The organism is Clostridium sp. ZBS15, assembly GCF_023845705.1.
In the GTDB taxonomy this organism is placed as follows: domain Bacteria; phylum Bacillota; class Clostridia; order Clostridiales; family Clostridiaceae; genus Clostridium; species Clostridium aquiflavi.
The window spans coordinates 1-47,334 of sequence record NZ_JAMQHY010000017.1; the positions used below are offsets into that span (position 1 = coordinate 1).

Consider the following 47,334-nt stretch of genomic DNA (forward strand, 5'->3'; position numbering starts at 1 on the left):
AAAAATAATACTATAAAGATTTTAAGTTATCTTTATAGTATTATTTTTTTATTTTCCGATAAGTTTATCGCTATATAATATATGTTCAGTTAACCAAGTATTTAAAAATTCTAGTATTTTTTTTATACCTTCATCTTGGTTTTCATCCACAATTTTCAAATCCACATTATTAAGTTCTTCAATGAATTTTTCATGTGCGATTTTTTGAGAGAATCTTCGCTTGTAATTTATACTATCCATGTATTCTTCTTCAGATTTAAAATGAAATGTTGTATAGTCTTTTAATTCTTCAATAATATTTACAACAGAATCATATTTATCTAATGTGAAATTATTGGTTAGTAAATTATATGCTTTATCAGCTATCTCAAAGAGTTTTTTATGTTGTTCATCAATAAATTCAATGCCTGTTTTAAATTCTTCTTTCATTTTATACATTTATAATAAACCTCAACTTTCTTTAGATAAATAATATATTATAATTATACATTGAAAACTTATATTTTTCTATAAAATTAAGTTAATATATATTATTAATTATAATGCAATATATTACATTAAATAATAAACAGTGTTATAACAAAAATATAATTATATGTACATAGCAAACAATAACAGTATGTGTGGTTATATGCATAAAATATAATTGAAAGGAATTTATTGTATGGGATATAATGGAATTGATATCATTGATAAAGCTATAAATATTGAAGAAAGAAGAAAAATAATAATTAATAGTGTTGTAAATGAAAATACTAATAATTCTGCTGTAAAAGTAATAGCAAAAGTATTATCTAATCAATTAGATGCAATGATAAAGCATTATGAAGAATTAAGAAATGAAGTGAGTAATACAGAACTTGAAGAAATAGATATTATGACTTATGATAAAATGTCTTTTTTAATAAATGAATTTAACAATAAGTTATATAGTCCAAAAGTGAATAATGTTAGGGAATATTTAGAATTTTCACTTAATTTAGCTAAAGATAAATATTCTTTATTTGTTGATATACAAGGTAGACTTGTAAATAATACAAAAGACACTCAGCCAAAGACTTATGAAATATTAAGCAATATAATAAAAACTATAAGTAAACAAATAAGAACTATTGAAAAAACATTAATATAATAAATTTAAAGAGGAATAATTTGAAACAAAAGCTTATAATCCATTATTTACATGATACAATATATAATGGTTATGTGGATTATTGATTTAGGCAAATTTTACATAGCTAATAATAATGAAGTAGAGGTAAAGAGAATGGAATTAAATTGGAGTTTAAAAGAAATATATTCATCATTTAACAGTGAGGAATTTAAAGGTGATTTAGAATCGCTTAACTATATGATAGAGAATATTAATGAGTGGAGTAAAGAGATAACTTTAGATAAAGAAAACCTAAAAATTAAATTAGAAGAATATATAAAGAAGTTTACTAAATTTACTGATTTAGCAAGTAAATTATCAATATATATAAATTTGCTTTTAAGTGTTGACACTACAGATAAAGAAGGTTTAAAATATTCAGATGTTATAGAGAAAAAGTTAACAGAAATTGTTGAAAGCAGTACTAAATTAGAAAGATGGATTAGTAGTATAGAAAATATAGATGAAGTTATAAGTAATTCAAGATTACTTAAAGACCATGAGTTTATATTAAAAAATATAATTGAAAATAGTAAATATTTACTTAGTGACAAAGAGGAAAATATAATTGCTAGTATGAAAAATACAGGATCTAATGCTTGGCTTAAACTTAAGGATAAACTAATTTCTAACTTAAAAGTAGAAATTGAAGAAAATGGAGAAATTAAATCTATACCACTAACTTTAGTCTTAAATATGGCATATGATAAAGATTCAACTGTTAGAAAAAAAGCATATGAGGCTGAAATAGCTTCTTATAAAAAGGTTGAGGAAGGGGTAGTAGCAGCTCTTAATGGAATAAAAGGAGAAGTTTTAACTGTATGTGATTTAAGGGGATATAAATCTCCATTAGAACAAACACTTAAAGATTCAAGAATGGATGAGGAATCCTTAGATGCTATGATTTCTGCTATGAAAGAAAGTTTACCTATTTTTAGAAAGTATTTAAGAAGAAAAGCTAAAATTTTAGGATATAATAATGGATTGCCATTTTATGAATTATATGCACCGATTAATGATGCTGATATGAAGTTTAGTTATGAAGAAGGAACTAAATTTGTTATTAAAAATTTCAATACTTTTAGTAATAACTTAGCTGATTTTGCTAAGAAAGCTATAGATAATGCATGGATAGATGTAATGCCAAAGTCTGGTAAGGTAGGAGGAGCATTTTGTGAAAATCTACATTTTATAGGTGAAAGTAGATTCTTACTTAATTATGGTGAAAGTTTTGGTGATGTTGTAACACTTGCTCATGAATTAGGTCATGGATTTCATGGTGAGTGTTTAAATAATGAAACAACATTAAATTCTGATTATCCTATGCCAATAGCAGAAACTGCATCGACTTTCTGTGAAACTATAATAAAAAAAGCAGCGATAAAAGAAGCTACTAAAGATGAGGCCTTATCAATATTAGAAACTGAAATAAGTGATTGTACTCAAGTAATAGTTGATATATATTCAAGATTTTTATTCGAAAAATCATTTTTTGAAGTAAGAAAAGAAAGCGCTTTAAGTGTAGATAAAATTAAAGAATTAATGTTAAATTCTCAAAGAGAAGCTTATGGTGATGGATTAGATCAAACTTACTTACATCCATATATGTGGACTTGGAAGCCACATTATTATTATGCAGATAGTAATTTTTACAATTTCCCATATGCGTTTGGGTTATTATTTGCTAAAGGGCTATATGCTGAATACTTAAAAAGAGGAGAGTCATTCCCTAATGAATATGAAAAATTACTTTCAATTACAGGTAAAAATAAAATAGCAGATGTAACAAAAGTTATGGGAATAGATATACATGATAAAGAATTTTGGAAAAACTCTTTAAAGACAATAGAAGAAGACATAGAAGAGTTTATGAAACTTAGTGATAAATTATTATAAATTAGATGTAAAATAAAGTCAGCTATTGACCAATTAAGCATATAAATTTAAATATTAATCATGGAAGTATAACATTTACAACGCTATTTTACCATAAGGTTCAAATTTTGTAGTAAAATAGCGTTATATTTATGTTAAATAATATATTAATTGGTCATTAATGATAAAAAATATATTATAATATATGAATACTATATTATGTGGAGTGATCGTTATGTCAATAATAAATAATAAATTTAAATTAAATCCTGTGCAGATACTGGCAATAGGTTTTGTCATACTAATTTTTATAGGAGGATTATTATTATCTTTACCAATGTCATCAGCTTCGGGAGAATCAACTAATTTTTTGGATGCGTTATTTACGTCTACGTCTGCAAGTTGCGTAACTGGTTTAGTTGTAAAAGATACAGGTACATATTGGAGTAGCACTGGACAAGTAATAATTTTAATACTTATTGAAATAGGTGGCTTAGGATTTATGTCGTTTGCTACATTTATAGCTATGCTATTTGGTAAAAAAATCACACTGAAAAATAGATTAGTTATGCAAGAAGCTATGAATACATTAAGCATACAAGGTCTTGTAAAGATGTTAAGGTATGTTATGGGAATTACTTTCTCAATACAGATATTAGGCGCATGCATTTTATCAACACAATTTGTACCTGAATTTGGATTAAAAAAGGGTAGCTTTTATAGCATTTTCCATTCAGTATCTTTTTTTTGTAATGCTGGATTTGATGTAATAGGGAATTTTGAAAGTTTAACAAGATATTATAATAAGCCTGTTGTATTATTAACAGTTAGTAGTTTAATTATTATTGGTGGATTAGGATTTACTGTTTTACTTGAAATATATAATTTCAAAGGTATAAAAAAATTATCTAGTCACACTAAGTTGGTTCTTTTAGTTACTGCTGCATTAATAGTATTTGGAGGTGTTTTCATATTTGCATTAGAATATACTAATTTAAATACAATTGGTAATATGAATTTAAAAGATAAAATATTTAATTCATTGTTAGCATCAGTATCGCCAAGAACAGCAGGGGTTAATAGTATACCAATAGATGAAATGCATACTGCAAGCAAGTTTTTTACCATTATACTGATGTTTATTGGTGGATCGCCAGGATCAACTGCTGGAGGACTTAAGACTACTACTTTTGGCGTGATAATTCTTACTGTTCTTTGTGTTATAAAAGGGAAAGAAGATACTGAACTTTTTGGTAGGAGATTTCCAAAAGAATTGGTATACAAAGCTTTTTCATTGTTATTTATTGGTATGACTTTAGTTATTGTTGTTACTATGATATTAACAATAACTGATCCTAATGAATCTCTTATTTCACTTTTATATGAAGCTACATCAGCTTTTGGTACAGTGGGGTTAACTACAGGAGTTACTCAAAGGTTAAGTAGTATGGGTAAAGGTATGATAATTATAATGATGTATTTAGGAAGAGTAGGACCTTTAACAGTTGCATTAGCATTAACTAAGAGAAGAAAAAGGACTTTATATAAATATCCAGAAGCTAAAATACTAATAGGATAAATATGAGCATTAAATTTTCAGTTAAGTGAAGACGATATTATAAGAATCACTGAATTAGATGAAAATATTAGATGTGGATCAGATGCAGACAGTATTTATTCACAAGGTCATAAATAATTAAACAGCAAAAAATAAATTAGTATTAATATACTAATTTATTTTTTTGTGCTTTTTGTTAAATAAAACTAATTTGGATATTTTATTTATATTATAACGTTAATGTAACATACCTTTGAAACATAACTCCACAATAAAATAAAAGATAAAAAAACAAAAGAAAACATAAAAAAGTAAAAAACCATCAAATTCTTGACAGCATAAATTAATATGGGATAATATTATTAGAATTAGCTGTGGAATAAAAAAGATTAAATGTAAAAAAATATACTAACCAAAAGGTGGTTAATTTAAATGATTGGTAATAAAAATTTAAATGATATAATTGATATTAATTTATTAAAATCAATACAAGATAGATTAGCTGAAATTACTGGACTTGCATATAATATAGTTGATTTTAAGGGTAATCCAATTAATAATTATTCAAACTTTTGTGATTTTTGTAGTAAAGTTAGAAATACTAAAGAAGGTATGAAAATATGTTATGATACAAATGCGCATGCAGGATTAGAAGCGGCTATAAGACAAAAACCATATGTTTTTAAATGTCCAGCAGGTTTAGTAGATGTTGCTATTCCTATTATTGTAAATGGTAATTATCTTGGCGCAGTTTTTTTTGGACAAGTTAGAACTAATAAAGATAAGCTTGAACCAATTAGAAAATCAAATTATTATTCTAAAATGTGTAGAAATGATAATGAATTATTAAATGACTTCAATAACACAAAATTTATAGATTATTCTAAGATTGAATCAATATATTCTTTAATTAATATAATTGTAAATTTATTGGTTGAAAAATCTGAACTTAGTTCAATTCAGGAAGAATTAAGCTTTAATAATATAAAGCTTATTAGAGAAAAACAGGAAAGAAAAGAATTAGAAGAAAAACTTAAGTTTTGTGAATTGGATTCTTTGGAGACACCTATAAGTTTTGAATTTATTCTTAATACATTAAACACAATATCTAGTCTTGCACTAATAGAAGATGCTCCTAAAACTCAAGAAATGATATATTCTTTAACAAAACTATTTAGATATAACTTTAAAAATATTGGTAACTTAGTTTCTATGGAAAAAGCTATAGAAAATATCAAAACATATTTAAAGATACAATCAACTAGATTTGGTGAGAGAATAAGATATGAAATTAATATAGATGAAAAAATTAACCACATTAAAATACCAACTATGATTTTTTTACCATTTATAGAATATTCAATATTAAATGGACTATGCCCTAAAAAAGATGGAGGAATTATTTTTATTAAAGGAGAATGCTGTGAAAATAATGCTACTATTTTAATTCAAGATAATGGCATAGGAATTTCTGAAGATGAATTATTTTCAATATTAAATGGTAAATGCAAAAAAGGCTCTTTAGGAGCAGGCATATATAATGCTAATAATGTTCTCGTTAAATATTATGGAAAAGAATATAAAGTTAATATAAAAAGCGAACTAAATATAGGGACTAATGTGAGTTTTAAACTACCATTATAGATTTTTTTAGTAAAACGTTGATATATGTATAAGTATATAGGCAAAATAAGGACTTAGTAATTGGAATTAGGAATACTAAAATGTATAGTCTAATTACAAGAAAACTTTACCTAAAGAATATATCAACACACATTAAAAATAGAGTCTAAAATTAAAAAAATCAGGGAAATGTAAAGGGGGGAGAGCATTAGTATGTGTAAAGTATTAATAGCTTCTGATGACATTTTAGAACTTGAAGCTTTAAAAATAATTATATATAAAAAGATAAAAAATATTAGTATTGTTGGATTAGCTTGTAATAGTGATGAAGTAATTAGCATGAATAATAATTTAAATCCAGATATAATTTTTTTAGATACTATGCTTCCAGGAAAAGATGGATTTGAAGTAACTAAAATTATAAAGAAAAATTATAAAGAGAAAATAATTGTATTAATGAGTATTTATGATAACTTTGAATCTTTACAAAGGGCTTTAAAAGTAAAGGCAGATGACTATTTATTAAAACCAATCAAACCAGAAAAGGTTATAGAGATACTAAATGAATACATGAAAAATAATGAGTGTATGCTTTTAGATGAAAATCTATCTAATGAATATAAGTTAAATCAAACTTTAAATTATATAGAAAAAAACTTCAAAAAAAATATAACACTTAAAGAAGTAGCAGAGTATATGAATTATAGTACAGCATATTTTAGTAAGAGCTTTAAAAAATATGTGGGTGTTAATTTTAATAAATATATAACACAAATAAGAGTACAAGAAGCAAAACGTGTATTAAAAGAAACTAATATTAGCATAAATGATTTGGCATTTGATATGGGGTACAATGAGCCTAATTATTTTTGCAAAGTATTTAAAAAAGAAGAAGGCATTACGCCATCTGAATATAGAGAAAAAGTATGACATAAAAATATAGCTTATAGTTAAATAATTACTTAAATTTAATAAAAAACATCGATTATAATATTTACTGGAAAAATATTATAATCGATTGGACACATAAGTATTAAAAAATATCTAAGTCAACCTGTATTATAGTATATAAGAAATAGATTATTTGAGCTAAAATAAGTAAACGTATTCTTGTGGAAAATTACCTTGATTAGCTTAAAAATAAAATATCTTGTAATAAGAGGGGGAGAACTATGGATATATTAGCAAAAGGATTTATAAATCCTACTAAAAGAGTAGAAAAATTAAAAGAAGAGATATTTTCAGCAATTCCATGTATTGAAGCTGATAGAGCAATAATATTAACTGAATCATTTAAAGAAACAGAAAATGAACCTATAATTATTCGAAAGGCTAAATCTCTTGAGAAGATACTAAGTGAAATACCTATAGTAATTAGAGATAATGAACTTATTGTAGGAAGTTTAACTAAGAATCCTAGATCATGTCAAGTTTTTCCTGAATTTTCAAACCAATGGTTAGTAGATGAATTTGATAAATTTGAGAAAAGAACTTCAGATTTATTCAAAATTCCAGAAGAAACAAAATCTAAGCTTAAAGAAGTTTTTAAGTATTGGCAAGGAAAAACAGTAAGTGAATTAGCTACATCTTATATGTCTAATGAAACTAAAGATGCTATGAATACAAAAGTATTTACAGTGGCTAATTATCATTTTAATGGTTTAGGTCATATTTCTGTAGATTATCCTAAAGTACTAGAAAAAGGATTTTTAGGAATTATAAATGAAACAGAGAATGCTATAATTAATGCTGATAAAAGCAATCCTGAATATGTTAAAAAGAAAGTATTCTGGGATTCTATAATAATTTCATGTAAGGCAGCAATAAAATATGCAAATAGGTATAGTGAATTAGCTAAAAAATTAGCAGGCGAAACACTAGATATAAATAGAAAAAATGAATTGTTAAAAATTGCTGAAATCTGTAGCAAAGTTCCAGCTAATCCAGCAGAAACATTTTATGAAGCATGTCAATCATTTTGGTTTGTACAAGCTATAATTAGCTTAGAATCTAACGGACATGCTATATCTCCAGCACGTTTTGACCAATATATGTATCCTTATTATAAGAATGATATTGATAATAAATTTGCAACTAAAGAAATAAATACAGAAATTCTTCATTGTTTGTGGGTTAAATTTAATGATCTTACTAAAGTTCGTGATGAAACAACAACTAAAGCTTTTAGTGGCTATTCTATGTTCCAAAACTTAATTGTGGGTGGACAAACTCCAGATGGAAAAGATGCAACAAACGAATTATCTTATATGTGTCTTGAAGCTACAGGAAGTTTAAAATTACCACAACCATCTCTTTGTGTTAGAATATGGAGCAAAACTCCTGATGAATTTTTAATTAGAACTTGTGAATTAACTCGTTTAGGAACTGGTCTGCCAGCATTTTATAATGATGAAGTGGTTATTCCAACCTTGATTAATCAAGGTTTAACAATAGAAGATGCTAGAGATTATGCAATTGTAGGATGCGTTGAACCTCAAAAGCCTGGAAAAACTGATGGTTGGTATGATGCTGCATTCTTTAACTTAGCAAAGATATTAGAACTATCTATGAATAATGGTAGACTTAATGGCAAGCAAGTTGGTCCTGAAACTGGTGAGTTTACTTCATTTAAAAATATAGATGATTTTATAAATGCATATAAAAAACAAATAGAATATTTTGTATTCCATATGGTTGCAGCAGATAATTGTGTTGATATAGCACATGCTGAAAGGGCACCACTTCCATTTTTATCATCTATGCTTGATGATTGTATTGGCACAGGAAAGTCAATTCAAGAAGGTGGAGGACACTATCGTTTTTCAGGACCTTTAGGTGTTGGAATTGCAAATGTTGGTGATTCATTCATGGCTATAAAGAAGCTTATATTTGATGAAAACAAAATTACTTTATTAAAATTAAAAGCTGCTGTTGATAGTAACTTTGGTGAAAATGAAGATGATCCAATTAAAAAAGCAGAATATGAAGATATAAAACAATTAATTTTAAATAGAGTTCCTAAGTTTGGTAATGATATAGATGAAGTAGATGAATTTACACGTGATGGTGCACTTATTTATTGTAAAGAAGTATTAAAATATACAAATCAACGTGGAGGAAAATTCATTCCAGGATTATATCCGGTTTCAAATAATGTATATTTAGGTAGTCTTGTTGGTGCAACACCTGATGGTAGAAGTGCGTTTAAACCTTTAGCAGATGGAGTATCTCCAACTAGAGGTGCAGACGTTAATGGACCAACAGCTGCTGCAAATTCAGTATCTAAATTAGAACATTTTGCAGCTCCAAGTGGAACATTATTTAATCAAAAGTTCAATCCAAATTCTCTACAAGGCGATAATGGGTTGAAAAACTTAGGATCTTTAATAAGAAGCTATTTTGATAGAAAAGGTATGCATATACAATTTAATGTAATAGATAAAAAAATTCTTCTTGAAGCTCAAAAACATCCTGAACAATATAGAGATTTAATAGTACGTGTTGCTGGTTATAGTGCTCAATTTATTTGTTTAGATAAGGGCGTACAAGATGATATTATAAAGAGAACAGAACAAAATTTATAAATAAGTTACTATAAGTAAATTTTAAATATAGAAATAAATATAAATACTCTTATGAAAGGAAAAAGCTATGCTAAAAAATGAAGTGGATTTAAACAAAATAGGTACTGTTTTTAATATACAAAGATTTTCAGTAAATGATGGACCAGGCATACGCACTATAGTATTTTTAAAAGGATGTCCATTATCTTGCCATTGGTGTAGCAATCCTGAATCTCAAAATGTAAATAAACAATTACTTTTTAATATAAAGAACTGTACAGGATGCCATAAGTGCGAAACCATATGTGAATATAATGCTATTGATTTTAATAATCTTAATAGAATAGATAGAGATAAATGTATTAGTTGTGGAAAATGTGCAGAAAACTGTTATCCAGGAGCTCTTGTTGTTTCAGGAAAAGAAATGAGCGTTAAAGAAGTTTTAGATGAGTTAAATAAAGATTCCTCTCAATTTAGAAGATCTAATGGTGGAGTTACACTTTCAGGTGGAGAGCCATTATTACAACACGAGTTTGCGCTAGAAATATTAAAAGGATGTAAAAGCATAGGAATTCACACAACTATAGAAACCACAGGGTATGTAAATAAAGAGATTTTAAAAAAAATAGCACCTTGGGTTGATTTAGTACTTTTAGATATTAAGACGCTTAATGAAGATAAGCATATAAAATATGTTGGAGCTAGTAATAAGATAATACTAGAAAATGCAAAGTTAATATCAGAATTAGTAACTAGTACTATTATTAGAGTTCCTGTTATACCTCAATTTAATTGTGATGAAAAAAGCATACAAGATATTGCTAAATTTACAAAAAGCTTAAACAATATAACAGAGATTCATTTATTACCTTATCATAAATTAGGTTTAAATAAATATGATTGCTTAGGTAAAGAATATTTAATGCAAAATGATATTAATACCCCAAGTAAAGAAGTAATGTTAAATTTCAAAAAAATTGTTGAAGATATAGGACTAACATGTAACATTGGAGCCAATTAACCCCATTTAATTTAATATAATAGGACTATCTTAAAATAATTTTTTTAAGATAGTCCTATGCTTTTATAAATCATTGTGTTATTGGAATTAGAATTTTTAAGTAATAACAATAATAAAGTCGCAAACATTTCTTACGAAAGATGGATATGTTACAATAAAAACAGATGGAGAATCTATAAGTATAGACCAAAATAATATATAAAAGGGGGGAGATTTTAATGAATTGGATTAGAGAAATAGAGAATTATAATCCATATAATAAGCAGGAAGCTAGTGATAAAAAATTTATATTAGACTGTATAAATCAATATGATAATTTGCTTACTAGGGAAAATCCATTGGCTCATATGACCAGCTCGGGATACATAGTAAATAAAAACAGAGATAAAGTATTAATGATTCATCATAATATATATAATACATGGGCATGGACTGGTGGTCATACTGATGGTGATAGTGATTTTCTAAATGTTGCAATAAAAGAAGCTCAAGAGGAAACTGGTGTTAAAAATTTTAATGTAGTTACTAATGAGATTTTATCATTAGATGTATTACCTGTTAAAGGGCATTTTAAAAAAGAAAATTATATATCTGCACATTTACATTTATCAGTAGCTTATGTTTTAGAATGTGATGAAAATGAGGAACTTATAATAAAGAAAGATGAAAATAGTGGTGTTAAATGGATTCCTATAAGTGAAATTAATTTATATTCAAATGAACCTGATATGATTGAACTTTATAATAAATTTAATGAAAAAATAAAAAAGCTTTATTAAAGAAAAGTGTACTATATATTTAGCATTTTTAATATATAGTACATTTTATATTATTTCTATTTTTTATATAAATTTTCTTTAAAGATAGCTCCTTCTTTTATAGCCCAAGCTTGATGTGCCAAAAACATTTTGCTATATGCTTCTTCAATATTAAGCCAAACTAACTCATGATCTTTTTCTATTGGATTTGCTACTTTTTTTAATGAATCTGCTAAATAAAAATTACCAATGCTATGAATATAACCATTAAATCTACGTCCCCAATTGTAAGAAGAACCTATACATACAAATTTTTTTATGTTTATTGTGCAACCTAATTCTTCCATACATTCTCTTCTTAAACATTCTTCATTACTTTCATTTTGTTCTATACCACCACCAGGTAAGAAATATCCACCTGGCAATTTTATAACAGCTACTTTATTTTCTTTAAAGATTAGTGCATATGCACCAATTCTTTGCTTGTATTCTTTATCTTTAAGTTTTTCTCCAAATGTCATTTGTTTCATATTTATAAACCTCTTTTTATTTAATTTACCCAAATATTAAGAAATTATAATTCTATAGATTATAATAGTTGAAATCAATTTATTATTAAATAATTATATGAAGTGTGGAATAGAAAGTAAACAATAATATTAAAATTTATATATTTTATTAAATGAAAATAGAGTAATTTTATAACTAAAATCAATTTTTAGAATATTAATATAATATAACCAAAATATTGTTGTTGAAAGGGGAAACACATGTTTGATAAAATAAAATTACCATATGAATATAATGCATTAGAACCATATATAGATGCTGAAACACTAAATATACACTACAATAAACATCTTCAGACTTATGTTAATAACTTAAATAAAATATTAGAAAAACATACAGATCTGGTTGAAGGGAAAACCTTAGAGCAAATACTATTAAATGTAGAATCTTTTCCAAAAGAGATAAGGCAAGATATAATAAATCAAGGTGGAGGAGTTGCTAATCATAACTTATATTTTTATAATTTATCTCCAAATCCTAAATTAAAACCAGAAGGAACTTTATTATATGAGATAAATAGCAAATTTGCAGATATAGAGAATTTGAAAATTCAATTAACTAATTTGGCCATAAGTCAGTTTGGATCAGGTTATGGATTTTTAGTAAAAGATAATAATGGAAATTTATCAATTTTAAAAACCTTAAATCAAAATAGTCCAATTAGTAATGGGTTAACTCCAATTCTTTGTATAGATGTTTGGGAGCATGCTTATTATTTACAATATAAAAACTTAAGAGCAGATTATGTCAAAAATATATGGAATATAATTGATTGGAATAAAGTTCAAGACTTATACGAAAATTACATTATTTAAAAAAATAGGCTATGTTTTAACGTAGCCTACTTTTTTATCTAATAGTGAACCCTAATTAGCCAAAATTTCATTTTTTTATCGCTCCAGCCTAAATCCCAAGGGACATTATTTCTATCTGTATTGTGACAAGTAACTAGACTATAACCTTTAGAGTCAGCACCAGTAACAACAGAGACATGCGTTATATGACCTTTTTTTTCATAAGCTATAAAATCTCCAGGTAGTAATTTATAAGAGGCTTTGTAAACTCTCTCATAATTACCAGTAGCTACAACAGAAGCTCTACCACTGTTTAACATATAATGAGTAAATTTATCAGCATTTACCCATGGACCAGTAGCACTACCTTTATCATAATTCCAAACAGAATTTTTTTTAAATTTACCCCCTTCATGAAGCACTTGGGAAGCAAAATTTGCACAATCTCCACCTTCACAATTAAAATTTTTATATTTTTTATTGTATTTAAATTTATGTTCATCTAATGAAGATACACCACAATGTTTTTCAGCATATTCTAATGCATTCTTTCGTTTCTCATCTAAAGAAGAAAAATCTCTTGAAGTCTGATTTTTAATATGTTCTTTAATATCATCTACTTTAATGTTTTCTAAACTTAATGAATCAGCAAAGGGATCATTGTACCATTCTTTTGTTATTATCCATTCATCATCATATTTAGTGAGTCTCATTGAATGTGAAGTTCCAATTCTAGAACTGTTAATTATATTAGGTTTGTCTAAATATTCATACTTATACTCAGTGTCACATAACACATAAAAAGAACATATTTTATCACCAATATTACATTTGGTAATTTTTATTTTTGGTATTATATCTAAAAACTTAACTCCTTGCTTTTCTGCCCAGTTATTTATATATTTAACTTTCTTTTCTTCATATTCATAGGCCCATTGAGCAATTTTTGTATTATCACAATATAGACTTCTTAGACAATCTAAATCTTGAGTTAATACAGCTCTACTCTTTATTAAAAAAATATTTTCTATATGTTTTTTTAACTCATCTTCTGTGTCACTAGCAAAAGCATTTTTAAATGAAAATATATTAAATAATGTTAAAATTATAGTAAATAATATAATTGCTTTTTTTAGAGATAATTTAGTGAATTTAAATATGTACATATATTACTACCTCTTTCTAAATAGTATTTTAAGTTAATGCTTTTTCAATAATATCAATATAATTTTTTGTAGTTTCATCTTCTAAAAGAACTCCATAAAACCAATTCTCTTCATTATTCCAATTAGTAAAATACTTAGCTTTTAAAATAATTTCAGGCCTATATTCAAAGTGTAATATATCGAAATGCCCCCATTTTCCACCCCAAACAAAGTTATTATTTTCAAATGTTTCTACTAAATCTTTAGGATATTCAGAAAGCCTTTTTTGTGCATCTTTTTCAGAACCCCATTTCCAATAATCTCTTTTATCACTTTTTAAGTCAATTGCTATTCCATAAGAATGAGGACTTAACCTACCAGTACCAGATATTACTCTATAATTGTAAGTTCCACTAGCAGGATAAAGTATACTAGCTATATCATTTCTAGTTTTGCACAAAGGAACAAGGTCTTTTAAGGCATTATCTAAAGAGGTGTTAGCATTATTTTGTTTATTAAATTGGTAATTTGTATATCCATATTTTAAGTTCTTTAAATTTTTTTCTATGGCATTTCTTGAACTACCGTATACTTCATTTAATAATTCATAATTTCTACCTCTTCCAGGATCAATGCTTTTATCCATAATTACATCATTTTTATCAAGGGGATAGTACTGTTCTAACATATCTTGAAGGTCTGGATTTGCTAATTTTTCTTCATGACTTTTTTGAATTTTATCATCATATAAGATTTTTTTTCCAGATTTCATAACAATACAAACTTTATCATTGCTTTTTTCAATTCCTACAATGTCGTTAGGATATGATAACATTAAGACCAATAAATCTTGTTTCATTTGTACTTCATAATCTCTAATTTCTTCAGCCTTTGATATTATAGGTATATTAAAAAATATAATAAAGCATATAAAAAAAATACTCAATTTTCTCATAAATTTTCACCACCATTTAAAACTAATATGAATATAGTTTATCCAAATAAGAGTATGTTTATGTGCTGAAGAAATTTTACTTATCTTAACATTTAAAGTAAAACTATAATATAAATAAACTTAAGATATATTTTCACTCTATTTATATAAATCACAGATTCTATCACTACAAATTTTAGAAGATTTAATAACCATGGACACTCCATTACCTGGATGAGTAGAAGCACCTGTAAAGAATAGATTATTAATATTTTTGATTTCACATTGAGGTCTAAATATATTAGTCTGATTTAGTGTATGACTTAAACCAAATGCAGTTCCACCATATGTATTGAATGCGTACTTAAAATCAAGTGGCGTTAAATATTTTTCAAGTATTATATGTTCCTTTATATCACTGAGGGTATCTATTGATGATAATATATCTAAAAGTTCTTTCTTTATCATATTTTTGGTTTTTAAATTCCAAGTAATATTATTATAAAGTAAATTAGGAACTCTAATCATAACATTAATACATTCATATCCATTTGGACAAATAGTGGTATCTACTGAACTAGGGCAATAAATATATATTGATGGATCTTTTGAAAGTATTCCTTTAAAAGGAGCTTTTAAGTTTTTCTTGAAATTTTTATTTATATAGATATTATTTACGTTAAGCATAGGATATTTCTTATCTAAGCCTAAATATAAAATAAATGTTGAACAAGAATATTTTAATTGTTCTACTGGTTTGACTGAATCTTTTATATCCTTATCCTGTATAAGATTATCAATTGTATAAGAGTAATCACTACTGCAAATTACTGCATCTGCATTTAATTTTTGATTATTAACCATTACCCCTATAGCTTTCTTATCTTCAAATAATATTTTCTTTACATTACAATTAGTATTTATAATTCCACCTTGATTTAATATTAAATTTTCTAATGCTTTTATGTAAGAATATATTCCCCCTTGCATATGATATAACCCTTCTATTTGAGTTACAGCTGGAATTGAATTATATATATTTGATAAAGTGTATGGTGATCCTCCTATATACATAGTTTGAAACATAAAATAATTTATAAGCTTTTCATTTTTAATATATTTCTTACAATCCTTATAAGATGAATGAAGTATTTTCAAATCAAGATGTGTATTACTAATTATAGATTTAAAAAAATTATTATTATTAGAAAAATTTTGGTTTAAAAAATACTTGTTTGCAATTTGATATTTTTCATAATTAGAAGATAAAAAGTTGAAATAACCGTATATGTCCTCTATATCTCCATTTGTAATTTGGTTGATATTTGAAGAAAGTGATGAAAATTTATTTGAAAAATCATAAATGCTATTATCAGAATAAAACACTCTATAGAGTGTTTCTATAGGAATAAGAGAAAAATAGTCCTTATAATTTTTATTACAATACTCAAAAACCTCAATATAGTCTCTAAAAAATATGATTAATGATGCTGTTAAATTAAATTTAAATCCATTAACTTCAAAAAAGTTAGTTTTCCCTCCTATTGTTGAATTTTTTTCTAATACTGTAACATTAAAACCCCTTGATAAAAGGCGTGCAGCTACAGATAGTCCACCAATACCGCTTCCAATTACTATGATTTTTTTATTCATATCTAATACCTCATACAAAAATTAAATAAGTAGAAAAACCAATATTTTATTGATTTATTCTTTAATTTTATTGTTATTATTGTCAAATAATCAACAAATAATCTTGGTAAAATTATACACACTGAAAAGGTGATCGATAAAGCATAATACAAATTAATTAAAATAAAATTATTAATTAATTTGAAGGAATGAAAAATAGTGTTATAATGAGGTATCATAGTTATGAAACAAAGCTATGTTTTATAATTGATATTTTAAAACATAGCAAATAAAAAAAGAAAAGTGAGAAGATTAAATGAAATTTGAGAAATTAGAAAAAACAATAAATAAACTAGATGCTGATATTGAGGCATTAAGAAGAGTTAAACACTATTTGTCAAACATAGATGAAATTAATGAGATTTCTGATCTTTTAAATAAGGAAAGACAAGTATATTCAGATGAGTTATATTTAGAAGATCCAATGGCTTACAACAAATGTTGTGAAAAAATAAGAGACTTATTAGATCAAAAAATTGAAAAAAATGAACAAATAGAATTATTAGAATTTATAAAAGAAGCTCATGGAAGAAAATCGCCTAATGTTAGTAAAAAAAGTCATGGACTTAATGCTTGGCTTAAATTCCTTGATATTGAATGTAAGTGGATTCAAAATCCAGAAACTGATTGGTCAGTGTTAATAATAATTGATATTGGAGCACACAATCAAAAATAATACATATTAATCCTTATTTTAACATATATAATAAGGTGAAAATTGTTAATAAATAAGCTAATGATATTAAAAGTATCATTAGCTTTATTAATGAATTTTATATTGGTGTACAGTAGAGTTTTATTTTTGACTTTGCACATTACTGTCAATAAGTTGTAAATCATTTTCTCTTATTATATCAGTCAATAAATCAGCATAGATTTTATTTCCATTTTCATCTTGCTTTGTGCTATATCCTGCATTTTCAATTGACTGAGCTTGTTCTATATATTGAGAAGAATTAAAAACTCCATGTTTTTTATAGCGTTTATTATTTAAAATAAATTTACCATAATCATCTAAAGAGTCTGTTTTGTTTTCATAGCTTCTAAAAGTATCTTTTATAACAGAATCATAATACTCTGATGTAGTCATAGTTATACTTTTTCCTTTCCAACTACTATCAGCTTTTATTCCAAATAAATTATTTGCTTTAACACTAAGATCTGATTTTCCCCAATTAGATTCTAAAATGGCTTGGGATATTGTAATAGAAGGAAGAATTCCATACTTATTATATAATTCAATTGCTTTTGGGGAAAGCTCATCAATAAACTTTCTATAAGATGAATCTTTTTTTAAATTATTTGGCACTAAACCTATAAATTCTAATTGTTCTAGATATTTATAAGTTTGTTCTTTTTGAGAATCACTAAATGATAATTTATTGAGCATATTTTCTAAACTTATAAGTTTATACTTATTTTCTTTACTATCCTTTTCTAAGAATGTTTGTCCCAATTTTAGCACATTCTTATCATTTGATTTTGAGATATCTTTATCATATCTAACACAATCAATTGCAACCAGGTATTTCCAATTAACTTGAAACTTTCCTTTACTTACATTATCAGCTGAATTTATATAACGTTTAATTTCTGTATAATTTAATTTGATATTATCATCTTTATGAAAATAATATAATAATGTAAGCCCAATACATGTAAGAACAAGTAACAAAAATGCCATTTTTAATGTTTTTATTATCGTTCTTTTTACTTTTTCGTATATTGTATTTTTTCTTTTGTTAGTTCTCATTTTTGCCTCTTCCCGCCTATTTTTTATTTTAATAAATAATAAATAATAAATAATAAATTTATTATTACATTATCAAATGAATTAATGTGTGCATTCATATCAACAATTTATATTATAGTAACATAATATTTTTTCTATTTTGTAATAATTGTAGTAATATTAAGATTTTTTTAAGCAATAGATATTTACATTACTTTAAAAGAGCTATTGTTATCTTGTGAAATTTTCTAAGAACAACTTACTTAATTTAGCGAAGTGAAAACATATTATTAAAATATTATAGAATTTTTAAGTATAATAAAAACTTGGATAGTTTTTTTGTTTGGCTTATTATAGAACTTTAAGAATAGAGTCAACATTTCTTATAAAAGAAACACTGACTCTATTTGCTATAATCATAGATATATAATTACTTAAATTTTACTGGATCTTTCTTTTATAAGGTAGAATTTTTTAAAATGTGTTAAAATAAGAGGTAGATTATTATTATGAAGAAATACATGAAGGAGTTTTAATTTTAATGAATATAATTACTTTAGAAAATATATATAAAAGTTACAGTGAAAAAATATTATTAAACAATGTATCGTTAGGAATTAACGATGGTGATAAAATCGGACTTATAGGCATTAATGGAGCTGGAAAATCAACATTTTTAAAAGTTGTAGGGGGAAGAGATGAATTTTTTGATGGCTCTATAACAAAAGGAAAAAATGTTAGAATAGAGTATCTTTCTCAAAATCCAGATTTTAAAAGTGGCGCCACAGTTTTAGAACAAATATTTAGAGGTGACACTAAAGAAATGAAACTTCTTATGGAATATGAAGATATATTAGTAAAGATAAATACTTGCAACGGTGAAGAATTTAATAAATTAAATGATAAACTCATAAAACTTCAAGGTCAAATTGATTCTTTTAATTTATGGGACTTAGAAAGTGAAGCTAAAAGTATTTTAAATAAGCTTGGAATATCTAACTATAATGAAATAATGGATAATTTATCTGGGGGACAAAAAAAGAGAGTTGCCCTTGCATCAGCGCTTATAACACCTTGTGAATTACTTATATTAGATGAGCCTACAAATCATCTTGACGCTGAATCTATAGAATGGCTTGAAGAATTCTTAAATACAAGAAAAGGTGCACTTTTAATGATTACTCATGATAGGTATTTTCTTGATAGAGTTACTAATAGAATAATTGAATTAGATAGAGGAAACCTTTATACATACCCTGGAAATTATACTGCATTTCTAGAAAAGAAGGTTGAAAGACTTGAAACAGAACAAGTTAAAGAAGAAAAGAGAGATGCATTAATTAGAAATGAATTAAAATGGGTAAGAAGAGGTGCTAAAGCTAGAACAACTAAGCAAAAAGCAAGATTACAAAGGTTTGATGAATTAGTAAATACAAAATCTATTGAAATAAAAGACAATGTTGATATATCTTTTGTAGGAAGTAGATTAGGTAAAAAAATAGTTGAGTTATATGATGTAAATAAATCTTTTGATGAGAAACAAATTATAAAAGATTTTAATTATCTATTTTTAAGAGATGATAGAATAGGTATAGTTGGAGAAAATGGAGCAGGAAAAACAACTTTAGTTAACTTAATTAGAGGTTTAATACCACTAGATAGTGGTAGAATTGAAATAGGTGACACTGTAAAGATAGGTTGTTTTGCACAAGACAATGCTCATATTGATCATAATTTAAGAGTTATAGATTATGTAAAAGAAGGTGGAGAGTATATTCCAACTGAAGATGGAACTAAAATAACAGCCTCTTCTATGTGTGAAAGATTTTTATTTGATAGCACAATGCAATATACTCCAATTGAAAAATTATCTGGTGGAGAAAAAAGAAGATTACATCTTTTAAGAGTATTAATGGAATCGCCTAATTTCTTGATATTAGATGAGCCTACAAATGATTTGGACATTGAAACTTTAAAAATTCTAGAATCATTTTTAGATGAATTTATGGGTATTGTAATTGTTGTATCACATGATAGATACTTTTTAGATAGAATCTGTAATAAAATATTCTCTTATGAAGGCGATGGATTAATTAAAGAATATAATGGTAATTATAGTGATTTCTTAATAGCAAAAGAGATAGAAAAAAATAATAAATCTTTAGAAAATGAAAAGTCTACTAATAAAGTGAAAAAAGAAAGAGTTAAAAATAAAGAAGATAAACCTAAGTTTACTTTTAAGGAACAAAAAGAATTTGAAACTATAGATGGAGATATATCTACTTTAGAAAGTAAGATAGAGCATCTTGATAAAGATTTAGAGAAAAATGCTACTAATTATGGAAAGCTTAATGAATTGATGAAGGAAAAAGAATCTCTTGAGCAAGAATTAGAGCAGAAGTATGAGAGATGGGAATATTTAAATGAAATTGCAGCTTCAATAGAAGAATATAATTCAAAGAAAAAACAATAATGGAGGATTTATAGTGGAACTACAAGTTTACTTAAAAGGAAAGAAAGAACCTCTAATATTTAAAGGTGATAGAATTGATGTTTTAGATATGGAGCTTCAAGGAAAAAAGTATAAGCAAATAAGATATTTTAGAAAAGGATTTTCTAAATCTGAGTATATAGAATCTTCTTTAATAACAAGAATGAGAGAAATAAATAAGTAATTTATAAATGGTGATAATTTATGATAAAACAAGTGTTAATGGAAGGATTCAATAATAGTATAAGCGGACGAAATAGAGTTAAAGCTGAGGTAATACTTAAAAATGATTTAGTAAAAGATATAAAAGTTAATGTAGATAATCATATGATAGATATTATCTCTTCTGTAATATCAGAAAGTCTTTTTAATGAATATTCCTGTAAAATAGAAATTGATAGTAAAACAAAAGAAGTTATAGGTACATATTGTAGTTGTACAGATTTTGAGAAAAAAGAATTTTCAAAGGATAATTACTGCTGTAAGCATTTAATAGCATCTTTTTACTATTTTTTAAATAGTTTAGATAATGATGAAAATTTAAAAGAAAAGTTATTATTTTTGCAAAAGAGTAAAGATGATAATCAGAGTGTTTTTTCTAAAGCAGCAAAATCTCAAGATTTATTAAGTTCGCTATTAGAAGATAATAAAGAAAATGTTAAATTTGAGATAACCTTAAATAGAAATACATGGTCTTCAAAACTTCAAGCTGAGTTTAAAATCGGTTTAAAAAGTTGTAATAATAAAATGTATGTATTAAAGGATATAAATCAATTTTTAACATGTATGTATAATAAAATGCCCATCAAATATGGAAAAGATTTTATTTTTGATATAAGGAAACAAAATTTATCATTTGATGATAGAAGACTTATTAAGTTTATTTATAGATTGAGTGAAAAAGAAAATTTACAAAGCTCATTTAAAAGAAGTCAAGATAAAATTATAAATGGAAAAACTTTAACTATACCTGATATATTAGTAAAAACTTTTTTAGATATAATAAAGAATCATAGAGTATATTTAGGCGATGGGTTTTTCTGCAGGATAATCGATTCAGAAATACTTTATGAAGATATACCAATTCCTTTTTCCTTATGTGACAGTGGAAATAATATAATATTAGAAGTTCCTAATGGTATGCCAGAAGCACTTACACAAGATGAAGATGTATTCCTTTATGGTACTTCAATATATGTTCCATCTACCGAACAAAGTGAAAGATTAGTTCCTTATCTTAAAGTGTTTAATAATACACAGAGTATAGCTTTTGGTCAAAATGATGAAAAAAGAGTGTTAAAAGAGCTTATACCATCAATACAAAATGTAAGTAATGGATTAAATTTATCTAAAAAACTTAAAAATAAGGTTGTAATAGCGCCTGTTATTTTCAAATTTTACTTTGATAAAGACAGGGAAAATGTTTATTTAACATTAAAGGTTTCATATGGTGGTTATGAATTTAATTACTTTGAAGAATTCAAAGAAAAAGTTATATATAGAGATTCTCAAAAAGAAAAAGAAGTATATAAATTAGTAAAAAAATTTGGATTTGAAGATGTAAATAATAAATTTATCTTTTTAAAAGATGATGATTATATATTTAGATTCTTCAAATATGATATAGAAAGATTTCAGGATTATGGTGAAGTTTTTTATTCAGAGAATTTTAAAGGAATAAGAAATATATCAAAATCTGACTTTAAAGGCGATGTTAGAAAAGGCAAATTTGATTATTTTGAATTTGAATTTATATTATCAGACCTATCTAAAGAAGAAACCACTAATATATTAAGAAGCTTTAGAAGTAATTTAAAGTACTATAAATTAGAAAATGGTGAGTTCTTAGATTTAGAAGATAAAGACCTAAAAGAAATACTAACTCTTTTAGATAATTTACTTTTAGAAGAGACTTTAAATAATAACACAATTGCTTTATATAAAAATAAAGGAATTTACTTAGAACAATATTTAGAAGATAAAGATTTTAGATTTATAACTGGTAGAGAAAAAATCACTGACATAAGAGATAAACTTAAAAACATTAAAAATAAATCATTTCAACCCCCATATGGTATTCAAGCGGAACTTAGAGAATATCAAAGAGATGGTTATAATTGGTTTAGAACATTAGATTATTTAGGATTTGGTGGAATATTAGGTGATGAAATGGGGCTTGGGAAAACACTTCAAGCCATAGTATTTTTATTATCAAAAGAAAATTCACATTCACTTATAGTAGCACCAACTTCTCTTATATATAATTGGTTTAATGAATTTAAAAAATTTGCTCCTTCAATGAAAGTATGTATAGTAAATTCTAATAAAGAGGAACGTGAAGAGCTTATTAAAGCATATAATAACTATGATGTTATTATAACAACATATAATCTTTTAAGAAGAGATTTAGATTTATATGACATGGTATTTGATTATTGTATTTTAGATGAAGCTCAAAACATAAAGAATGCTTCATCACAAAATGCAAAAGCTGTTAAAAGTATTAAATCAAAATCAAGATTTGCATTAACAGGTACACCTATAGAAAATTCATTAATGGAACTTTGGTCTATTTTTGACTTTATAATGCCTGGGTATCTTTATGATGAAAAAAGATTTACAAGTAGATATTATAGAAGGCTTGAAGAAGAAAAAGAAATATTAGAAGAAATAAATAGACTTGTAAAGCCGTTTATATTAAGACGATATAAGAAAAATGTAATTAAAGAATTACCTGATAAAATTGAAAAAAGATTAGTTATTCCTTTAAGTGATGAGCAAAAATTAGTATATAAAACTTATTCTGAATATGCTAGAGATTTAATACAAAAGAAAGTTGAAGATGATGAATTTAAGAACAGTAAAATAGAAATTTTATCATATATAACAAAGTTAAGACAGATTTGCTTAGATCCATCAGTTATTATGGAAAATTATTTAGGTACAAGTGGGAAAATAGATGCACTTTTAGAGATACTAGATCATAGCATAAGTTCAGGCCATAAAATATTAGTATTTTCTCAATTTACGTCTGTGCTTAAAAATATAGGTAACTTACTTAAAGAAAATAACATATTATTTTCTTATTTGGATGGTTCAGTATCATCTATCAATAGAATGAGAATGGTTGATGATTTTAATGATGGAGAGAATAATGTATTTTTGGTATCTTTAAAGGCTGGAGGAACTGGTCTTAATTTAACTAGTGCAGATATAGTAATACATTTCGATCCATGGTGGAATCCAGCAGTAGAAGATCAAGCAACTGACAGAGCACATAGAATTGGTCAAGAAAACACTGTTGAAGTAATTAAACTTATAGCACAAGGCACAATAGAAGAAAAGATAGTAGAACTTCAAGATAGTAAACGAAAGCTTATAGATACAATCCTAGGTGATGATTTAAACATAGGTTCATTTATAAATACTTTAAATGAAGAACAAATTATTAATTTATTCAATTAATATCTATAAAAACTTATGTTTTAAACATAAGTTCAATTGTTACTTCATCTTTGTTTATGAATATATAAACCTTTTGCAAAACATAACTTTAAACTTAAATAGAATAAATTTAAACATACAATGTCTATTGAGGCAATGTAGTCAAAATTTTGGTTACATTGTCTCTCTTCTTATATAAAACTTTAAATAAGATTAGGCATTTATAAAATCTCTGTTATTTAAATTAGAAATACAAAAGATTTTTATTAAGAGTTTAAAAGTAGGTGATGATATGCAAAGTTTAGATTTAATAAATTATTTAAGAGAGGTTAATACAGTATCGATAATAGTTAGACTTACTTTAGCAACTATTTGTGCTGGAATTATTGGAGCTGAGAGAGGAAGAAGAAACAGACCAGCAGGATTTAGGACACATATTTTAGTATGTATTGGGGCTACAATTATAATGATTACAAATCAGTATATGACTGGTGTATTAAATTTACCAGGTGATGCAAGTAGGATGGGTGCTCAAGTTATTAGTGGGATAGGCTTTTTAGGTGCAGGTACAATAATAGTAGTTGGAAAAAATCAAGTTAAGGGACTTACAACAGCAGCTGGACTTTGGGCATGTGCTTGTATGGGACTAGCTATTGGGATAGGTTTTTATGAAGGTGCTATTATAACATGTATATTTTTAATGGGGGTAGTCACTGGGCTTCATAAACTTGATGAATATATGCAAACACATTCTAAAACTATTGATATTTATGTTGAACTTGAGGATATTAAGGGGGTTATGAACTTTATGACCTGCGTCAAAAAAGATGGAACTCAAATATTTAATGTTGAAATTAAGAATAAAAATAGTGATGTAAAAGTTATTGCACTAGCCATGACATTAAAGCTTAATCAAAATTGTGATCATATGGAATACATTTTACAACTTCATCATATAGAAGGAGTTTGCATGGTTGAAGAAATGATATAGATTCAAATAAAATAGTCCATTTTATTTGAATTAAAATTTAATAGTAAGAAATAATATATTAAGAGTAGCATATTCTATTAATTCAATTATTGCTACTCTTTAATAATAATATTTATTTTGTTATTATAATCATATAGAATCTATTTTAAAATTTTATTAGATAAAAATAAATAATTAGTATAAAAAACTAGAATAGATTTATGTTTAGTTATTACTTGAAAAGTAGATTGACTTAGGGGGAAACTATAAATGAAAAAAGTAGTAAATATTGCTCATAGAGGATTTAGTGGAGTATATCCAGAAAATACAATGCTAGCTTTTGAAAAAGCTATAGAAGTTGGCTGTGATGGAATAGAAACTGATGTTCAATTAACTAAGGATGGATATGCAGTAATATGCCATGATGAAGAACTAGATAGAACTACAACTGGCACAGGCTTAATTAAAGATTATACATTAGAAGAATTAATGAATTTTGATGCTGGAATAAAATTTGGTGAGGAATTTAAAGGATTAAAAATTCCAACATTAGAAGAATTCTTAAAGTATGTTAGTAATAAAAATATTATTATAAATATAGAAATTAAAAATAGCATAATTGATTATGAAAATATAGAAAAAACAACTTATGATTTAATCAAAGAATATAAGCTAGAAGAAAGAGTCATAGTATCTACATTTAATCATTACTCTGTAAGAAGATGTATAGGACTAGATAGAACCATAAAAACAGGAGTATTATACTATGATTGTATATTTGAACCTCATAATTACGTACAAATGGTTGGTGGAAATGCCCTTCATCCAGAATATCATAGTGTAAATAAAGAAATTGTTGAAAGAGCACATGATAATGATTTAAAAGTAAATGTTTATACTGTTAATGATAAAAATGATATGCAAAATATGATTGATTTAGGAGTAGATGCAATAATAACTAACTATCCCAATGTATTAAAAGAATTATTTATTTGATGATTCAAAGGAAGAAGAATATCGTATACTATAGATTGAAATAAAAGGTTCACATTAATATCTAAGGCGTAAAATCTTAATATTATAGTGTTATAATTATATTAAATATACAAAGGTGGGTGATTAAAAGTCAGCTAATGTAAAATTAGGTTGATTAATAGCGTATGAATGATTTTATTTTATACTTAAGAGAAATTAATACAGTATCAATAATTGTAAGGCTTGCTTTAGCAACTATTTGTGCAGGAATTATTGGTGCGGAAAGAGGAAGAAAAAATAGACCTGCAGGATTTAGGACACATATTTTAGTGTGCATTGGTGCCACATTAATTATGATAACAAGTCAATATATGAGAGATGTTCTTCATAGTACTGGAGATATAACTAGACTGGGTGCACAAGTTATTAGTGGAATAGGATTTTTAGGCGCAGGAACAATCATAGTAGTTGGGAAAAATCAAGTTACAGGTCTTACAACAGCAGCTGGTCTTTGGGCATGTGCATGCATGGGATTAGCTATTGGAATAGGTTTTTACGAAGGTGCAATTATAGCATGTGTGTTTATGCTTGCTGTAGTTACAGGACTTCATAGGCTAGATTTATATTCAAGAACTCATTCTAGAGTTATGGATGTTTATACAGAACTTCGAGATATAAGAGGCGTTGCTAATTTTATGAAAACTGTACAAGCTGACGGAACTAAAATATCTAATATTGAAGTGAAAAAAGCTACTACGAATAAGGATGATCGTATAATTGCTTTAACAATGACATTAAAACTCTCTCAAAAATGGAATCATTCTGACTACACTCTTCAACTTCATAATATTGAAGATGTCTGTTGTGTAGAGGAAATAATATAATAATATAAATTCTTAAAGAATAAAAAATCACTTAAGATTTAGTTATCTTAGGTGATTTTTACCTTGGTGATTAAAAGAAACATTCTAATTGAAGAAAATAAATGTGTTTTTATATCTTAGTTATATTTTCAGACATAAAAATACCTTTATTTACAAATTGTTTCATTTAATAACAATAATTGACTATGATATATAAAAATATTATAATTTTTATAAGTTAAATTTAACTAAGGAGGAAATTAAATGAATCACAGTGAAATGTTAAAGCTCAAAAATATAGTTATGTTACTTGGGCTTTTGGTTTCTTTGATTGGAAGAATAAGTTTTGATTTATTTTTTAAATCTGGAATCCATGTTATAATGCCAATAATAGTAATTGGTGGAATTTGTATTTTTATTTTAGGATGTTTAATTAAGAAAGATCATATGATTGGTGCTATGTATTATTCAGTAACAATATTTCCTATATTAAATATTTTAATAATGAATTTAAAGCCAGGTTTAGCTGCTTTTGTACTTATCTACTATGGAATTATCTTAACAAGTATTTATCAAGAAGAGAAAGTTGTTATATACAATTCTATTATAAATATTGGAGTAGTTATATACTTTTTCTTCAAATATAGAGTTGAAGTATTTAATAATGCTAATTATGAACAACTTGGACTTTTTATAGCTTATATTGTTGTTATGACTGGTATATTGGTGTTCTTATCTATATTAACTAAAAAGGCATATAAAAAATCTGAAGAGAATGCTAAAGCAATAATAGAATCAAATTCTAAGTCTAATGAATTATTATCTGAAATTAATCAGACTGTTAATCATTTAACTGATGCTAATATTATAATTAAATCTGGAATTGATAACACCGGAGAAATTTTCAATCAAATTACTCAGTCATCAAATGCTGTAGCAGCAAAAACTACTGAAGAAGTCCTAATTATAAATAAAGTTATTGAATTGATGAAAAATGGTGCAAAAAATCTTAATGAAGTTACAACTTCAATTAAAAAAATGGAGAATTTATCTTTAAAAACTGAAAATGTTGTAACTAACGGTATTAATAGTTTTAATGAATTTTCTATAGAGATGAATAAAGTGAATTCTAACATTATAAATGTGGTTGATCTAATTAAAGAGCTTAGCAATGAAAACAAAAAAATTGTACAAATAATTGATTCAATAGGTGAAATATCAAATCAAACAAATCTTTTAGCACTTAATGCATCAATTGAAGCAGCAAGAGCTGGAGAACATGGAAAAGGTTTTGCAGTAGTTGCAGAAGAGGTTAGAAAACTTGCAGAAAATTCAAGAGATGCAACGGAAAAAATATCATTAATACTAAATAATATATCAGGTAAAACTATAATTGTTTCAGATGAAATATTAAATGAGCAAAAATCAATTGAAGTATGCAATAAGCATACTGAAGTTGTAAAGAACTTATTTAATAATATAAACAACAATACTTCAAATGTATTGCATAATTCAAAAAACATAAATTGCAATTGTAGTATTTTAGAAAAAGAATTTAATGATACATTAAAAGAGGTTAATTACGTAAGTAAAAATATTGAAAATATTGCTTCTTCAATGGAAGAAGTATCATCAAGTATTGATGACTTAAATAACAATATTAACAGTATATCTAAAAGCTACGATGATATTAATAAAATTTGTATTAAATTATCTGAGTTACAATATATACAGGATATATAATGAAATAAATCACAAATTATCAATCTAATGAATAAAATAAAATTATAAAGTTAAAATATATAATAGGTCTTAAAACCACCTGTAATTTATATGGATAATTAACCAAAATAACTGCTTGTTTTATTAAATAAGCAGTTATTTTTATTTAGTAATCATATGCACATTAATAGTATGTAGTTACTTATATGCATTAAAAGATCATAGTTAGTGTTTATACATATAAAATAATTTTCAATATGTATAAATATCTAAATTTAACTAAAAATAAAAATTAGATTATGTTAGATTTCTATACTTAAGATTTTCAAATATTAAAAAATATGTTTGAAAACAATTATTGAAAAATGTTAACTATTGATTTAATGGTAATTTTACAAAATAAAATCTATAAAATCAACTTTTTGAGAGGAGAAAATTATATATGTTTATTCCTAAAAGAATATTATTTGAAAAGGGAAGTTTAGATTATGAAATTGGTCAAAGTATATATAATACATTTAAAGATAATAAAAATGTTGATATTATAAATATAAGTGGAAATAGGCTAAAACAGCATATTCCAGGAGATGATACTTATAGTTATTATAGAGAAGGTAAAAATACCTTAGTAGTTGGAATTAAAAAGAGTTTTAAATTCCAGTCATGTAAGCCTTCAGCACATTATCAATTGCCTCTTCTTTCTGGATGTACAGGATATTGTGAGTATTGCTATCTTAATACTAACTTAAGTACTAAACCATTTATTAAAGTTAATGTAAATATAGATGATATATTAAATCAAGCAAAAAAGCATATTATTGAGAGAAGTCCTGAGATAACAATATTTGAAGGTGCTGCTACATCAGATCCTATACCAATAGAACCATATACTCATTCTTTACAAAAAGCTATTGAATTTTTTGCAAATGAAGAAAAAGGTAAATTTAGATTTGTAACTAAATATAATGATGTAGATACGCTTTTGAATATAGATCATAAAGGAAAGACAGAAATTAGATTTACTCTAAATACGAATAAAGTAATAAATGATTTTGAAAATAGAACATCTTCTTATGATTTAAGACTTGGAGCCTGTGAAAAAGTTGCAAAAGCACAGTATCCAATTGGATTTATAATAGCTCCAGTATTTTTATATGAAAATTGGAAAGAAGACTACAATGACCTTCTGATAAGATTACATGATAAGATGCCTAAGGATTTAAAATATCCATTATCATTTGAAGTTATAACCCATAGATATACTACAAGAGCAAAAAATGTTATAAATGAAGTATTTCCAGATAATACTTTACCAATGAATGATGAAGAACGTAAATATAAGTACGGTCAATTTGGATATGGAAAATATGTTTATACTAAAGAACAGCTAGAAGAGGTTAAATCATTTTTTACAATTAAAATAAATGAATTGTTTGAAAATAGTGTTATAAAGTATATTATTTAAAAGAAAGTCTTCCATTTTATTTTGGAAGACTTTTTTAATCTTTGATTACAGCTTCCCCCTGTGATAAAATAAGACTTGATTTTAAGTTTTAAAATTAGGTAAAAATATTTAATTTTTTATACCTAATTAAAAGGAGGAAATTATTATGGCTTTAACGCCAATGATGGTAGAGTACATGAAAACAAAAGAAGAATATAATGATTGTATTCTATTTTATAGATTAGGTGACTTTTATGAGATGTTCTTTGATGATGCACTAACTGTATCTAGAGAGCTTGAACTTGTTTTAACAGGCAAAAATTGTGGACTTGAAGAAAGAGCACCAATGTGTGGTATTCCACATCATGCAGCTGCTGCATACATCCCAAGACTTGTTACTAAAGGATATAAGGTTGCTATATGTGAACAACTTGAAGATCCCAAGCAAAGCAAAGGAATAGTAAAAAGAGGAGTTGTAAAAGTAATAACTCCAGGAACATTTATAGATAGTAATTCTAATTTAGAAAATGATAATACATATTTAATGGTGATATATGGATATGAAGATAAATTTGGAATAGCAATGTCTGATATAAGTACTGGTGAATTTAAAACTACATCTTTTAATAATATTAAGATGAGCTTATTAGATGAGATTTCAAAGGTTTCTCCAAAAGAAATACTAGTTGACAATAATATAAGCGAAGAATTGTTAGAAGAAATAAACAATGTACTTCCTGTTCTTATAACGAAAAAAGATTTTAATGAGTTTTTAGTTTCAAAAGAAGAACTTATAGAGCAGTTTTCAGACTTAGAAGTAAGTGGATTAACAATAGAAAGAGAAATTCCAAGTAAAGTACTTCTTAAATATATAAATGAAACTCAAAAGATGAGTTTAACGAATATCAATTTATTAGAACAATATGAAATTATAAATTATATGACCATAGATGGAAACTCAAGAAGAAACTTAGAGCTTACAGAAAGTATAAGAGAAAAAACTAAAAAAGGATCTCTTCTTTGGGTTCTTGATAAAAGTGCAACATCTATGGGGGGAAGAACTTTAAGAAAATGGATAGATGAACCTCTTATAGTTAAAGATGAAATAGAAAAAAGATTAAGTGGAGTTGAAGAAGTATTTAATTCAATAGGTTTCAATGAAGACTTAAGAAGCGCTTTAAAAGAAATTTATGATATAGAACGAATTGTTGGTAAAATATCCAATAAAAATGTCAATGCTAAAGATTTATTATCTCTTAAATCATCTTTAGATAAACTTCCATGCATTAAGGAACTTTTAAAAGATACTAGTTCTGAATTGTTAAAAGGATACTATGAAAATTTAGATGAATTGATTGATGTAAGAGATTTATTAAATGACTCTATTAAAGAAGATCCTGGTTTAAGTTTAAAAGAAGGAAACATAATAAAAGATGGATATAATACTTTAGTAGATGAATTACGTCAAAGTAAACTTCATGGAAAAGAGTGGATTGCTGCTCTTGAAAATAGAGAACGTGAATTTACAGGTATTAAGTCTTTAAAGGTTGGTTATAATAAGGTATTTGGATACTATATAGAAATAAGTAAATCAAATTATAATTCTATCCCAGAAGGTAGATATATAAGAAAGCAAACATTAGCTAATGCTGAAAGATTTATAACTGAAGAACTTAAAGTTATGGAAGATAAAATTTTAGGTTCTGAAGAAAAACTTATTAACTTAGAATATTCTATATTTGTTGAAATAAGAGATAAAATTGAAAAAGAAATAAGCAGATTAAAAAAGAGCGCTAGGATAATATCAGATTTAGATGCTATTTCAACTTTAGCTTTACTTGCTTTAGAAAATGATTATATTAAACCTGAAATAAATACAGATGGATTAATTAAAATAACTGATGGAAGACACCCTGTAGTTGAAAAAGTAATTGGAAAGGGAGACTTTGTATCAAATAATACTGCATTAAATCAAACTGATAAGGAATTATTATTGATTACTGGACCTAATATGGCTGGTAAATCTACATATATGAGACAGGTGGCCCTTATAACATTGATGGCTCAAATAGGTTCATTTGTACCTGCAACTAGTGCAAGCATATCTATCTGTGATAAGATTTTTACAAGAATAGGAGCATCTGATGATTTAGCAGGTGGAAAGTCTACATTTATGGTTGAAATGTGGGAAGTTTCTAATATTTTAAAAAATGCTACAAGTAATAGTTTAGTTTTACTTGATGAAGTGGGAAGAGGAACTTCAACTTATGACGGACTTTCAATTGCTTGGTCTGTTATTGAATATATAACTAAAAATAAGGATTTAAGATGCAAAACTTTATTTGCAACTCACTATCATGAACTTGTTAAACTTGAAGGGATTTTACCTGGAGTTAAAAATTACTCTGTAGCAGTTAAAAAATTAAAAGATAGCGTAGTCTTTTTAAGAAAAATAGTAGAGGGCGGTGCAGATGAATCTTACGGTATAGAAGTTGCAAAGCTTGCAGGACTTCCTGAGAATGTTATTAATCGTGCTAGAGAAATTCTTGAAGATTTAGAAGGTAAAAATACCTTTGATATAAATAAAGTATCAGCATGTTCAATGGATTCAGATGAAGAAAAAGAAATTGCTATTGATTCTACTAAAAATGAAGAGGATAAAATTATTTCTAATGCACAAAATAATTTAGATCAAAATAGAAATGTAAATGAAACTAGTTGTAACTATACTGAAGAGAGAATCTTAAGAGTTGAAACTCAAAATGCAGAGTATGAAGAGACTATAAAATATTTAAAATCTGAAATAACAGAGTTACAAGAATCAAATAAGAAACACAATAAAAAGCATAAAGATGTTTCTAATGACAGTATGCAAATTAACTTTGAAGTTATGGAAAAAGAAAATTTTATAAAAGAGCTTAGTGAAGTAGATATATTAGGACTTAACCCTATGGAAGCTATGAATACTTTATATAGATTAGTTACAGATGCAAAAAAACTTCAATAAAAATGATAAATAGGAGATAAATTTATGAATTGTGGTTGTGGTATTCCTTTAGAATGTCCAAAATGTAAAGAAAAGCTATTTAGAAAGCGTAAAATAGAGGGAGCATATATAATAATAGAGAGAGCTTGTCCAAATTCTCAATGTAATTATGTAATTAGAGAAGCTAAGATTTTTAATGATGATGTAAACTAAATTTAAGATACCTTAAAACATTCTAATCTAATAGTTTGTTTTAATGATAAATAGGAGATAAATTTATGAATTGTGGTTGTAGTATTCCTTTAGAATGTCCAAAATGCAGTAAAAATCTACTTAGAAAACGTAAAATAGATGGAGCATATATAATAATAGAGAGAGCTTGTCCAAATCCCCAATGTAATTATGTAATTAGAGAAGCTAAGATTTTTAATGATGATGTAAATTAAATTTGAAATACCTTAAAACATTCTAATGTAATAAGTTTGTTTTGAGGTATTTTTTACTAAATAAAAAAGTTTGATGTAAACATTGACAATACATATACGTATAGGTTATTATTTAATCACAACATATACGTATATGTATTGAGAAGGAGGGAAAAATAATGTCTAAGTATAATAAGGAAGTTAAAGAGTTATTAGAATTCATTGGTGGAAAAGAAAATATAAGTGCTGTATCACATTGTGCAACAAGAATGAGATTTGTTTTAAATGATACATCTATTGCAGATGAAGAAAAAATTAAAAAATTAAAATCTGTTAAGGGTACATTTACTCAAGCAGGGCAGTTTCAAGTTATTATTGGAAACGATGTAGCGGAATTTTATAATGAGTTTACTGCATTAGCTGGAATTGATGGAGTAAGCAAGGACAACTTAAAAAGTTCGGCTAAATCAAATATGAATATTGTTCAAAGAATGATGGCTAATATAGCAGAAATATTTTCACCCTTAATACCTGCAATTATAGTAGGAGGACTTATATTAGGTTTTAGAAATATCATAGGTGATATTAAGATGTTTGAAAACAGTACTAAAACTCTTATTGAAATATCACAGTTTTGGGCAGGAACGCATAGCTTTCTATGGTTAATAGGTGAAGCAATATTCCACTTCTTACCTGTTGGAATTACATGGGCCGTAACCAAGAAAATGGGAACAACTCAAATACTTGGTATAGTACTAGGTATTACATTAGTATCACCTCAACTTTTAAATGCTTATGCTGTTGCAGAAGCTGACATAATTCCATTTTGGGATTTTGGTTTTGCAAAAATAGATATGATTGGTTATCAAGCACAAGTTATACCTGCTATTTTAGCTGGATTTGTACTAGCATATCTTGAAAAAGGAGTTAGAAAAATAGTTCCTTCTTCAATTTCAATGATATTTGTACCATTCTTTGCTTTAGTACCAACGGTATTAATAGCACATACTGTTCTTGGACCTATAGGTTGGACAATTGGATCTTGGGTTTCAGCAGTAGTTTATGGTGGATTAACATCAGCATTTGGTAGTATATTTGCTGCAATCTTTGGATTCCTTTATGCACCGCTTGTTATAACTGGATTACATCACATGACTAATGCAATAGACTTACAATTAATGGCTCAATTCAAAGGAACATCTTTATGGCCAATGATAGCTTTATCAAATATAGCTCAAGGATCAGCAGTTTTAGCCATGATTTATCTTCAAAGAAAAAATGAAGAAGAAAAACAAATAGCCATTCCAGCATGTATATCAGCTTACTTAGGTGTAACTGAACCTGCATTATTTGGTATAAATATAAAATATAGATTCCCATTTGTATGTGGAATGATAGGATCAGCTATAGCCGCTGTAATATCTGTATCAACTGGAGTAATGGCAAACTCTGTAGGAATTGGTGGATTACCTGGTATTCTATCAATTAAACCACAACATATGCTTATGTTTGCAGTAGCAATGGTAATAGCTATAGTAGTACCATTTGTGTTAACTTTAATAATTGGAAAGAAAAAACTAAGCTAATAAATAATAATTTTAAATTGGAGGAATTAGCAGTATGAAAGACTTTAAAAAAAGTACTGTTTATCAAATATATCCTAAATCATTTAATGATTCAAATGGGGATGGAATAGGCGATTTAAATGGAGTAATAAACAAACTAGATTATTTAAAGGAATTAGGGATTGATTATATTTGGCTTACTCCTTTTTATGTATCACCACAAAAGGATAATGGTTATGACGTAGCTGATTATTATAATATAGACCCTTTGTTTGGGACTAATGAAGATTTTGATAAACTTGTTAAAGAAGCTAAAAAAAGAAATATTAATATAATGCTTGATATGGTATTTAACCATACTTCAACAGAGCATAAGTGGTTTAAGAGTGCTCTAAATGGAGAGGAAAAGTTTAAAGACTTCTATATATTTAAAGAAGGTAAAGAAGATAAACCACCAACTAATTGGCAATCAAAATTTGGAGGGAGTGCTTGGGAATATATAGATAAATTTGATGAATACTATTTGCATTTATTTGATAAGACACAAGGAGACTTAGATTGGACCAATTCAGAAGTTAAAAACGAAATATACAAAATAGTAAACCATTGGATAAACAAAGGTGTTAAAGGATTTAGATTTGATGTTATAAATTTAATTTCAAAACCAGAAAAATTTGAAGATGATACTATGGGCGATGGAAGAAGATTTTATACAGATGGTCCTAATATACATAAATATTTAAAGGAATTAAATAAAAATACTTTCGGTAAATATAACGATATAATAACAGTTGGAGAAATGTCCTCTACAACTATAGATAATTGTATTAAATATTCAAATCCGGATGAAAAAGAGTTATCTATGGTATTTAACTTTCATCATTTAAAAGTCGATTATGATAATGGTGATAAATGGACACTTATGAACTTTGATTTTAAATTATTAAAATCTATCTTCAAAGAATGGCAAGAAGGTATGGAACAATGGAATGGTTGGAATGCAGTATTTTGGTGTAACCATGATCAGCCAAGAATAATTTCTAGATTTGGAAATACTGATAAATATCATAAAGAAAGTGGAAAAATGCTTGGAACTTGTATTCATATGATGAGAGGAACACCATATATTTATCAAGGTGAAGAATTTGGAATGACAAATCCTAATTTTAATTCAATAGATGAATATAGAGATATTGAATCTAAGAATTATTATGATATTTTAAAAGCAAATGGTGTTAATGAAGAAGAAATATATAAGATATTAGCATCAAAATCAAGAGACAATTCAAGAACCCCTATGCAATGGAATGATAAAAATAATAGTGGATTTTCAACTAGCGTACCTTGGATACCAGTAGGTAAATCTTATAAAGAAATAAATGCAGAAAATGCATTAAAAGATAGTGATTCTATATTCTATCATTATAAAAATCTTATAAAGATTAGAAAGGAACATGATGTTGTTTCAAATGGATCATTTAATATGATACTTGAAGAACATGAAAAAGTTTTAGCATATACTAGAGAATATAACAACGAGAAATTAATAGTTTTAAATAACTTTTATGCTGAAAAGACTGAGGTATTATTACCACATAATCTTTTATTTAAAAATTGTAGAATATTAATTTCAAATTATAAAGATAGTATGGATTTAAATGATAAAATTTTACTTAGACCATATGAATCTGTTGTTTATATTGTTGAGAATTAAGTATATATTATGTTAAAATGTTTATGGTGATAAATTATGGCGAGTAAATATTTTAATATATATAGTGAAATTGCAAATAAAATAGAAAATGGGATATTTAAAGCAAATGATGAAATTTCTTCAGAAAGTGATCTTATGAAAGAATATAAAGTTTCTAGAGATACTGCAAGAAAAGCATTAACTTTGCTTGAGGAAAATGGATATATACAAAAGATAAAAGGTAGACGGTCTTTTGTGTTAGATATAAATAAATTTGATTTTCCTGTATCAGGTGTAGTTAGTTTTAAAGAAATTGCAGATAAACTAGGACCAAATTCTAAAACTAAAGTTGAAGTTTTAAAATGTGTTCATCCAAATGAAAGTATGAGTAGAAAACTAGAATTAAGCTCTAAGGATAAGGTTTGGAAAATAATAAGATCTAGAAGCATCGCAGATGAAAGAATAATCTTAGATAAAGATTATTTAGTAAAAAAATATGTTGAAAATATCACTGAAGAAATATGTGAAGAATCTATTTATAAGTATATTGAAGATGAACTTGGATTAAAAATAGCTTATGCAAAAAAAGAAATAACTGTTCAATTTGCAACAGAAGAAGACAAAAAGTATTTAAATATGAAAAACTTTAATATGATTGTTGTTGTTAAAAGTTATACTTACTTAGATGATACAAGTCTGTTTCAATATACTGAGTCTAGACATAGACCAGATAAGTTTAAATTTGTAGATTTTGCAAGAAGACGTAAATAAAAATTAGAATGATTTATTAAATAATTAAAAACTCTTAGGTGTTATTTTCAGAAATATAACCTAAGAGTTTTTAATTTGTATTTGTAATTTAGATTTGTTATTAGGAATTAAATTGGATATAATACATTTGAAGAAACTTATAAATACAAATTAAATATCTAAATATACATGCAATATGTTATATTAGATTTACTTATAAAGTAGAGACTTACAAGGGGGTGCAAAATGTGAAAAGAATTAATATATTAAATGAAGATACAGCTAATAAAATTGCAGCAGGTGAAGTAGTAGAAAGACCTGCATCAGTAGTAAAGGAATTAGTGGAAAATGCTATAGATGCAAATTCTAAAAATATATTAATAGAAATAGAAGAGGGTGGAAGTTCTTTAATAAGAATTATTGATGATGGAGATGGCATTTATAAAGAGGATATAGAGAAAGCTTTTTTGCCTCATGCCACAAGTAAGATAAAAGAGTCTGAAGATATATATAGTATTAACACATTAGGTTTTAGGGGGGAAGCTCTTCCATCTATTGCATCAGTAGCTAGAGTTAATTTAAAAACAAAACAAGAAACTGAAGAATGTGGATATGAAATTACAATAGAAGGTGGAAAATTTTCAGAAGTTACAGAATGTGGAGTTAATAAAGGAACTATAATGGAAGTAAGGGATTTATTTTTCAATGTTCCAGCAAGAAAAAAGTTTCTTAAAACAACATCTAAAGAATCATCTTTAATTAATGATATTATAACTAGAATAGCTTTATCTAACCCTAACATTAGTTTTAAACTATTTAATAATGGGAAAAAGATTGTTCATACATATGGTAATGGCAACATGAAAGATGTTATAAGAACTATATATGGTAAAAGTATAGTTGAAAATGTATTATATTTTGAAGATACATCCGATATTGCTACTATTTATGGTTACGTAGGAAAAGAGGATATTGCTAGAGGTTCTAGGAATAATCAAAGTATTTTTGTAAATAGCAGATATATAAAGAATAGAAGTTTAGGAATTGCAGTAGAGCAAGCATTTAAATCATTTTCTACTGTAAGTAAGTTTCCTTTCTTTATATTATTTATAGAAATATACCCTGAATATATAGATGTGAATATTCATCCAACTAAATCAGAAGTAAAGTTTAATGATGAACGTTTTATTTTTAAAAAGATATTTGGTGCTGTTCATACATCTTTAAAGGAAGAAGTTTTTAGTACATTTTCAATACCTGAAGAAGAAAATGAAGCTACTCGTAAGAATGCTAACTTAAATATTGAAGAAATAACCTTTAAAATTGAAGAAGAACAAGAAAAAGTTAAACTTAATACTAATCATTTGTCACAAAAGAACATATGTTCTACACACGAGGATAATAGCATAAATAATCATATTTATGATGAAAAATACAAAAAAGACACTGATATTCATAATAAGATTCCTTTAAATGTTAATATTCCAGTTGATTTAAAAAGTGATCACATTAAATTAGAAGATGATGCTAATAGTTGTTCTAATAAAGAAGTTATTTGTGACAATAATGAAGTAAATTATGAAACCTCTTATACATCTAACTCTAATAAGTATGAAGATAGCTGTAAAGGTGAGAAATATAAGGAAAGTAAATCAAAAACAATAGGAACATCAGAATTATTAAAAGAAAAAATTCCAAAGTTTCCTGCTATAAAAATTATTGGTCAATATAATAAAACGTATATATTAGGGGAATATGCAGGAACTCTTTATATGATAGATCAACACGCAGCTCATGAAAAAATAATGTTTGAAAAGTATTTAAATGATATAAATTGTGGAGATATAATAATACAGCCACTTATGATACCAACAGTAATTGATTTAAGCATGGATGACTACTCGTATTTTGAAGAAAACAAAGATGTATTTAAAGAAGCTGGTTTTACTATTGAAGAATTCGGTGGCACATCTATAGCATTAAAAGAAGTACCTTATTTTCTAGGTAAACTAAAACCTAAGAATTTATTTTTAGAAATATTAGATAATCTTAAAAATTTAGGATCAGGTAAAACTACTGAAGTTAAATATAATGCTATAGCAACTAAAGCATGCAAATCAGCAGTAAAAGGAAATGATTCTTTAGATGAGTTAGAGATGGTTAAATTAATAGAAGAGTTACGGTATATAGATGATCCTTTCCATTGTCCTCACGGAAGACCAACTATTATTCAATTTACTAGTACAGATATAGATAAAAAATTTAGGAGGATTGTTTAAATAATGAAACAAAAGATTTTAGTTCTTGGAGGTCCTACAGCTGTTGGGAAAACAGAACTTTCAATAAAACTTGCAGAAAAATTAAATGGAGAGATACTATCAGCAGATTCAATGCAAATATATAAGAAAATGGATATAGGTTCAGCTAAAGTTACAAAAGAAGAGATGAAAGATATAAATCATCATATGATAGACATTGTTTCTCCAGAAGAGGAATTTTCAGTTGCAGATTTTAAAAATATAGGTGAAAAAGCAATAAAAGAAATTATAGCTAAGGAAAAGCTTCCTATGATAGTTGGAGGAACAGGACTTTATATAAATTCTTTAACTTGTAATGTTACTTTTACAGAATCTGAAAAAGATGATGAGTATAGAACTTATCTAGAATCACTTGCAGAAGCTAATGGTAATACCTATGTTCATGAAATGCTTAAAGAAATAGATGAAATAAGTTATAGAGAGATACATCCTAACAATAGAAAAAGAGTAATAAGAGCTCTTGAAGTTTATAAAATTACTGGAAAGCCATTTAGTTCATATAATGTAGGTGATGATTTTTATAAAACAGATTATGATGTATTTTATTATGTATTAACTATGGATAGAGAAAAGTTATATAATAGGATTAATAAGCGAGTAGAAATCATGATTGAAAATGGACTTATTGATGAATGCATAGAATTAAAAAAACTTGGATATACTTCTGATATGCAATCTATGCAAGGAATAGGATATAAAGAAATATTTTATTACTTAGATAAAAAAATCTCATTAGATGAAGCTATTAATTTGATAAAGCAGGGTTCAAGAAATTATGCTAAGAGACAATTAACTTGGTTTAGAAGAGATCCTAGATGTACTTTTTTAGATAAAGATGTATTGTCTGATGAGGAAATATTAAGCAAAATTGTTGATGACATAACAAATAACTAGGTTTATAATGGTATAAAGAGAATTAATAAAATGGAGGTAAATATGGTTTTATGAATAAGCAACAGAATAATCTGCAAGACATATTTTTAAACAGTGCAAGAAAAAACAAAATACCTGTAACAATATATCTTTCAACTGGTTTTAAACTAAATGGAACTGTAAAAGGGTTTGACAGTTTTACTGTTATTTTAGATAGTGAGGGTAAACAAATGCTTATATATAAACATGCAATAACCACTGTAACTCCAGAAAAACCAATTTTATTTGTAGATAATGAAAACTAAAATAAATAGGCAATTATTTGCCTATTTATTTTTGAGGAAATATACTTGTAATACCTAGGAGGAGAATATAAAAAAATGTTAAAGAAAACAGAAGAATTTTTAATTAATAATTACAATATTAGTGAAGAAGCATTTAAATTATATAAAAAAGCTTTAAAAGAGACTGAAGATATATTTGTACAGTACGATGAAATAAGAGAATTTAATCAACTTAAAGTATTAAAAGCCTTTCAAGAAGAAAGAATAAGTGAATCACATTTTACTAATACAACAGGATATGGTCTTGATGATTTTGGAAGAGATACTTTAGATAGAGTTTATGCTAGAATATTTAAAGCTGAAGCAGGTTTAGTTAGACCTAATTTCGTAAGCGGAACTCATGCTATTGGTGCTGCTATGATGGGAAATGTAAGACCTGGTGATAAAATACTTTGTGTTTCTGGAATGCCTTATGATACTCTTTTAGGAGTATTAGGACTTGCTGACAAAAAAACTAAAGGTTCATTAGATGAATACAATATAAAAACAGATGTTATTGAATTAGATGAGAATGGAAAATTTAAATTCGACAAAATTAAAGAGACATTAAAAAATGATAAAGCTATAAAACTAATACATATACAAAGAAGTACAGGATATGCTTCTAGAAAATCTTTCTTAGTTTCAGAAATTGAAGAAGTAATAAAATGCATAAAAGAAGTAAGAGAAGATGTTGTGATTTTTGTAGATAATTGCTACGGAGAATTTATTGAAGCTATTGAACCAACAGAAGTTGGAGCAGATCTTATGGCAGGATCTCTTATGAAAAACATAGGTGGCGGTATTGCTCCAGGTGGTGGATATATAGTTGGTAAAAAAGAATATGTTGAACAAGCCTCTTATAGATTCACTGTTCCAGGAATAGGAGGCGAGTATGGCCCAACTTATGGACTTATGAGAAGTTTATATCAAGGATTATTTTCAGCACCACACGTTTCTATGGAAGCTGTAAAAACAGCAATATTTTGTGCTAAAACAATGGAGCTTGCTGGCTTTAAGGGATTCCCTGCATCTACTGATAAGAGAACTGACATAATACAAGCTATAGAATTTGGTGATCCTAAAAAATTAATTCAATTTTGTAACGGAATTCAAGCAGCTTCACCAATTGATGCATTTGCTGTGTGTGAACCATGGGCAATGCCAGGATATGATAGTGAAATAATAATGGCAGCTGGCGCATTTATATCTGGATCAACAATTGAATTGTCTGCAGATGGTCCAATAAGAGAACCTTATATAGCTTATATGCAAGGTGGATTAAACTTTGATCATGGTAAAATAGGAATTTTAATAGGATTAAGTAAAGTACTTGAAGTAAAATAATTTATATAATAAATATTTCATGCAAAAAAGCTGAAATACTAAGATATAATGTTTAGTATTTCAGCTTATAAATTTTCAAAAATAATTTAATTAAATCTATTAATTTAGTAATATTTAAAATTGAAGTAACTAAATTAATATGATCTAAATATACCAACTAATTTACCCAAAACAGAACAATTATCAACCATTATCGGGTCCATAGAATCATTTTCTGGTTGTAGTCTTATATGATCTTCTTCTTTAAAAAATCGTTTAATTGTTGCTTCTTCATCTATTAAAGCAACAACAATATCTCCATTTAATGCAGTCTTACAGCTTTCAATAATTGCTAAATCATTATCTCTTATGCCAGCATTAACCATACTTTCACCAGATACTCTTAACATAAATAATTCATTATCATGTTTTATATAATCAAGCGGTATCGGAAACGAGTCTTCTATATTTTCAGTTGCAAGTATCGGAATACCTGCAGTAATTTTACCAACTATAGGTATGTTTATCATTTCTTTTTTATCTCTATTATTTTTAACTATTTCTAATGCTCTTGGTTTCGTTGGATCTCTTCTAATTAATCCTTTTTTTTCTAATCTTTTTAAATGACCATGTACAGTAGATGTAGATCTTAATGAAACAGCTTCGCATATTTCTCTTACTGAAGGTGGATATCCCTTATTTTCTATATATAATTTTAAAAATTCATAAATTTCCGTTTGTCTGTCCTTACTCTCTATCATTAATATTACACCTCTCTATCTTATTGTTATTATAACATAGGTTTTATAATATAACAAACTTATGTTCTGTATGTTTTGAAGATTAAAGTTAATATTTTATTTGATTTAAATTTATGGTTTTGATATAATGGAATGACAATTTCATTATAGAAATGAGGGTACTTAATAATGACAAATAAATATAATGATGATGATTATTGCGATATATATGAAAATAAAATATGTGATAATTGTGGTAAATGCTTAGAAATAGATGGTGTTGATATTAAAGCTATAAAAATAGAAGAAATTTCAAAAACTAAAGATGAAAATAAGATTTTAGAAGAAGAATTTTTTAATAACTTAAAATCATCTCTTGATGAAGATCAAATGGAAGAATTAGAACAAAATAATTTAAACTTAAAGGATATTTATTCTAAATTCATTGAATCTAAAGGGTTAAATTGTGATGAATTTAAGCTTACTGAAGAAACAGAATATGAAGATGCATTCGATCATATTGAATATTTAGATGATAATGAATTATTTAATGATGATAATATAGAAGAACTTACAGAAGAAGTATATCCTGGCGTAAGAAAATTCAAAAATAAAGCATAAAAATGTATATATATCCTTTTTAACACAAACTATTGTTGAAATAGTTGTGAAAAAGAGGTGTAACTTTTATGAAAAAAATCAATTTTATCATTAGCAGTATTGTTTATATCAGTCTTTATGGTTGGATGTAGTAATATGAACAATAAAGCAACAGGCAATAGCATTAAAAGTGCTGCGAGCAAAATAAACCAAGGAATTAATGAAGTTGGGCAAGAGTTTCACTTTGATAAATAATTTGGAAATTTATTCATTTAAAATCGTACCGGATGAAATAGCTTTGTGTTATGAGTTATTTCATCTTTTTATTTATATTAGTTTACATAATGTTTGTTATGTTAAAAAAATAGCAGTTTTAACGAATGTGAATATATTAAGTTTTTTTTGGTAAACTAAATTAGAAGATTAATTAGAAATGAGGTGTAAGATTTATGAAAAGAAAATCAATTTTAGCCTTACTATTGGCTACATTGCTATCATGTTCAATGTTTATAGGATGTGGATCTAATAATTCTGATGATTCTAAAACAAACATGAAAGAAGCAGGAGAAAATGTTAAAGAAGATGTTAAGGATTTAGGTAATAACGTTAAAGATGCAACAAAAGATGCTGGGGAAACCATAAAATATACAGCAATAAACTTTAAAGATGATGTAGTAAATGCTGGTAATGAACTTAAAGATGCAGTAAATGGAAGTAAAAAAGATTATTTTAGTGGAACAGAAACTGACTACATGGTCGGAAATGATTATGTTAGAGTTTATGAATATGATGATTCTAATAAAATTGATGAAGATATAAAAAGAATATCTGATGATGGAATGAAAATAGAAGGAGCCACTGTAGATTACAAAACTAAACCTAATTATTATAAAAAGGGGAATACTTTGGTTGTATATGAAGGTAATGATCCAACCTATGTTGCTCAATTTAAAGAAACCTTAGGAAATCCTATAAGATAATAAATATAAATTACAGTATAAATATTATGTAAAGTAATTTACTTATAATTTTAAAATCTCTATTATTATAGTCTAAAAATATAATAATAGAGATTTTTCATAAAGTAGGAGAGAATTCTTTATAATTTTGATAGTGGATTTGATTTTACTGCATCTCTTAATGTATCATCATCAACATGAGTATAAATTTGAGTAGTGGAAATATTTTCATGGCCTAATATATTTTGAAGACTTCTTATATCCACATCTCCATACTTATACATAAGTGTAGCAGCAGTATGTCTTAATTTATGAGGAGTATATTTTTCATCTGTTAACCCTGCATTTTTTGCATGTTTTTTAATCATTATCTCAACTGTTCTTTGATTTATTGGTTTATTATGAGAAGATAAGAATAAAAATTTTTTGTATTCCGGCAAGGTTTTAGAATCATCCCTAACTAACATATAATTTTCAATTGCTTTTAAGCAAGCATCATTCAAATAAACTGTACGTTCTTTATTACCTTTACCTATGATAGTTAAAATATCATTTCTGATTTTTTCAATTAATATTCCACACAATTCTGAAAGACGCATTCCACAATTTAAAAATAGAGTTAATATACAATAATCTCGAGCGTAATTTTTATTATTTTTATCCAAAGATCCAAGTAAATGTATGCTTTGATCTAATGTAAGATATACAGGGTGTCGTTTATTTATCTTAGGGGATTCTAGCTCTGTTGTAGGGTTGTCCACAATTATTTTAGCTTTTCCTTGTAAAAACTTAAAAAAAGATTTTAAAGTAGCAACTTTTCTAGCTCTTGCATAAGCGCTGTTATTTCTATATTTTTCAATGAAAGACATAAAGGCATATAGATCTCTAAGCTTTATACCTTTTAAAAAATCATCATCAATATCTCTAATATCTATTTCTTCGAATTCTATATTTTTATCTTTAATAAGTCCTCGATATAATTTCATGAATTTAAAAAAGATAGTTAAATCTTTTTTGTATGCAGCAATTGTATTTGTAGATTTATTTTTTATGGTTTCTAAGTAATTTAAAAAATCTATTACTGAATTAGGTAAGTCGTTGTTTTGAAAAAAATCAATATCATAATTCATATATTTTATCACCATCATTTATTATAATTTAAATCTATTTTCATAAGATTTAAATATATTATACCAATAAATGAATTTTTAATCAATTATTTCGGGAAATGTATATTTCCCGAAATAAAATTAAGCGATTTTTAGCATTAAAATTGATTTATTTGAAATTTTAACCTTGGTTTTAGATTTAATGCTTATTAAAATATAAATTTAATTTTGCGATTTAATTATCCATCTAACTTAAATTATTAACCAATAAGCTAAATTATATACTTTTAATTTTATGGACATTTATCAGTCTTGTATTTTCATTTAGATAAGAATTATTATCCATGAATAATTTTATTCCTTAAATTGTAAAAATAATTAAATTTTTAATGATTGTTATTTAGTAAACTAATCACTAGAATTCTCTTTGATTTTCCTTAAAATATAAAGTTTTACACATATTATAATATTGAATTTGTATCAAAAATTGAATTTGAATTTTCCTTTATTCTAGGAATTACACTTTTTGTTGTTTTTCAAATTCTATTTTTAAAATAGAAGTAGAATGAAAAATTGGACAAAAATACAATATAATATATAATATATATGTATTTACTTAGAATTTTTTATATAAAATTAATAGGTAGATGAATTAAATAAAAATCGATAGATATGGTCTAATGATTTTTATTCAGTAATATTTTATTTATATAACAGGAGGAAAAAATTATGGCAAAAGAAAGTAAAACTAATGCTATGAGAATTTTAGACAGCAGTAAAATAGAATATACCACTTATAACTATCAAAATAAAGATGGAAAAATAGATGGTGTAGCTGTTGCGCATAAAATAAATAAGGATGAAAATGAAGTTTTTAAAACCTTGGTCACTCAGGGACATTCTAAAGAATTTTATGTATATGTTGTTCCAGTTGCAAAAGAACTGGATATGAAAAAAGCTGCAAAAGCCGCATCTGAAAAAAGTATTGAAATGATTCATGTTAAAGATATTAATAAAATAACAGGATATATAAGGGGTGGATGCTCTCCTATTGGAATGAAGAAAGCATTTAAAACTTTTATTCATAATACCGCTTTAAATTGTGAAACAATAGTATTTAGTGGTGGTAAAATTGGATCTCAAATTGAAATGAATCCAAGGCAATTAGACAATATACTAGATTGTACTTTTGTAGATATAATCAAATAGATTATATTAGTAGATGATAAATAATTCAATTATATTTTGATAATTATCTGTATTTAATGCTATTTATATTTATTTGGTGTAAACAAACTTAGAAAGTGCCATTTTTGCGTACATAGAACATATGTTCTATG

The 47,334-nt window shown here is 26.1% G+C and carries 40 protein-coding genes; 32 read left to right on the plus strand and 8 right to left on the minus strand.

Annotation, left to right across the window (positions count from 1 at the left end):
* Positions 1 to 48 precede the first annotated feature (48 nt).
* Entirely contained in the window at positions 49 to 438 is a 390-nt protein-coding gene (locus NG904_RS07635; RefSeq protein ID WP_252212231.1) for a bacteriohemerythrin, read from the minus strand.
* Between the two features lie 226 nt (positions 439 to 664).
* Here NG904_RS07635 and NG904_RS07640 point away from each other — a divergent pair, with 226 nt between their 5' ends.
* The 8 genes from NG904_RS07640 (at position 665) to NG904_RS07675 (ending at position 11,572) form a co-directional block, all read left to right on the plus strand.
* Positions 665 to 1,132, plus strand: coding sequence for a hypothetical protein (locus tag NG904_RS07640; RefSeq protein WP_252230846.1), 468 nt, complete (start codon positions 665 to 667; stop codon positions 1,130 to 1,132).
* A gap of 135 nt (positions 1,133 to 1,267) precedes the next feature.
* The gene (locus NG904_RS07645) at positions 1,268 to 3,049 is read left to right on the plus strand and encodes a M3 family oligoendopeptidase (RefSeq protein WP_252230911.1); all 1,782 of its coding nucleotides are present in this window, start codon (positions 1,268 to 1,270) and stop codon (positions 3,047 to 3,049) included.
* Positions 3,050 to 3,263: 214 nt separating this feature from the next.
* Positions 3,264 to 4,607 carry a TrkH family potassium uptake protein gene (locus NG904_RS07650; RefSeq protein WP_252212234.1) on the plus strand — a complete coding sequence of 448 codons (1,344 nt, stop codon included), beginning with the start codon at positions 3,264 to 3,266 and terminating at the stop codon, positions 4,605 to 4,607.
* A 411-nt stretch (positions 4,608 to 5,018) separates the two neighbouring features.
* On the plus strand, positions 5,019 to 6,230 hold the full coding sequence (locus tag NG904_RS07655; protein WP_252230848.1) for a sensor histidine kinase: 1,212 nt from the start codon (positions 5,019 to 5,021) through the stop codon (positions 6,228 to 6,230).
* 192 nt (positions 6,231 to 6,422) lie between these two features.
* Positions 6,423 to 7,139 (plus strand): response regulator transcription factor, encoded by a 717-nt coding sequence (locus tag NG904_RS07660; RefSeq protein WP_252230850.1) that lies wholly within the window; start codon positions 6,423 to 6,425, stop codon positions 7,137 to 7,139.
* 242 nt (positions 7,140 to 7,381) lie between these two features.
* Entirely contained in the window at positions 7,382 to 9,793 is a 2,412-nt protein-coding gene (locus NG904_RS07665) for a glycyl radical protein (protein ID WP_252230852.1), read from the plus strand.
* Positions 9,794 to 9,860: 67 nt separating this feature from the next.
* The gene (locus NG904_RS07670; RefSeq protein ID WP_252230854.1) at positions 9,861 to 10,793 is read left to right on the plus strand and encodes a glycyl-radical enzyme activating protein; all 933 of its coding nucleotides are present in this window, start codon (positions 9,861 to 9,863) and stop codon (positions 10,791 to 10,793) included.
* Positions 10,794 to 11,011: 218 nt separating this feature from the next.
* Positions 11,012 to 11,572, plus strand: coding sequence for an NUDIX hydrolase (locus NG904_RS07675; protein ID WP_252230855.1), 561 nt, complete (start codon positions 11,012 to 11,014; stop codon positions 11,570 to 11,572).
* A gap of 56 nt (positions 11,573 to 11,628) precedes the next feature.
* Here NG904_RS07675 and NG904_RS07680 read toward each other — a convergent pair whose 3' ends face one another.
* On the minus strand, positions 11,629 to 12,081 hold the full coding sequence (locus NG904_RS07680) for an NUDIX hydrolase (RefSeq protein WP_252230857.1): 453 nt from the start codon (positions 12,079 to 12,081) through the stop codon (positions 11,629 to 11,631).
* 240 nt (positions 12,082 to 12,321) lie between these two features.
* Between NG904_RS07680 and NG904_RS07685 the strand changes: the two genes are divergently transcribed.
* Positions 12,322 to 12,936, plus strand: a complete 615-nt coding sequence (locus NG904_RS07685; protein WP_252212241.1) for a superoxide dismutase — start codon at positions 12,322 to 12,324, stop codon at positions 12,934 to 12,936.
* A 38-nt stretch (positions 12,937 to 12,974) separates the two neighbouring features.
* On the opposite strand, the gene NG904_RS07690 is transcribed toward NG904_RS07685, so the two are convergent.
* The 3 genes from NG904_RS07690 to NG904_RS07700 all read right to left on the minus strand — a co-directional run bounded on the left by NG904_RS07690 (position 12,975) and on the right by NG904_RS07700 (position 16,647).
* The gene (locus tag NG904_RS07690; protein ID WP_252230859.1) at positions 12,975 to 14,081 is read right to left on the minus strand and encodes an amidase domain-containing protein; all 1,107 of its coding nucleotides are present in this window, start codon (positions 14,079 to 14,081) and stop codon (positions 12,975 to 12,977) included.
* A 28-nt stretch (positions 14,082 to 14,109) separates the two neighbouring features.
* Positions 14,110 to 15,015, minus strand: a complete 906-nt coding sequence (locus NG904_RS07695; RefSeq protein ID WP_252230861.1) for a M15 family metallopeptidase — start codon at positions 15,013 to 15,015, stop codon at positions 14,110 to 14,112.
* Positions 15,016 to 15,153: 138 nt separating this feature from the next.
* Positions 15,154 to 16,647: a phytoene desaturase family protein gene (locus tag NG904_RS07700; RefSeq protein WP_252230863.1), complete on the minus strand. Its 1,494-nt coding sequence runs from the start codon at positions 16,645 to 16,647 to the stop codon at positions 15,154 to 15,156.
* A 295-nt stretch (positions 16,648 to 16,942) separates the two neighbouring features.
* Between NG904_RS07700 and NG904_RS07705 the strand changes: the two genes are divergently transcribed.
* Complete coding sequence (locus tag NG904_RS07705) at positions 16,943 to 17,362, plus strand: hypothetical protein (protein WP_252230865.1); 420 nt, start codon at positions 16,943 to 16,945, stop codon at positions 17,360 to 17,362.
* A gap of 120 nt (positions 17,363 to 17,482) precedes the next feature.
* On the opposite strand, the gene NG904_RS07710 is transcribed toward NG904_RS07705, so the two are convergent.
* Positions 17,483 to 18,439: a glycoside hydrolase family 73 protein gene (locus tag NG904_RS07710; protein WP_252230867.1), complete on the minus strand. Its 957-nt coding sequence runs from the start codon at positions 18,437 to 18,439 to the stop codon at positions 17,483 to 17,485.
* A gap of 520 nt (positions 18,440 to 18,959) precedes the next feature.
* Here NG904_RS07710 and NG904_RS07715 point away from each other — a divergent pair.
* The 18 genes from NG904_RS07715 (at position 18,960) to NG904_RS07800 (ending at position 42,607) form a co-directional block, all read left to right on the plus strand.
* Entirely contained in the window at positions 18,960 to 20,891 is a 1,932-nt protein-coding gene (locus NG904_RS07715) for an ABC-F family ATP-binding cassette domain-containing protein (RefSeq protein ID WP_252230869.1), read from the plus strand.
* A gap of 13 nt (positions 20,892 to 20,904) precedes the next feature.
* Complete coding sequence (locus NG904_RS07720; RefSeq protein WP_003374128.1) at positions 20,905 to 21,093, plus strand: hypothetical protein; 189 nt, start codon at positions 20,905 to 20,907, stop codon at positions 21,091 to 21,093.
* A gap of 20 nt (positions 21,094 to 21,113) precedes the next feature.
* Positions 21,114 to 24,374 (plus strand): DEAD/DEAH box helicase, encoded by a 3,261-nt coding sequence (locus tag NG904_RS07725; RefSeq protein WP_252230871.1) that lies wholly within the window; start codon positions 21,114 to 21,116, stop codon positions 24,372 to 24,374.
* Between the two features lie 271 nt (positions 24,375 to 24,645).
* Positions 24,646 to 25,344 (plus strand): MgtC/SapB family protein, encoded by a 699-nt coding sequence (locus tag NG904_RS07730; protein WP_252230873.1) that lies wholly within the window; start codon positions 24,646 to 24,648, stop codon positions 25,342 to 25,344.
* Between the two features lie 249 nt (positions 25,345 to 25,593).
* Complete coding sequence (locus NG904_RS07735; protein ID WP_252230875.1) at positions 25,594 to 26,319, plus strand: glycerophosphodiester phosphodiesterase; 726 nt, start codon at positions 25,594 to 25,596, stop codon at positions 26,317 to 26,319.
* Positions 26,320 to 26,483: 164 nt separating this feature from the next.
* Positions 26,484 to 27,182 (plus strand): MgtC/SapB family protein, encoded by a 699-nt coding sequence (locus NG904_RS07740; RefSeq protein ID WP_252212250.1) that lies wholly within the window; start codon positions 26,484 to 26,486, stop codon positions 27,180 to 27,182.
* Between the two features lie 243 nt (positions 27,183 to 27,425).
* Positions 27,426 to 28,904: a methyl-accepting chemotaxis protein gene (locus NG904_RS07745; RefSeq protein WP_252230877.1), complete on the plus strand. Its 1,479-nt coding sequence runs from the start codon at positions 27,426 to 27,428 to the stop codon at positions 28,902 to 28,904.
* 421 nt (positions 28,905 to 29,325) lie between these two features.
* Positions 29,326 to 30,348 carry a spore photoproduct lyase gene (gene splB, locus NG904_RS07750; protein WP_252230879.1) on the plus strand — a complete coding sequence of 341 codons (1,023 nt, stop codon included), beginning with the start codon at positions 29,326 to 29,328 and terminating at the stop codon, positions 30,346 to 30,348.
* A gap of 145 nt (positions 30,349 to 30,493) precedes the next feature.
* Positions 30,494 to 33,334, plus strand: coding sequence for a DNA mismatch repair protein MutS (gene mutS / locus NG904_RS07755; RefSeq protein WP_252230881.1), 2,841 nt, complete (start codon positions 30,494 to 30,496; stop codon positions 33,332 to 33,334).
* Between the two features lie 24 nt (positions 33,335 to 33,358).
* Positions 33,359 to 33,526 carry a hypothetical protein gene (locus NG904_RS07760; RefSeq protein WP_252230883.1) on the plus strand — a complete coding sequence of 56 codons (168 nt, stop codon included), beginning with the start codon at positions 33,359 to 33,361 and terminating at the stop codon, positions 33,524 to 33,526.
* A gap of 65 nt (positions 33,527 to 33,591) precedes the next feature.
* Positions 33,592 to 33,759 (plus strand): hypothetical protein, encoded by a 168-nt coding sequence (locus NG904_RS07765; RefSeq protein ID WP_252212254.1) that lies wholly within the window; start codon positions 33,592 to 33,594, stop codon positions 33,757 to 33,759.
* Positions 33,760 to 33,917: 158 nt separating this feature from the next.
* Positions 33,918 to 35,324, plus strand: a complete 1,407-nt coding sequence (gene treP / locus NG904_RS07770; protein ID WP_252230892.1) for a PTS system trehalose-specific EIIBC component — start codon at positions 33,918 to 33,920, stop codon at positions 35,322 to 35,324.
* A gap of 34 nt (positions 35,325 to 35,358) precedes the next feature.
* The gene (gene treC / locus NG904_RS07775; RefSeq protein ID WP_252230894.1) at positions 35,359 to 37,017 is read left to right on the plus strand and encodes an alpha,alpha-phosphotrehalase; all 1,659 of its coding nucleotides are present in this window, start codon (positions 35,359 to 35,361) and stop codon (positions 37,015 to 37,017) included.
* A 36-nt stretch (positions 37,018 to 37,053) separates the two neighbouring features.
* Positions 37,054 to 37,767, plus strand: coding sequence for a trehalose operon repressor (gene treR, locus NG904_RS07780; RefSeq protein WP_252230896.1), 714 nt, complete (start codon positions 37,054 to 37,056; stop codon positions 37,765 to 37,767).
* Positions 37,768 to 37,994: 227 nt separating this feature from the next.
* A complete protein-coding gene (mutL, locus tag NG904_RS07785; RefSeq protein ID WP_252230898.1) occupies positions 37,995 to 40,025 on the plus strand; it encodes a DNA mismatch repair endonuclease MutL in 2,031 nt (676 codons plus the stop codon).
* A gap of 3 nt (positions 40,026 to 40,028) precedes the next feature.
* Positions 40,029 to 40,958, plus strand: a complete 930-nt coding sequence (miaA, locus tag NG904_RS07790) for a tRNA (adenosine(37)-N6)-dimethylallyltransferase MiaA (RefSeq protein ID WP_252230900.1) — start codon at positions 40,029 to 40,031, stop codon at positions 40,956 to 40,958.
* A 50-nt stretch (positions 40,959 to 41,008) separates the two neighbouring features.
* The gene (hfq, locus tag NG904_RS07795; protein WP_252212260.1) at positions 41,009 to 41,242 is read left to right on the plus strand and encodes an RNA chaperone Hfq; all 234 of its coding nucleotides are present in this window, start codon (positions 41,009 to 41,011) and stop codon (positions 41,240 to 41,242) included.
* A 75-nt stretch (positions 41,243 to 41,317) separates the two neighbouring features.
* Positions 41,318 to 42,607 carry a methionine gamma-lyase family protein gene (locus NG904_RS07800; RefSeq protein WP_252230901.1) on the plus strand — a complete coding sequence of 430 codons (1,290 nt, stop codon included), beginning with the start codon at positions 41,318 to 41,320 and terminating at the stop codon, positions 42,605 to 42,607.
* Positions 42,608 to 42,741: 134 nt separating this feature from the next.
* Here the strand turns inward: NG904_RS07800 and lexA are convergent, their stop codons facing one another.
* Positions 42,742 to 43,347, minus strand: coding sequence for a transcriptional repressor LexA (gene lexA, locus NG904_RS07805; RefSeq protein ID WP_252230903.1), 606 nt, complete (start codon positions 43,345 to 43,347; stop codon positions 42,742 to 42,744).
* A gap of 168 nt (positions 43,348 to 43,515) precedes the next feature.
* Between lexA and NG904_RS07810 the strand changes: the two genes are divergently transcribed.
* The 3 genes from NG904_RS07810 to NG904_RS07815 all read left to right on the plus strand — a co-directional run bounded on the left by NG904_RS07810 (position 43,516) and on the right by NG904_RS07815 (position 44,906).
* Positions 43,516 to 43,947, plus strand: coding sequence for a hypothetical protein (locus NG904_RS07810; RefSeq protein ID WP_252230905.1), 432 nt, complete (start codon positions 43,516 to 43,518; stop codon positions 43,945 to 43,947).
* A gap of 99 nt (positions 43,948 to 44,046) precedes the next feature.
* Positions 44,047 to 44,181 carry a hypothetical protein gene (locus NG904_RS17280; RefSeq protein ID WP_286674321.1) on the plus strand — a complete coding sequence of 45 codons (135 nt, stop codon included), beginning with the start codon at positions 44,047 to 44,049 and terminating at the stop codon, positions 44,179 to 44,181.
* A 194-nt stretch (positions 44,182 to 44,375) separates the two neighbouring features.
* Positions 44,376 to 44,906: a YtxH domain-containing protein gene (locus NG904_RS07815; RefSeq protein ID WP_252224362.1), complete on the plus strand. Its 531-nt coding sequence runs from the start codon at positions 44,376 to 44,378 to the stop codon at positions 44,904 to 44,906.
* Positions 44,907 to 45,025: 119 nt separating this feature from the next.
* On the opposite strand, the gene NG904_RS07820 is transcribed toward NG904_RS07815, so the two are convergent.
* On the minus strand, positions 45,026 to 46,015 hold the full coding sequence (locus NG904_RS07820; RefSeq protein WP_252230907.1) for a tyrosine recombinase XerC: 990 nt from the start codon (positions 46,013 to 46,015) through the stop codon (positions 45,026 to 45,028).
* 708 nt (positions 46,016 to 46,723) lie between these two features.
* Between NG904_RS07820 and ybaK the strand changes: the two genes are divergently transcribed.
* A complete protein-coding gene (ybaK, locus tag NG904_RS07825) occupies positions 46,724 to 47,203 on the plus strand; it encodes a Cys-tRNA(Pro) deacylase (protein WP_252230909.1) in 480 nt (159 codons plus the stop codon).
* Positions 47,204 to 47,334: the final 131 nt, after the last annotated feature.

Bases quoted from the DNA above. Each gene is read 5' to 3' on its own strand.
- NG904_RS07635 (WP_252212231.1), bottom strand. From the start codon at position 438: ATGTATAAAATGAAAGAAGAATTTAAAACAGGCATTGAATTTATTGAT.
- NG904_RS07640 (WP_252230846.1), top strand. From the start codon at position 665: ATGGGATATAATGGAATTGATATCATTGATAAAGCTATAAATATTGAA.
- NG904_RS07645 (WP_252230911.1), top strand. From the start codon at position 1,268: ATGGAATTAAATTGGAGTTTAAAAGAAATATATTCATCATTTAACAGT.
- NG904_RS07650 (WP_252212234.1), top strand. From the start codon at position 3,264: ATGTCAATAATAAATAATAAATTTAAATTAAATCCTGTGCAGATACTG.
- NG904_RS07655 (WP_252230848.1), top strand. From the start codon at position 5,019: ATGATTGGTAATAAAAATTTAAATGATATAATTGATATTAATTTATTA.
- NG904_RS07660 (WP_252230850.1), top strand. From the start codon at position 6,423: ATGTGTAAAGTATTAATAGCTTCTGATGACATTTTAGAACTTGAAGCT.
- NG904_RS07665 (WP_252230852.1), top strand. From the start codon at position 7,382: ATGGATATATTAGCAAAAGGATTTATAAATCCTACTAAAAGAGTAGAA.
- NG904_RS07670 (WP_252230854.1), top strand. From the start codon at position 9,861: ATGCTAAAAAATGAAGTGGATTTAAACAAAATAGGTACTGTTTTTAAT.
- NG904_RS07675 (WP_252230855.1), top strand. From the start codon at position 11,012: ATGAATTGGATTAGAGAAATAGAGAATTATAATCCATATAATAAGCAG.
- NG904_RS07680 (WP_252230857.1), bottom strand. From the start codon at position 12,081: ATGAAACAAATGACATTTGGAGAAAAACTTAAAGATAAAGAATACAAG.
- NG904_RS07685 (WP_252212241.1), top strand. From the start codon at position 12,322: ATGTTTGATAAAATAAAATTACCATATGAATATAATGCATTAGAACCA.
- NG904_RS07690 (WP_252230859.1), bottom strand. From the start codon at position 14,081: ATGTACATATTTAAATTCACTAAATTATCTCTAAAAAAAGCAATTATA.
- NG904_RS07695 (WP_252230861.1), bottom strand. From the start codon at position 15,015: ATGAGAAAATTGAGTATTTTTTTTATATGCTTTATTATATTTTTTAAT.
- NG904_RS07700 (WP_252230863.1), bottom strand. From the start codon at position 16,647: ATGAATAAAAAAATCATAGTAATTGGAAGCGGTATTGGTGGACTATCT.
- NG904_RS07705 (WP_252230865.1), top strand. From the start codon at position 16,943: ATGAAATTTGAGAAATTAGAAAAAACAATAAATAAACTAGATGCTGAT.
- NG904_RS07710 (WP_252230867.1), bottom strand. From the start codon at position 18,439: ATGAGAACTAACAAAAGAAAAAATACAATATACGAAAAAGTAAAAAGA.
- NG904_RS07715 (WP_252230869.1), top strand. From the start codon at position 18,960: ATGAATATAATTACTTTAGAAAATATATATAAAAGTTACAGTGAAAAA.
- NG904_RS07725 (WP_252230871.1), top strand. From the start codon at position 21,114: ATGATAAAACAAGTGTTAATGGAAGGATTCAATAATAGTATAAGCGGA.
- NG904_RS07730 (WP_252230873.1), top strand. From the start codon at position 24,646: ATGCAAAGTTTAGATTTAATAAATTATTTAAGAGAGGTTAATACAGTA.
- NG904_RS07735 (WP_252230875.1), top strand. From the start codon at position 25,594: ATGAAAAAAGTAGTAAATATTGCTCATAGAGGATTTAGTGGAGTATAT.
- NG904_RS07740 (WP_252212250.1), top strand. From the start codon at position 26,484: ATGAATGATTTTATTTTATACTTAAGAGAAATTAATACAGTATCAATA.
- NG904_RS07745 (WP_252230877.1), top strand. From the start codon at position 27,426: ATGAATCACAGTGAAATGTTAAAGCTCAAAAATATAGTTATGTTACTT.
- splB (WP_252230879.1), top strand. From the start codon at position 29,326: ATGTTTATTCCTAAAAGAATATTATTTGAAAAGGGAAGTTTAGATTAT.
- mutS (WP_252230881.1), top strand. From the start codon at position 30,494: ATGGCTTTAACGCCAATGATGGTAGAGTACATGAAAACAAAAGAAGAA.
- NG904_RS07760 (WP_252230883.1), top strand. From the start codon at position 33,359: ATGAATTGTGGTTGTGGTATTCCTTTAGAATGTCCAAAATGTAAAGAA.
- NG904_RS07765 (WP_252212254.1), top strand. From the start codon at position 33,592: ATGAATTGTGGTTGTAGTATTCCTTTAGAATGTCCAAAATGCAGTAAA.
- treP (WP_252230892.1), top strand. From the start codon at position 33,918: ATGTCTAAGTATAATAAGGAAGTTAAAGAGTTATTAGAATTCATTGGT.
- treC (WP_252230894.1), top strand. From the start codon at position 35,359: ATGAAAGACTTTAAAAAAAGTACTGTTTATCAAATATATCCTAAATCA.
- treR (WP_252230896.1), top strand. From the start codon at position 37,054: ATGGCGAGTAAATATTTTAATATATATAGTGAAATTGCAAATAAAATA.
- miaA (WP_252230900.1), top strand. From the start codon at position 40,029: ATGAAACAAAAGATTTTAGTTCTTGGAGGTCCTACAGCTGTTGGGAAA.
- hfq (WP_252212260.1), top strand. From the start codon at position 41,009: ATGAATAAGCAACAGAATAATCTGCAAGACATATTTTTAAACAGTGCA.
- NG904_RS07800 (WP_252230901.1), top strand. From the start codon at position 41,318: ATGTTAAAGAAAACAGAAGAATTTTTAATTAATAATTACAATATTAGT.
- lexA (WP_252230903.1), bottom strand. From the start codon at position 43,347: ATGATAGAGAGTAAGGACAGACAAACGGAAATTTATGAATTTTTAAAA.
- NG904_RS07810 (WP_252230905.1), top strand. From the start codon at position 43,516: ATGACAAATAAATATAATGATGATGATTATTGCGATATATATGAAAAT.
- NG904_RS07815 (WP_252224362.1), top strand. From the start codon at position 44,376: ATGAAAAGAAAATCAATTTTAGCCTTACTATTGGCTACATTGCTATCA.
- NG904_RS07820 (WP_252230907.1), bottom strand. From the start codon at position 46,015: ATGAATTATGATATTGATTTTTTTCAAAACAACGACTTACCTAATTCA.
- ybaK (WP_252230909.1), top strand. From the start codon at position 46,724: ATGGCAAAAGAAAGTAAAACTAATGCTATGAGAATTTTAGACAGCAGT.